Below are 45,416 nucleotides of genomic sequence, written 5' to 3'. Positions count from 1 at the left end.
AGGTTCAAACGAATTCACTGTGATACTTCGAAAAGTATCGATATGTTCGCTTGCCTTGATATTTAGTGATTTGTCACTAACATCAGCAAGCGCCCACATGAATTACCTGATCAAATTGTTAAAGAGCGGTTTTCGCTGCGGTGGCTCCGTGAGCTACCCGGCTGGCCGTTGACTTGGCTTGCCTCAGCGAGGAAGGCGTATTCTACGCATTTCCTGGTGGTTGTCAATCTGCAATTTTCGTTATCGATACAACCCTGATACGAAATCGCTAACTCTTTGACAAACCAAGGCTTTTACACCTTATGCACCGCTGGTAACGCCTAGCGTCCCCGGCAGCGGATGCGTACTTTACGGATTCGCTGTCGGGTTGGCAAGGGGTTGTTGAAAATAAGTATGAAAACAGCCCGAAAAGGTTAGCTCTTGGGTTTTGCTTTGCGCATAGCGGCGAGAACCGGGCCTGAAGCGACGTAGGTACCAAACAGCAGTAACAGCATTACTGAAGGTTCGACAGAGATCAGTACGAAGGCTAGTACGATGGCTAACAGCACAACAAAAGGTACCGGCTTCTTAAAGTCGAGATCCTTGAAGCTGTAGTAGCGGATATTACTCACCATCAGCACACCTGCCGCAGCGACGACTACCAACATCAGTAGTTTGAAACCAAAAGCATCCGCATCAAAACTGTGGAAGGTCCAAACACTTGCGGCGACTAAAGCAGCTGCCGAGGGGCTGGGTAGACCAATAAACCATTTCTTATCGACGCTGCCAATCTGGACATTAAAGCGCGCAAGACGCAGTGCCGCGCATGCCACATAGAGAAAGGCCACCACCCAGCCCGTCTTACCAATGTCTTGAAGAATCCAGGTAAAGGCAACTAAAGCGGGTGCCATACCAAAGGAAATCATGTCAGCCAAGCTATCGTACTCGGCGCCAAACTCACTTTGCGTATTGGTCATTCGTGCTACACGGCCATCCAAACCATCCAGCACCATGGCGATGAAGATCGCGACGGCTGCCGAGGTAAACTCACCGTTAATACCGGCAACCACGGCAAAAAAGCCAGCAAACAGTGCCGAGGTAGTAAATAAGTTGGGCAGTAAATAGATACCTTTACGGCGAATTTTTTTGCCGTCTTCTACCGCCTCCTCCACCACTTCGGTTTCGCGCAAGAAAGCGGTCGCCAAATCTTCATTGCCGCCTACTTCTGAACGATCAGCGCCACTGGGCTGCTCTGAGCCTTTGGGGTCTGGGCTTGCCTGACCTGATGTTGACTGATCTGAGCCTGAATGCTCTTGATCGCGAGCGTCCTGTGTCATAGGTTTCATCCATTAAAAGTGAAGTCACGGGAACAGTGATCGCCTTCATTCTACACGGTGAATGCCACTCAGCCAGTCAATTGCTATATTCGTATCCTACAGGCTGCCAGCGTCAGCGAGTTTTAGTCAGCTAACACAAAAAAGCGCCGCTCCCGGAAAGAAGCGACGCTTATGCTTGCCTTGAAGTGCTGGCAGTAAAGGCTAGGTACTTTAAAGATAGGTACTTTTGTATTTAGAGCGACAAGACCTTATCGCCGCGGGCAATACCTGAAACCCCAGTACGCGCGACCTCCAAAATACCGACCGGCGCCATGGCTTGCAGGAATGCATCCAGCTTGCCCGCATCGCCGGTAATCTGCACCGTATATAGGCTTGGCGTGACATCGACGATCTGCGCGCGGAAGATATCTACCGTGCGTTTCACTTCATCGCGGGCGGCCCCTAATGCCTTCACTTTCACCAACATCAGCTCGCGTTCGATATGGTTACCTTCGGTGAGATCCACCAACTTCACCACATCGATCAGCTTATTGAGATGTTTGGTAATCTGCTCAATTACCCGGTCATCACCCACGGTGGTGACCGTAAGGCGCGATAGCGACGGGTCTTCAGTAGGCGCTACGTTAAGCGTTTCGATGTTGAAATTACGCTGGGAGAACAACCCGACTACACGTGACAGCGCACCCGGTTCGTTTTCTAGCAGAATCGAGATGATATGACGCATCAGGTACGCTCCGTTTTAGACAGCAGCATGTCGCGCATAGCGCCTAACGGCACCTGCATCGGATAGACGTGCTCAAAGGGGTCGACCTTCACGTCAAGGAACACTAGTTCGTGCTTATCAGCAAACGCACGCTCTAGCGCGGGCTCCAACTCGTCAAGCGTATTGACGGTAATGGCCTTAAACCCGTACGCCTCAATGAGCATATGAAAATCGGGAAGCGACTCCATATACGAATGTGCATGGCGGGACTTGTAGTTCAAGTCTTGCCACTGGCGCACCATTCCTAAGGACGCATTGTTCAAGTTGACGATCTTGACGCCCACGCCGTACTGCTTACAGGTGGAGAGTTCCTGCATCATCATCTGGAAACTGCCTTCACCGGTGACGCACACCACATCGTCATCCGGGAAGTTCTGCTTGATACCCATGGCCGCTGGGAAACCAAACCCCATGGTGCCCAAACCGCCGGAGGTAATTAGCCGGTTGGGCTTGTCGAACTTGTAGTACTGGGCGGCAAACATCTGATGCTGGCCAACGTCGGTGGTCACATAGGCTTCGCCGCGTGTGACCCGACACAGCGCTTCAATCACTTCCTGAGGTTTGAGCGCCTCACCCGGCTTGGAGGGCTCATACAACTTCCCTTCGCGGTCGGCGCGCCAGCCGTCAATTTTTTCCCACCACTCAGTCAGTGCTTCGGGATGGGCAATTTTATGCCCCTGTACCAAACTAATCATCTCATTGATAACGCTCGAAGCCGGGCCCACGATCGGCACATCGGCACGTACCGTTTTAGAAATCGAACTCGGATCAACATCTACATGAATGATCTTGGCAGTGGGGCAGAACTTCGACGTACTGTTGGTCACGCGGTCATCAAAGCGCGCCCCGATAGCAATAATCAGGTCGGCGTGATGCATGGCCATATTCGACTCATAAGAGCCGTGCATGCCCAGCCAGCCTAAACACTGCCGATCGCTCTGCGGATACGCGCCGATGCCCATCAGCGTGGTGGTAATCGGGTGACCCAACTGTTTGACCAGATCAGTGAGGCCTTCGCTGGCTTTACCTGTGACCACACCGCCGCCGGTATAAAACACCGGGCGCTTGGCCTTCAGCATCATCTCGACAGCTTTTTTGATCTGACCGGTATGGCCACGCGTGACCGGGTTGTACGAACGTAGCTTTACCTTTTTCGGGTAGACGTATTCGTAGCGCTCGGTAGGAGCAGTCATATCTTTGGGGATATCGACCACTACCGGGCCGGGGCGACCGGTCGAGGCTAGGTAAAACGCCTTTTTCAGCACTTCCGGGATTTCAGAAGGATGGCGGATCGAGAAGCTGTGCTTCACGATCGGGCGTGTCACGCCGACAATATCGGTTTCCTGGAAGGCATCTTCACCGATCAGGTGGCTGGCCACTTGGCCACACAGCACCACCATGGGAATGGAGTCCATGTAGGCGGTGGCAATACCGGTAACGGCATTCGTAGCACCTGGGCCTGAGGTGACGAGCACACAGCCCGCCTTACCCGAGGCACGGGCATAGCCGTCGGCCGCATGAGTAGCCGCTTGTTCATGACGCACCAGAATGTGCTTCACTTTGTCCTGGCGGAAGAGTGCATCGTAAATATGCAGCGCTGCACCGCCCGGGTAACCATAAATGTATTCGATGCCCTCATCTTGCAAGAAGCGGGCGATCATATCTGCGCCGGAAAGCAGTTCCACTGTATTTCTCCCCTGGAGGTCTCGAGTGCGATCCGCGCCAACACGGCACGGTGTCGAGTGCGGCGGTATGCCGCTGCCGGCCCATGCCGGCACCTGATGCCAAACCCTGGCAAGTGGCCCGGTTAGGGCCTGCACTCTCATCGGGAACGCTGATTTATGTCAACATAAAGCAGTCATTCCCTTTCACGGCGGTTCACCGTGTCGGGGCGTTGGCCAGGTTGAGCGGTTAGCTCAAGCCCGGAAGTCCTTCGGCGGGTAGAGGCCTTCGCCTACCCTTCACGCGGGAAGTAGGGGTTGCCCGTTGAGTCCGCGCCCGCAAATCAGGAACCGACAAGATTCCATTAGCGCCCTCAGCCTGTCAACCTCCGATCAGGCCAAACGCAACAAACGTCGCAGGAAGCCATTAAAAAAGCCCCACTAGCAACACTAGCAGGGCTTTTTCTCTATTCAATTGCGCAAAGTGAGAACCTTCACGATTAGCTGAACACGAGCTTGCCCTCTTCTGCGGTGATATGGATGGTATCACCAGGAGTAAATTTCCCCCCCAGCAGGTCTTGCGCCAGCGGATTCTCAATACGGCTTTGAATGGCTCGCTTGAGAGGCCGCGCCCCATACACCGGATCGAAGCCGACGACCGCCAGTTGCGCCATCGCTTCAGGGCTTACCTCAAGTTTCAGGTCGTGCTCAGCAAGGCGTAGCTTCAAGCGCTCCAACTGAATACCCGCAATTGCCTGGATCTGCTCTTGGCCGAGTGCGTGGAATACAACGACTTCATCGATGCGGTTAATGAGCTCAGGCCGGAAGTGATTGCCCACCACTTCCATGACCATATTTTTCATGACCTCATAGTCCTGACCTTCGTCACCACTAGGATCACCGCCCATGCGCTGAATAATGTCCGAGCCCATGTTGGAAGTCATCACGATGACGGTATTGCGGAAGTCCACGGTGCGCCCCTGGCCATCGGTTAAGCGGCCATCTTCCAACACCTGCAACAAGATATTGAAGACATCCGGGTGTGCTTTCTCTACTTCATCCAGCAGCAGCACGGAGTAGGGCTTGCGCCGCACGGCCTCGGTTAAGTAGCCTCCCTCTTCGTACCCTACGTAGCCAGGGGGCGCACCGATCAAGCGAGCCACGGAGTGCTTCTCCATAAACTCCGACATATCGATGCGCACCATCGCCTCTTCGGTATCGAACAGGAAGTTGGCTAGCGACTTACAAAGCTCTGTTTTGCCCACCCCGGTGGGGCCGAGGAACAGAAATGAACCGTTGGGGCGGTTAGGATCGGAAAGTCCCGCTCGTGAACGACGCACCGCATTGGCGACCGCTTCGACAGCTTCATCCTGACCAATCACCCGCTCATGCAGCGCCTCCTCCATGCGCAATAGTTTGTCGCGTTCGCCTTCCAGCATTTTTGAGACGGGGATGCCCGTCCAGCGTGAGACGACTTCCGCGATTTCCTCTTCAGTCACGTTAGAGCGAAGTAACTGGTGGCTTGAGGTATCTGCTTCACCCTCACTGCTTTCGGCAATCTTCTTTTCCAGTTCGGGAATTTTTCCGTACTGAATTTCCGACATCCTTCCTAGATCGCCTTGTCGACGCGCCTGCTCAAGGTCAATACGCGCCTGCTCCAGGTCGGCTTTAAACTGAGCCGCTCCCTGAATACTGGCCTTTTCCGCTTTCCAGATTTCATCCAGGTTGGCGTATTCGCGCTCTAGCTCATGAATCTGATTATTGAGTGCTTCCAGGCGCTTTTTGGTGGCTTCGTCGGTCTCTTTTTTGAGCGCTTCACGCTCCATCTTCAATTGGATCAAGCGTCGATCCAGGCGATCCATCTCTTCGGGCTTAGAGTCAAGCTCCATACGAATCCGCGATGCTGCTTCGTCGATCAGGTCAATGGCCTTATCGGGCAATTGGCGATCCGTGATGTAGCGCGTTGAGAGCTTAGCCGCGGCAATGATCGCTGAGTCGGTGATATCCACTCCATGGTGAACTTCGTAGCGCTCTTTCAGGCCGCGTAGAATCGCCACGGTGTCCTCTTCGGTAGGCTCATCCACCAGCACTTTTTGGAAGCGGCGTTCAAGGGCAGCGTCTTTCTCGATGTACTTGCGGTATTCGTCCAGCGTCGTGGCGCCCACGCAGTGCAGCTCACCCCGAGCCAGGGCGGGCTTAAGCATATTGCCTGCATCCATCGCACCTTCGGCTTTGCCAGCGCCGACCATGGTGTGCAGCTCATCGATAAACAGGATCACCCGCCCCTCTTCCTGAGAGAGCTCTTTGAGTACCGCTTTCAAACGCTCTTCAAACTCGCCGCGAAACTTGGCGCCAGCAAGCAGCGAGCCCATATCCAGCGAAAGCACGCGCTTCTCTTTTAAGCCTTCAGGCACTTCACCGTTAACGATGCGCTGAGCCAGCCCCTCGACAATAGCGGTTTTACCCACGCCCGGCTCACCAATTAACACCGGGTTATTCTTGGTGCGCCGTTGCAACACTTGGATAGTGCGGCGGATTTCATCGTCACGGCCAATCACCGGGTCGAGCTTGCCATCCAGCGCGCGCTGGGTAAGATCCATGGTGTACTTATTGAGCGCTTCGCGCTGATCTTCAGCATTGGCGTCGTCGACAGTAGCACCACCGCGCAGGCTGTTAATGGCGGCTTCGAGGGATTTACGGTTTATCCCCGCCTCTTTAAGCAGTTTGGTAATCGCCGAATTCATTTCCAGCGCCGCCAGCAGTACCAACTCACTGGCGATAAACTGATCGCCGCGCTTCTGCGCTTCGCGATCGGTTAAGTTAAAGAGCTTGATAAAATCCCGTGACGGCTGCACTTCACCATCAAACTGGCCTACCTTGGGAAGGTTTTCGAGCTGCTGCATCAACCCATCACGTAAACGCGAGGGGCTGCCCTCGGCTTTTTCAATTAAGGCTTTAATACCGGTGTCTTTGGTATCGAGCAGGGCCAGCAGCAAGTGAGCGGGATCTAACTGATTATGGCCGCGACCAACGGCCAACGACTGCGCTTCGGCAATCGCACTTTGGAGCTTAGCGGTGAATTTATCAAAACGCATGAAATTCCTCCTGGGGGTGCCGTGCGTTTGGACGCACCGCGTTACCCGACAACCTGTCATTGAACGTGCTAAATCACGATTAGCTTGACAAGTTAAATGGCGTCAATTCCATGCTTTTCAAGAGGAGAGACAGCAAACCGAGGGTTTACTTGATCCAGATCACGCTCGCCATACGGCCGGTTTTACCGCCATCGCGACGGTAGGAGTAGAAGCGCGACTCGCAGGCAGTGCAAAAATGACCTCCACTAATATTATTCACCCCTAGCGCTTCCAAACGAAACCGCGCCAGTCGGTACAAGTCGGCCATGTAATGGCCCAGCCGGTAGGGGCTATGGTCAAAGGCGTCGGCGGTGTCAGGATGCACGGCGACAAAAGCACCGTAGACTTCCGGGCCAACCTCAAACTGCGCGTTGGAAATCGCCGGACCAAGCCACACCAAGATGTCGTCAGGATCGGTGTTCATCGCTGCAATCGTCGCTTCCAGCACACCACCGGCTAAGCCGCGCCACCCCGCATGTGCGACGGCTACCTGCGTACCGGTCCGGTTGCACAGCATCACGGGCAAACAGTCCGCGGTGAGCACGACACAGGCGTACTCGTTGGACGTGGCAATGGCAGCATCTGCATCGGCGGCATTGGGCTCAAATACCTGCTGCACTCTCGCGCCATGGGTTTGGTTAAGCCACAGTAGCGGCCGCTCATCGCCGATCTCTTTTTGCAGTAAGCGGCGACACAGCGCGACATGATCAGGGTTATCGCCAACATGGGCCGCCGTATTAAAGGCCGCAAAATCACCCTGGCTTGGACCTGACTCCCGTGTGGTGACAAAGGCATGTACATTCGCTGGCGCAGGCCAGTCAGGCACTAGAAGCGTCGGCTGCAAATTAATGGCATCGCTCATCGCATTGTCTCGCTGTCTTCGCGCAGGTAATCCAATAACATTAGCAAATCATCAGGCAGATCAACCTGAAAAGTCATGTTTTCGCCACTCACCGGATGCTTGAATATTAATTTTCGTGCATGCAGCGCCTGGCGGGGAAACTCGCGCAAGATCTCTTTTAATGGCTCGGCGGCACCGGGCGGCAGCTTGGCGCGACCGCCATACAAAGGATCACCAATCAACGGATAACGGGCATGGGCCATGTGCACCCGAATTTGGTGAGTGCGCCCTGTTTCAAGTTTGCAGCGAACATGAGTGTGGGCACGGAAACGTTCAACCACGCGAAAATGGGTAACCGCCGGCTTGCCCGATGTCGTCACCGCTTGGCGCTTACGGTCCTTAGGGTGACGACCGATCGGCGCGTCAATAGTGCTACCTGAGACCGGTTTACCAATCACCACGGCATCGTATTGGCGTGACACGCTGCGCGCCTGTAGCTGTGCGACCAGTGCCGTTTGAGCAGGCACCGTTTTTGCCACCATCATCAAGCCGGTAGTGTCTTTATCCAAGCGATGGACGATACCGGCTCGCGGTACTTCCGCAAGGGCGGGATGGTGATGGAGCAGCGCATTCAATAGCGTACCGTCAGGGTTGCCAGCGGCAGGATGTACCACCATACCGGCGGCTTTATTGATGACCATCACCGTGTCGTCTTCATAAACAACGTCGAGCGCAATGTCTTGCGCTTCAAAACGCGTATCGTCCTCAATGGTGGCCTGCAGTGCCAGCACTTCATCGCCATGTAGCTTGGCTTTCGGCTTGGCTTGCACGCCATCCACGGTTAATTCACCGGCATTTATCCACGCTTTTAAGCGTTCACGTGAGTAATCGCTGAACAACTCCGCCGCCGCTTGGTCTAATCGCGCACCGGCCAATGTGGCGGGCACACGCTGCGTGTCTTCAACTATTCGAGACATGAAAAACCTCTTTAAAGCGCAAAAAAACTAACCCCAGCATGGTAAAAACAATATTGACGACGCCTGACAAAGCGTCGCTAAGCCTGCGTTTTATGCCGAGGTGTTTTATAGTGGGCGGACTGCGACCTATTCTACCATTTCTACTTATGGCCATCGCCGCTTTTTGGTGATTGAGGCTTGTTTGCAACGAGGATGATGATGCGCGTTTTTTCAGCTGCCAACCGCTTTGGTGCTCTAGCCCTAAGCCTAGCCCTTTTAGCGGGCTGTGCGAATAACGACACCAGGGAAGAAGAGGAAGATGAATTTGCTGGGGTTCAGGAGCGCGAGCTCTATGAATTGGCCCGCACAGCCCTCGACAGCAACCGCTATCCGATTGCGATAGAGCGATTAGAAGCGCTCGATACCCGCTACCCTTTTGGCGCCCATGCTGAGCAGGCACAGCTTGAACTGATCTATGCCTACTATGAAAACAGCGACTGGGAAGAGGCCCGGGCAGCGGCCAGCCGCTTTATTCGCCTTCATCCCGACCACCCCCAGGTAGACTACGCCTACTATCTTCGCGGCCTTTCAGCTTGGCAAGCGGGACGTTTCAGCTTAGAGCGCCTGCGCCTAATCGACATCTCCAAGCGCGACTTGGGCGCCTCGCGAGATGCATATAATGACTTCCGCGAGCTGATCCAGCGTTATCCGCAGAGTGAATATGCGCCTGATGCTCAGCAGCGTATTGTCTACCTGCGTGAATTGATGGCTCGCCATGAGCTACATGTCGCCGATTATTACCTGCGCCGTGGCGCCTACCTGGCCGCCGTTGAGCGTGGTCGCTGGGTCATCGAAAACTATCCTGAATCCAATGCCACCCGGGATGCCCTAGCCACCATGGTGGAAGGCTATCAAGGGTTGGACATGGAAGATCGCGCCAATGAGGTGCTAGCGGTATTACGTGAAAACGCGCCCGACCATGAGCAGTTAGAAGGCAGTCGCTTTGTGCCCAAGCATTTGGGCCAAAATGATTAAGGAGGCACGTGAATTTCGCTGCTAAAAGCTGTACAAACGCTTCTTACTAAACCACGCCCCGGCGTGGTTTTTTATTGGTCATCAAGACAACTCTTTGACGACATGGTCAAAATCCAATAACAGAAATATTGTACAAAAAATATTTTCCTATTCAATTATTGTACAACAAGCTATGATTTGCTCGTCTTACATAATAAAGCGTCTAAAAGACGCCTGAGGGAGCAATTGATGCCACTTTTTAACGCCCGTTCCAGCAATACCAAAATCAGCACCCGCTTAGCGATAGGGTTTTCTGCCCTACTTGGGTTAATAATCTTGTTAACCACCGTCGGAATTTACCAAGTCAACCAAATTGATCGCAGCCTCACTACCATCAACGATGTCAACGGCACCAAACAAAGGTTTGCGGTGGATTGGCGTGGCAGCGTGCACGATCGCGCTATCGTATTACGAGACATCGTCATTACTTCAGGCAATGGCAACCTGGGGTCACTAGAGAGCGAGATACAGCGTCTTCGGGATGCTTACAGCGTGGCAGAAACCGGTATGCAGCAGGTGACCAGCGAACATGCTGGCAGTCCGCAAGAGCAGCAAATCGTGAGTAGTATTAACGACCAAGCCGCCATCACACGTGCTTTAACCGAGCAGGTCATCGCCGCCCGTCAAGCGGATGAGTATGAGCGTGCTCAAACGCTGCTGCTCGAACAAGCAGGTCCTGCTTATACCGAGTGGTTAAATCGTATTAATCAGTTTATCGATCTTCAGCAAACGCTAAACAATGCAACCACGGCGACCGCGCGCGATACCGCCTCCGGCTTTCAAATGCAGATGCTGGGTTTGACGCTGTTTGCCCTGCTGGTAGGCGGTTTGATCGCGGTATTTTTATCCCGTCAGCTATTGCGGGAATTGGGTGCTGAACCCCACCAGGTTAAAGCGTTTGCAGAAGCCATTGGGCGTGGTGAGCTGAACAGCCAAGGACGCCTCAAGGTGGGTGATACCCGTAGCATCATGGCCTCCCAGGTGGCGATGGCGAATCAGCTTCAGAGCATTGTGACCCAGGTGCGCGCATCGGCTGAAGCAGTGGCTAGTAATAGCGAGCAAATTGCCGAAGGCAATAATGACCTATCCTCACGGACTGAACAGCAGGCAAGCGCACTAGCCGAGACGGCCTCGGCAATGGAACAGCTCAATAGCACTGTAAAACTTAACGCTGAAAACTCAGCGCAGGCCAGCCAAGAAGCGACCAGCGCTTCACATACCGCTACCCGTGGCGGAGAAGCGGTTCATCAAGTCGTGAATACAATGAACGACCTTAATAAAAGCTCGCAGGAAATTGCGGGGATCATCTCGACGATCGACGCAATTGCCTTTCAAACCAATATATTGGCGCTTAATGCCTCGGTCGAAGCTGCCCGCGCTGGCGAACATGGACGCGGCTTCGCGGTCGTTGCAGAGGAAGTCCGTCGATTAGCGCAGCGCAGCGCCGACGCTGCGCGTGAAATCAACACCCTGATTTCCAGTAATCTGGAGCGGGTTAATCATGGTAATGAGCGCGCCGAAGAAGCCAGTAAATCAACCGTTCAGATTGTGGCGGCCATTGAGCGTGTCACCAGTATTATGCAGGAGATCAGCCACGCCAGTGCCGAGCAGAGTACCGGGGTTCAAGAAGTGGGCAGAGCAGTGACAGAAATGGATCAGGTAACCCAGCAGAACGCTGCACTGGTACATGAGAGCGCGACTGCTGCCAATAACTTGCGTCAAAACGCGCACGCTTTGCTGCATGCCATGGAAGTCTTCAAACTGCCCAACAGCCACCAAAACGCCCAGGCGCCACGCAACGCATTGGCCCCTGGGCGGGTTCATTCAACGAACACGCTGAGCAAACTGCCTGCGGCCAAGTCGCAGCACGCCACGCCTGAGTGGGAAAGCTTTTAAGATAGCTTGTCCGTATCGTTGTTTATCGACCGCCATGCTTAATCACGCGCCGGGCTGCCAGCCACTCACAATCGGGTAGCGGCGATCCCGGCCAAACCCCCGCGGCGTCACCCGGACGCCGATGGGGGCTTGACGGCGTTTATACTCGCAACGGTCAACGAGCTTAACCACTTTATAAACGTCTTCCTCGTCAAAACCCGCGGCGATAATCGCCTCAGCGCTCATGTCGCCTTCAATGTAGCTGACCAAAATAGCGTCGAGCACATCGTAATCGGGTAAGGAGTCGCTATCTTGCTGATCGGGCGCCAGCTCGGCACTGGGTGGGCGCTCAATCACCCGCTCAGGAATGGCCGGTGATTGCGTGTTGCGCCAGCGGGCAAGGCGATAAACCCAGGTTTTATACACGTCTTTAATGGCATTGTAGCCACCCACCATATCGCCATATAGCGTGGCGTAACCCACCGCCATTTCGCTCTTGTTGCCGGTGGTCAGTACCATCAAGCCTTTCTTGTTGGAGATCGCCATCAATAGCACACCGCGACAGCGCGACTGCAGGTTCTCTTCGGTGGTATCGCGTTGCGTACCGGCAAAGCTTTCAGCCAGTGTGGTCATAAAGGCGTCGACCATGGGCTCAATGGGCATGATCTCGTAATGAACGCCGAGCATATCGGCCTGTTCTGCAGCGTCCTGTTTGGAAATATCCGCCGTGTAGTGATACGGCATCATCACCGCCTGCACCCGTTGAGGGCCTAGCGCATCCACCGCAATCGCCAGCGAAAGCGCTGAGTCGATACCGCCGGAAAGCCCCAGCACCACACCGTCGAAACCGCTTTTATTGACGTAATCACGCAGCCCGGTAACGAGCGCGCAGTAAAGGCTCTCTTCCGGTGCCACATCGGGGTCTATTTCACCGGGCTGAGGTTCCCACACCGTCGCGCTGGTTTGTAAAAACTGAACCGGCATCAGGCCAGCCTGCCAATACGGTGCCAGCACCTGAAGCTCACCGTTGGCGTTAACACAGCTGGAGCCCCCATCAAACACCAGTTCGTCTTGGCCGCCAATGGTATTCACGTACACAATCGGTCGTTTGACGTCTTGAGCATGCTGCTCCAACAACCGTAACCGCTCCGCGGGCTTATCTTGATGATAGGGCGAGGCATTCAGGCTAATCAGTATCTCCGCACCTGCTTCGGTGGCGGCTCTCACCGGGGCGCCATCCCACAAATCTTCACAAATCAACAGGCCCAGCTTGGCGCCTTTGTGCTCGTAAACCAGGGGTTCAGTGCCGGGCGTGAAGTAACGCTGTTCGTCAAAAACCTGATAGTTAGGCAGCGCTTGCTTAGCGTATTCGGCTTCCCACTGACCGTTGAAAAGCACCCCGGCCAAATTGTAGCAACGGCCTTCGCGAACCCCAGGGTAGCCAATAATCACCAGCACATCGCGGGCAACTTTCGATGCCATCAGAGCGCGGGCTTCACGCAGGCGGGTTTCCATCGAAGGGCGCAGCAGTAAATCTTCCGGCGGATAGCCCGACAAAAAAAGCTCAGGAAAGACAACAATATCTGCACCATGCTCGATCCGTGCTTCACGCACCGCCTCGATGGCGCGTGCGGCATTGCCAGGAATATCCCCGACCAGAGGATCGAGTTGGGCCATTACCAGCGTTAAGTCTTGCATGGGCGTTAAAATCTCTTGAGAATCTTTAAAATAGGGTGACACCGTCATACACGCATTGTCCCGCAAGGGCCGCCAACTGGCAAAGGCCATGCGTCTATCCCAAGCCTAGTTCCCTCATTCGGGAGACAAAATAAGGATGAACCTCTTGATCATTCGGTTGATTATCTTCGCCGTTGTATTTTATGCCGGTTTAAAGCTTTACGGCATCTATCGACAACGTAAGCTTGCGCATGAAGCACAGCATAAACAAGTCAACCGTCACGAAGGCGGTAAAATGGTGCGCTGCCGCTGGTGCGAAGTGCACGTACCTGAAGAGGAAGCGCTGCGCGACCACGAGCAGTGGTTCTGCTCCAGCGCCCATCGCGACCGCTTTTTACAAGAGCAGCAGGACAAAGACGAAACGCATTAAGCCTGAATAAGTCGTTCGGGCGTGGGCTGATAAGGCGCAGGGTCAATAAGCGGCTCGCGCTCAAGCAATTGATCCACCAATAGATGCGTCGATGCAGGTGCCAAAACCAAACCGTTTCGGTAGTGGCCTGCATTGACGAAGACGTTAGGCCATTCTTGAAGCGCACCAATAAACGGTAACCCCACAGGGGAACCGGGGCGTAATCCTGCCCATTGGTGTACCACCGGGCAGGTTGCCAACGCAGGCAGCATGGCTTCAGCGCTCTGTTTCAATGAAGCAAGGGCCGTTTCATCGGTGGTCTTATCAAACCCCGCTTCTTCCAATGTGGATCCGACCAACAGCAAACCGTCTGCCCGAGGGATGATATAACGCCCATCTTTCAGTACCACGCGCTGCAGAAGGCCTTGGGGGGCTTGGTAAGCGATCATCTGCCCTTTTACCGGCCGTACGGGTAGCCGCACCTTCAACTGCGCCAACAGCTGGGCAGCCCAGGCACCGCCACACACAATGATTCGCCCGGCCGTGATTGGCCCCTGTGCCGTCACCACTCCTTCGATGTTGCCTTCTTTTTGAAGAAAGCCACTGACCTCGCACTGCTCTTTCAGTGTTACCTGTGGCATAGCCGTTAGCCGTGCTTTTAACGCTTTGGCTAATCGTGGGTTGCGCACACTGCCCAGCGTTGGCATCCACAGCGCACTGTGGCCTGCCATTGCTACACCAGGTTCTTTAGTGTGAACGAAATCCGCCCCAACCCGTTCGAGCGGTTTACCCAACTGGCGCGCCCAACTTAGCGCCTCATCGGCATCATCGACGTTTAAGTAGAGCAGACCTCTTTGACGGTACTCGGGGTCGATGCCCGTCTCTTCTAATAACCGCAGTGCCAACGAGGGGTAAGCACCTTCCGACCAGCGTGAAAGCTGCGATATCGCCGCATCGTAGCGCCAGGGGTAGAGCGGAGAAACGATACCACCACCGGCCCAAGAGGCTTCTTTACCGCATTCGCCCCGTTCGACCAGCGTCACTTGCTGGCCGGCGTCAGCTAATTGCAGCGCCGTCATCATCCCCATCACGCCGCCGCCAATAATTAAGAAATCGCTCACAAGATTGTCCGTTTTGGCTTACATAAAAAAAGCGTTGTACCGCTTAGGGTGACCTATTAACCAAAGCGTGTTCGCGGTGGACAACGGACAGTGAGCATAGCGCGGGCAATAACAAGGTCAAGTGAGGAAGGCGATGAGCAACGGTCGTATCAACACACACATCCTGCCTGAAAGTGGTTTTACGCTACTTGAACTACTGATTACGCTGCTATTGGTGGGCATTATCGCCGCCTGGGGCTTGCCTAACTTTCAAGCACTAGGGGAACGCACCGCGCAGACTAGCGAAGTGAATCGCTTACAAAGCACTTTTTCGTTAGCACGAAATACAGCCATCAGCCAGCGTCGCCAAATCACGCTTTGCCCTGCTGATGAAGAGCGCAGGACCTGCGTTAGCGAATGGAGCGGTGCGCTTATGATCGTCAAGGGGGACAAAACAGATAACGTTAAAGCCGACGATATTTTGCGCATTATGCCTGCCGAGCAAGGCACCCAGGTCACGTATAGCCGGGGCTGGTCACGCATTCGCTACAGCCCGCTAGGGTACACGAGCGGTTATAACGGTAGCTTTAACGTTTGTTCGGGAAACAGCAGCCATGCTTCGCAGGGGAAAAAGCTGGTGCTTAGCCAGTTGGGGCGTTTGAGAATCGATGAAGCGCCTATTGATTGTTAGACGCTTCAAAGCAGAGGGCTAGGTTACCCGGCAATACCGTCCAAATAGCGCTCGGCATCCAACGCCGCCATGCAGCCGCTGCCCGCCGAGGTGATCGCTTGGCGATAGATATGATCCATGACATCGCCGCAGGCAAACACGCCGGGCACGCTGGTAGCGGTTGCATTACCTTCAAGGCCTGACGTCACCTTGATGTAGCCGCCGTTCATGGCTAACTGACCTTCAAAAATACCGGTATTGGGGCTGTGGCCGATGGCGATAAACAAACCAGGCGCATGGATCTCTTTACTCGTTCCATCCTGGGTGGATTTCACGCGCACCCCAGTGACGCCCGAGTTATCGCCAAGCACTTCCTCGACTTCCTGGAACCACTCCAGGGCGATCTTGCCCGCCTCAGCCTTCTCATGCAGTTTGTCCTGCAGGATCTTTTCTGCGCGCAGCGTATCCCGGCGGTGTACCAGGGTGACTTTGGAGGCAATGTTAGAAAGATAGAGGGCTTCTTCCACCGCAGTGTTACCGCCCCCAACTACAATGACTTCTTGATTACGATAGAAGAAGCCATCGCAGGTAGCGCAGGCCGACACCCCTTGGCCCATAAATTGCTGCTCGGTCGGCAACCCCAGGTAGCGTGCGCTGGCACCGGTGGCCACAATGAGGGCATCACAGGTATAAATGCCGCTGTCGCCTTTCAACGTGAAGGGTTTTTCGCCTAAGCTGACCTCATGGATATGATCAAACAGCACTTCCGTATTAAAGCGCTCCGCGTGCTGTTTCATACGCTCCATCAACTCGGGACCTTGAACGCCTTGAGCATCGCCCGGCCAGTTATCCACGTCGGTAGTAGTGGTCAGTTGGCCACCTGCCTGAATACCGGTAATCAGTAACGGTTTCAGGTTTGCCCGCGCGGCGTAAACGGCAGCGGTGTAGCCTGCCGGGCCGGATCCAAGAATAATCAAACGCTCATGACGAGTTTCCATGACACCACCTTGTAAAGATCTGACGGATAGCTGTGTAGAAGGCTTTATAAAAAATTAGGCACAGAGTCTGCCTGAAATGGTGCCAAGTACAAGCTATTGCAAGGTTTCGTCTACGCTATTAGGCGAAGAAACCTTGAAAGCCCGTGAGTAAACACCCATGTGTTATTACAAAATCAGCGTCATACTGAGGTAAGCCAAGCTAGGGTAATCAATACGACAGGAAGATCGTGACCGTCACGCTGGGGGCAACACTCAGCAATCAGAGGAGAGACACATGAGCAAGACACCCGACACGCTAAGTACCTTAGAGGTAGGCAGTAAAACGTACCACTACTACAGCCTACCTCAAGCGGCAGAGGCACTGGGCAGCATTGACCGGCTGCCCAAGACGCTCAAAATTCTACTCGAAAATCAGTTGCGCTTCGGCGATGACGAAAGCGTGGCTGAAGAAGACATGCAGGCGCTGGTCGACTGGCAGAAGGAAGGTAAATCCAGCCGTGAAATAGGCTACCGGCCAGCCCGCGTCTTAATGCAAGACTTCACTGGCGTTCCTGGCGTCGTGGATTTAGCCTCCATGCGCGCGGCGGTCGAAAGCCTTGGCGAAGACCCAGCGAAGATCAATCCGCTATCACCGGTCGACCTGGTCATTGACCACTCGGTCATGGTCGATAAGTTTGGTAACCCCGCCGCGTTTCAAGAGAACGTTGATATTGAAATGCAGCGTAACCGTGAGCGTTATGAGTTTCTGCGCTGGGGCCAGCAAGCGTTTGACAACTTTAGCGTAGTGCCCCCCGGCACCGGCATCTGCCACCAGGTCAATCTGGAATATCTAGGTAGAGCGGTATGGACCAAAGACGAAGATGGCAAAACGTTCGCTTACCCGGACACCCTTGTAGGCACTGACTCCCATACCACCATGATCAACGGCCTGGGCGTGCTTGGCTGGGGTGTGGGCGGTATCGAAGCCGAAGCAGCCATGCTTGGTCAGCCGGTATCCATGCTTATCCCAGAAGTCATTGGCTTCAAATTGACGGGCAAACTACGCGAAGGCATTACCGCCACGGACCTGGTACTGACCGTTACCGAAATGCTGCGTAAAAAAGGCGTTGTCGGTAAGTTTGTTGAGTTTTACGGCGACGGCTTGAAAGACCTCCCACTGGCGGATCGCGCGACGATTGCCAACATGGCGCCTGAATATGGCGCGACCTGCGGCTTCTTCCCGGTCGACGACGAAACGCTCAACTACATGCGCCTCACCGGGCGTGAAGATGAGCAAATCGCCCTCGTTGAAGCTTACAGCAAGGCCCAGGGCCTCTGGCGCGAGCCCAGCGATGAGCCGATCTTCACCGATGCCCTGGAACTGGACATGACTGAAGTGGAAGCCAGCCTGGCGGGCCCCAAACGCCCGCAAGACCGCGTTGCGCTTCAGGACATGGCAGCGGCTTTTGGCAAGTTTCTGCAGGAAGACAGCAAGGCCAAACCGACCGAAAAAGGCAAATTCTCCTCTGAAGGCGGCCAAACCGCGGTCGGCGTTGAACGTAGCTTCGAACATGATACGAGCCAGAACGTTAAACTCAAAGATCAGGACTTTAGCCTGGATCCCGGCGCGGTAGTGATTGCGGCCATTACGTCCTGTACCAACACTTCCAACCCAAGTGTGATGATGGCGGCGGGCCTGCTCGCGCGTAAAGCACGCGAAAAAGGCCTGACCACCCAGCCCTGGGTGAAGACGTCACTGGCCCCCGGTTCCAAAGTAGTCACCGACTATTTGGAAGCCGCTGGGCTCAACGATGACCTGGATGCACTGGGCTTCAACTTGGTCGGCTATGGGTGCACCACCTGTATCGGCAACTCAGGTCCGCTGCCTGATGAGATCGAGCAGGCCATTGACCAGGGTGACCTTGCCGTCGCATCCGTGCTTTCAGGCAACCGGAACTTCGAAGGCCGCGTTCACCCGCTGGTCAAAACCAACTGGCTGGCTTCACCGCCCCTGGTGGTTGCCTACGCCCTGGCCGGAAATGTTCAGCGCGACCTCACCAAGGACCCGATTGGCAAAGACAGCAGCGGCGAGCCGGTCTATCTAAAAGACATTTGGCCCACGCAAGCAGAAATCGCCAGCGCCGTTGAGAAGGTCAATACTGCGATGTTCCGTAAAGAGTACGGCGCGGTGTTTGAGGGTGATGAGGTCTGGAAAGCGATCGACGTTTCAGAGAGCAAGGTCTATCAGTGGCCGGAATCGACCTACATTCAGCACCCGCCTTTCTTTGAAGGCATGGGCCGTGAGCCGGATGCCATCGAAGATGTGCACGACGCCCGCGTGCTGGCGATGCTGGGTGACTCGGTCACCACTGACCATATCTCCCCGGCGGGCGCTATCAAGCCTGACAGCCCGGCTGGCCGCTACTTGCAAGAGCACGGTGTTAAACCGGTCGACTTCAACTCCTACGGCTCGCGCCGGGGTAACCACGAAGTCATGATGCGCGGCACCTTCGCCAATGTGCGGATCAAAAACGAGATGCTTGATGGCGTTGTCGGCGGTGAAACCCGCCACGTACCCAGCGGCGAACAGATGGCCATTTACGACGCGGCCATGAAGTACAAAGAGGAAGGCAAACCGCTGGTCGTGATCGCCGGTAAAGAGTATGGCACCGGCTCCTCACGGGACTGGGCGGCCAAAGGCACACGCCTGCTGGGCGTTCGCGCGGTGATCGCCGAATCCTTTGAGCGTATCCACCGCTCCAACCTGATCGGCATGGGCGTTGTACCGCTTCAGTTTGCCGAAGGCGAAAGCCGCCAATCGCTAGGATTAACCGGCGATGAAGAAATTTCAATTGCCGGTTTAAGTGATTTGACGCCGGGTGGTACCGTCAAGGTTGTGATCAAAAATGCTGATGGTGAACGTAGCGTTGATGCCAAGTGCCGAATTGACACGGTAAACGAGCTGGCTTACTACCGCCACGGTGGTATCCTTCACTACGTGCTGCGCAAGATGATCGGCGCAGCCTAACGGTAAAACCTACCAATGCTTGCTGCCCCCACCTCGGTGGGGGCTTTTTTTTGTTTAGAAAGCGCGGCGGCGATAGGTGCGGTAATCAGGTGACCAGGACGCCTTTTCAATCAACTCTCTTAGCGTCGTACCGCTGGTTTTCAGTGCCACGCCGTTCTGCTGCGCCTGTGCAGCCACTTCAAAGGCAATCGACTTACTGATATCACGAATGCGCCCCAGTGGGGGCAGTAGCGCGCCTTTGCCCTCTTTTACCAGCGGTGCTTCACGGGCTAGCGCGCGCGAAGCACTCATTAGCATCTCATCGGTCACGCGGGTCGCACTCGCAGCAATGACGCCTAAACCGATGCCTGGGAAGATATAGGCGTTATTGCACTGGGCAATCGGATAAGTGCGGCCGTTGTAAACCACCGGCGCGAAGGGGCTACCGGTGGCTACCAGCGCTTGGCCATCGGTCCAGCGGATAACATCTTCCGGCACCGCTTCCGCTTGCGAGGTCGGGTTGGAGAGGGGCATGATCACCGGATGCTCACAGCCCGCATGCATGGTGCGAACGACCTGCTCGGTGAAAATTCCGCGCTGGCCGCACACACCAATCAATACCGTTGGCTTGATCTGTGCAATCGTCTCCTCCAGGCCTTGGCCATTCCAGCCAACCATCAAGGAGGGGTCGTGGGCCAGACGGCGTTGGAAGTCGCGCTGCCATACCTGATCGCTGGTCATCAACCCATCTCGGTCGACGATGAAAATGCGGGCCCGGGCTTCGCTCTCGGTCAACCCTTCTGCTTCCATGGCCACCACCACCTGCTCGGCAATACCGCAGCCTGCCGAACCGCCGCCCACGAACACGACACGTTGCTGTGCAATGGTTTCTTCGCGCGCTTGGCAAGCGGCCATCAAGGTACCGACCACTACTGAAGCGGTACCCTGTACATCGTCGTTGAAGCAGCACAGGTCATCACGGTAACGCTCTAGCAACGGCACGGCGTTGGCCTGGGCAAAGTCCTCAAACTGTAGCAGTACGCTAGGCCAACGGCGCTTCACGGCGGCAATAAACTCTGCCATGAAGGCGTCATACTCTTCCTGCCCTACCCGCTCATGGCGCCAGCCCATGTACATCGGGTCATCCAACAGCGCTTTATTGTTAGTACCCACATCAATCATGATGGGTAGCGTGTAAGCAGGGCTGATGCCGCCACAGGCGGTATAAAGTGCCAGCTTGCCAATCGGAATGCCCATGCCCCCGATGCCTTGGTCGCCAAGCCCCAATATCCGCTCGCCATCCGTCACCACAATCACTTTGACGTTATCTTTAGTGGCGCTGCGCAGGATGTCGTCCATGTGCTCGCGATCCGGGTAGCTAATAAACAGACCGCGGTGATTACGGTAAATATTGGAGAATTCCTGGCACGCTTGACCGACCGTGGGGGTGTAAATAATCGGCAGCATTTCTTCCAAATGCTGAGACACCAAGCGGAAATAGAGGGTTTCGTTATCGTCTTGAATGGCGCGCAAATGGATGTGTTTTTCAAGATCGCTATGGCACTGCTGGTACTGGCGATACGCACGCTCTAGCTGGTCTTCAATGGTTTCCACTTTTTGGGGCAGCAAACCAATCAGGTTAAACGCCAAGCGCTCCTGTTGAGTAAACGCGCTGCCTTTGTTCAATAGCGGCATTTCGAGCAGAGAAGGACCGGCGTAAGGAAGGTATAGGGGGCGTTTACTCTGGGTAGTCATAAGCACTCTCTTTTTATGTCAATCACTGCTGCGATGCAGCAACATCGGGCGTTTGCGGCGTTTGAAGGTAATGTAACATGCTCCTGCTACAAAGGTAGAAGAGAGCGACAAGAAGAAATAAAAACGCCCCGGTTTAATGTATTTAAAACCGAGGCGTCATCTAACTATCTTAGCGCTTTTAAACTAGCGTCAGCTCGTTTTAGCGGTGGGTTTGCGGCCTTCTACGCCGCCGAAAAAGAAAGGCCTTAACTTAACACCCAGCATGTTGCCCGCGAAGGCAGCCACCAACCAAACCCAGCCATGCAGACTGCCAGAAGCGATGCCACTGAAGTAAGCGCCGATATTGCACCCAAAGGCCAAGCGGGCGCCATACCCCAGCAGAAGCCCCCCTACGATGGCGGCTAAAAGTGATTTCAACGGAATTCTAAAGTTAGGCGCAAAACGGCCCGCCAGGCTTGCAGCAGCAAGCGCACCCAGCATGATGCCCACGTTCATGACCGTGGTGATATCGCTCCATACGCTGGCTTCAAGGGCTGCCGCATTGCCCGGTGCCTGCCAATAGCCCCATTGGCTAACATCACCACCTACCAGCCCATACGCCTTGGCACCCCACAGCGCAAACGCAGAGGTAATCCCCCATGGGCGACCTGCCAGTGCCAAGGTGACAAAATTTAGGAGTGCCAACGCCACGGCCCCCGCTACTAAAGGCCAAGGCCCTGTTAGCCAGCGCTCCACACCCTGCTTATCGACAGCCGGTGCCTGCTCTAACTGCCCGTGCCGACGCTTCTCCATCACCCAGGTAAACGCAGCAATAGCACCAAACAGCACCAAACTAATCCCTATCCCGCCGCCCACCCCGGCGACATTAACCAGTGATACCGGCTGAAAGGCAGGCAAACTCTGCCACCAAGCAAAATGCGCCGAGCCAATTACCGAGCCGACAATAAAGAAGGCCAGGGTAATCAGCATGCGTGCATTACCCCCGCCCGCGGTAAACAGCGTGCCCGAAGCACAACCGCCGCCTAGCTGCATACCTAACCCAAACAAGAACGCTCCGACCAATACTGAAATACCGATTGGTGCTACAAACCCCGACACTTCATTGCCAAATAAGGTGCCCGCCCCAAGTGCCGGGAAAAACAGCACCACGGCGATCGCCAGCATCACCATCTGGGCACGCAAACCACGCCCCCGCCGTTCGGTAATAAATACCCGCCACGCAGAGGTAAAACCAAATGCCGCATGATACAGCGCCATGCCAAACAGCCCGCCAACAATCATCAGCAGGCCCGTGTTGGCTTCAAAGACTACCCCTACCAACAATGCGCCCAACACAATCGCCGCCGTGGCTATCAGCGGTACCCGATAGCTTTGTGGCGCAGCCACCGTCGTAGTCGACATACATTCACCTTTAGCAATGCCAGAAGCGCCTGTTCATCAACAAGCGCTTCCAACCAGTTTGAGTAGTGATGACAAGCTTAACGCTGCCTATAATCGACGTACAATTATTTGTGCGGCGTTATTTACCACGATTAACTTTTTCTATTAGCTCTCTTCCTCACGTGTCACGTACAGACGGTTCACCAACACAAAGGCCACCACGGTCAGCGGTGCGGCCAAAATCAGGCCGGCCAAGCCAAACAGAGTGCTGGCAGCAAACAACGAAAACAGTAGCATCGCAGGCGGCAAGTGAACGGCCCGCTGCTGAACCAGTGGCTGTATAATATTGCCTTCTACCTGCTGAATAATCGTATAAGCAATCAGCACAAACAGCGTGGTTTGAGGGCTCACCGTAAAGGCCAACAATAATGCAGGAATAGCGGCAATCATCGGCCCTACCAGGGGCACAAAATCTAATAGACCCGCCACTAAGCCCAAGCCAAGCGGGGCGGGCACCTTTAACAGCCACATGGTGATGCCCACTAATACACCAGTGACCACCATGGCGACTAATTGCCCACCCAACCAATAACGTAGTGCCTTCCCGCTATCATCCAACGCAGCTCCCAATTTTGAGCGGCTTTTAACCGGCGCTAGTAGCAACACCCCTCGACGGTAAAGCCCCGGCTGCGCAGCAAAATAAACCATGCCCACAATAAGCGCGAAAAAACTGACAACACTGCCGCCCATTGAGACCACCATCATCCCAATTTGCGAAATGCCGTTTCCAAATAAATCACTTGCCCGCCCAGCCGCGTCATCCAGCAGTGGTGCTAGCTGTGAGCCTTCAAGTCGTTCCTGCAGCTGTTCCCACGCCTCGGGTAATAGCACCGCCAACGACTCCAACTCAGCAGACACTTGAGCACCAAATGCCCAGCTCATTAAGGCTAATGCCAAGGTCAACGCCACAATCACCGTTAACAACGCCAGCCACCGTGGTGCACCTAGCTTTAAAAGTGGCGCCATACACGATTGCAATATGCAGGCACCGACGACCGCCCCAAAGATCAAAATCAGTAGCCCTACCAGTTTCCATAGCATTAACGCCACCACCGCCAGCGTTAATGCTATCAATGCACACTCCGTAAACGCCTGATGCCGATTCCTTGATCGCATTTATTACTCCCTGTAGACCCGTTGACAGCGGCAAGCTAACGTCAAAATAGAAAACATACTTGCCATAGATGACAATCACTATAGGTCATTAGCAAACCTGATGGCCCGCAATCTACGGCAGTAGCTCTGCCTTCATACAAGATTGGTTGAAGCAATTTTTTTGCCAGGACTAATGGTTCTGGTTAATGACACGCCCGGCAGATAAAAGGCTTTCGCAAGGGGGAGCTGAGTCGGGGAGATAGGCAGGCCAGCATGGGAAATGTCTATCCTGTTGTGGATACTCCCGCTGAAAGAAACCTCCGTTTCATTACCAGAGGCAACAAGCCAGTAAATGCCCCCCAAGAGGCGACCAGCGCTGTTCCGATAAGGGCTTTACAGGTTACTTATTTAGATATTCAGTGAACGTGGGCGGTAGGCACTCATCAATATAGCTATCATTGAAGCCTGCTAGCTGCGCCAATGCCTCGGGGTCGGGCAGCGTCACCTGCTGGCGATCTCGGATAACCAGCCCCTTTTCACGCAGCATCGAGAAAGTCCGGCTTAAGTGAACGGGGCTCATCCCAAGCGCGTCGCTAATCAATTGCTGAGTGAGTGGCATCAGGAAGCTATTGTTCTCCACAGCCTCGTTCCGCTTGAGCCGCAGGTAAAATTCATAAAGGAAATGAGCCAGTTGCTCGTGGGCGGCATACTGGCCGAGATAGATCAGCCGTTCGGAAAGTATCGCCTGCTGACGAATCGCATTAGTCATGATGCCGACGGCCAGGCTTGAACGTCCCAAAAGTTCAAAAAGCTGCTGATAGGAGAACGGGTACACCACTCCTTTATTAATCATGGATGCACTTGAAAGGCGGCGTGCGAAGCCAAAATCGCGCATGCCGATGATATCGCCGGGTAGGTAGAACTTAAGGATCTGCTTAGACCCGTTTTTCAAGTTGCGATAGGAGTAAGCCCAGCCTTCCTTGACCACGCAAAAAAGATCAGCCTCTGCACCCTCCTGCCATAGCACCTCTCTGGCAGAGACGAGCCGAGGGCTGAGTTCAAGGCCCAGCAAAAGCGCCTTGTCTTCAGGAGACAGCGCACCTTGAATGCTAAGGGCCCGCATCACTACTGTATCGAGGAGAGCCACTCTGTTACCCCTTAGACGAATGATTTCTTCGCATCATTCTAAAACACATGCTTACATCAATTACTTATATTATGTTATGGATAATGTTTATTATCATAAGGTTACGTGAGCTACCAGTGGGCTCCGTTCGTTAGTACTGCATTATACTTCACTTGACGCTAGCAGCTTGCCGGTTGGTAAGTGGGCATAACAGAGAGCAACATCCCGTTTCTTTACAGCGAGATATTGGCGATTTTTTATACAAAAACCGCTGAAAGCGGAGGTTTAGAAGGTATACGCAGGATAACCTTATTACGTATTGCCGCTATCGGCCAGAAGCAGCCTATTAGTTAAAACTGATGCAATGGCTGATTATAGGAGAAAACCTTATCCGAAAACTCAAATTGACCGCTTAGGCAATCCCCTCGAACCCAAATGAAAAAACAAGTGGCGGCTAGAATACCCAGTGCAATCCAAGCAGCACCTACGCATATACACGGGCATTCCATTTACGCCCATGAGCGGCATTCACCAAACACCGGTGCCTCTTACTCTCTAATGGATGGCACGTGCGAATAAAGGAAACGTCACCAAAACAGCCTCATTTTTGTGCCTACATCATCAAAAGCCATTGTATTTCGCCGCTATCTACGTAGAGCGTGATGAATACTCTAGGATGCCTTATTCTCACTGAGTCGTGCCGGGGCACTGCTGTTGACGTAGACTACAGACTGCAGTTGATTCTGGATTACGATAGCCTCGACTCATGACTTGCTCCTGACCTAACAGATCAAGAGGCAAACCGCAATGTAATGCGGAAAATCGATGCGAATCGAACATTGGTCTGTTAGTACTGTTGTAAACAAATCTCCAAAAGGACAAGGCGGCAAGCTGATTAAACCTAAATAGCCTTTTACTCTCGCGGCAGGCAGGTTTATTCAAGAGCTATTTCTATTATGGCAAAAAAAGCTATTTATAATTATCAATGAATGTTTGTAAGCGTTTATTTTTTGTCGCATTCACTATTCTCAACTATCTTTCTAAGTGATGGCTGTTATCCACGAAAAAGTAATTCCTGACTGTATCAAAAGATTTTCATCTGTCGATATTCAGCAAAATGGATAATAAAATATGACTGAAAATTTTCCAGATACCGCCGAAACGCTAGATAGTGAGATGGCCACATCGCTGTGGCTCAAAACACTAAACCGCGCCGATTATGAACCACACCATTGGAATGAATGGGTCAAGGAAAACCCTCTTTACAATGTGACATTCGCAAATGTAGATTTTGGAGCGCTACGCGAGAAAGTGCCGGATAGAAAAGTTACGTTTTCAGGATTCAAATTCCCAATGGGTAGGGCCAGCTTCGTTGATACCAATTTTGGCCATGGTCCGGTTAATTTTAGTCGTACTAATTTCGGCGCTGGCGACGTTAATTTTTTCGGCGCTAAGTTCGAACAAGGGGATGTTCTTTTCGAAGAAGCTGAGTTTGGCGATGGAGATGTACAATTTACAGCTGTGACATTTGGTGAGGGAGTAGTTAGTTTTTTCGGAGCTAAATTTGGCAATGGAGAGACGAAGTTTAATGGCCTTAAGGATGAGAAAAGAAATGGTGATTTTATCTTTGAGAAGGTAAATTTTGGCGGTGGGAAGGTTGATTTCTCAATGTCTAAATTGGGCAAAGGGGTTGTGAGTTTCTCTGGCGCTGAGTTTGGTAACGGCCCTATTAGTTTTGAGGGAACAAATTTTGGAATGGGTGCTGTTTCATTTTTAAAAACACAGTTTGGTGATGGCAATGTTAATTTCCATGCTGCTGAGTTTCGTAATGGTAGAATAGAAGAAGACGGAAAAGAAAATGGACATGTTCTTTTTGATGATGCGGTTTTTGGTAAAGGGAATTTGAGGTTTGATAGGGCTCTTATAGGTAGTAGCGGTCAACCTCTTAAGTGGCCAGATAAAATTAAGTCTGGAAGTGAAAAGCTTGATTACATGAATGTACTCTTTCGAAGAACAAGCTTCGGCGAAGGCGACATTAGCTTCGAGAATGCTAGGTTCGGTAACGGCAAAGTACTTTTTGAGTACGCCAAAATCGGTGTAGGTAACGTTTCTTTCGAGAGAACCAGCTTCGGGCTTGGAAAAATAGAATTCTTTAATACCCGAGTCGCAGCGGACTTCATTTTTATGCCATCGAAATTGACTGGTCCCCATCCTCTCCACTTCAGATACTGCAGATTCTTGGAAAGTTTCCAGTTAATTAGAGGGCATGAAGACAATGAGTGGAAAAAGCCAATTTCTTTTGAGGGCTCTTCTTTTAATGGTGCCACTGATATACGAAACATCCACTTCATAGATATCCCAGATTTCCTATCAACTTCTTTTGCACACCACCTATCTTTAGACGATATATCATATGATCCCAAAATCCGCTACAAAAGCTTTGGACCTATCAGGATTAAAATGGAGAAATGTCGCGAACCTAAAAACGCTTGTAAACTACAGCGGCTTAAAGATCTGTCCGAGAAAAATGGTAACCATTCATTAGCACTAAGGCTTCACGCTGATGATCTTCGAACCAGACGCTGGAACCAAACCACGATGTTCCCGTCAATTATAGATGCTTTATACGATGAGTTTTGTGAATATGGACTAAGTATTTGGCGCCCATCACGTTACCTGATCTACTCCACACTTCTGTTCACCCTAATTTATATGCACTTAGCTTCCAAACCTTTTAATGAGATCGGCTACGCTGACTATCTTTTATTTTCAATCAGCAATAGCATTCCGTTTCTTGCTATTAGCCGAAATGTGCGAGACTTAAGCTTAAAAAATTTATTCGAAGTAGGTGATCTTTCAACTGTTTTGTATGCGTTGCTTTCTGCTCAGGGTCTCATCGCGGCAATTTTTTTATTCCTGATCGGCCTTGGTCTGCGAAACCATTTTAGAATTTAGTCTAAATCCTAGGCCAGGTTTCCCCTGAGGCATTTTCCGGTTGTTTTACTGAGCATTAGATGTGTCTTCTCTGGCGGTAGGTTGCAGCCACACAAAGGCGATTCAATTTCGTTTCGGCGTATGTCCGCTCAGGGTCGTGAGCAGCCCTACCTCACAATACGCTTAGTGATCCTAGAGCTACCCTGCCTTGCTGTCTGTTTCTCATCTCGATAGCCTCGCAACCACATCTATCCTAAATTAAATGTACTTCAGCCTATCGGATTTTCTCCGTTGATAACAAGAAAAAGGTCGCCCGAAGGCGACCTTTTTCATATTACCATTTTTTCAGTGCTGCCTGACTCGGATGACGCGCCCTTTCTCGCTAAAGGGGAAAATCAATCAACCAAGCTAGAAACCATATGGATTTAAACAAACCGACCAAGGCCAACCGCTGAACGTAACCGATCCATTGTCAAAGCCGCCTCTTCCCTTGCACGCTCGGCACCTTTCTGCAAGACCGTTTCAATGTGGGCGGGGTCTTCCATCAGGGCGTTATAGCGTTCACGCGGCGCGCTCAAGTGGGCGTTCAAGTACTCAAACACTTGATCCTTAGCAGCGCCCCAGCCAATACCGTTTACATACTGCTCACGCAAGCTAGCAGTCTCTTCAGACGTCGCAAAAGCGGAGTAGATTTGAAAGAGCGTGCAGGTGTCTGGATCTTTTGGTTCACCAGGTTCCAGCGAGTTGGTCTTGATTTTACGTACTAGCTTCTGCAACTTTTTCTCTGCGGAAAAGAGCGGAATCGTATTATCGTAGCTTTTGGACATCTTGCGCCCGTCCAAGCCGTTCAGTAGCTGTATCTTGTCGTCGACCACCGCCTCAGGAAGCGTAAAGTGCTGTCCTTTGTACAGATGGTTGAAACGACCGGCGATATCTCGGGCCATTTCGATATGCTGAATTTGATCACGCCCTACCGGCACCTTGTTGGCGTTAAACATTAAAATATCGGCCGCCATTAGCACGGGGTAACCAAACAGCCCCATGGTGATGCCTTTATCTGGGTCTTGGTTCTCGGCCTCTTCGTTCTCAGCCACCGCTGCTTTATAAGCGTGAGCGCGGTTCATTAAGCCTTTGGCGCATACGCAGGAGAGCATCCAGGTAAGCTCAGGGATTTCTAAAATATCTGATTGGCGATAGAAAATGGCGTTGTCGGTATCCAGCCCCAGGGCCAGCCACGTGGCAGCAATTTCCAAGCGTGATGCCTGCACACGCTTGGGGTCAGGACACTTAATCAAGGCATGGTAGTCAGCCAAAAAGTAAAACGACTGAACGTTGGGGTCCTGGCTCGCCTCGATGGCAGGCTTGATCGCTCCAACATAGTTCCCCAAATGGGGCGTACCGGTGGTGGTAATACCGGTGAGAACGCGGGTTTTGTCAGTCTGACTCATGATTTCAAGCTCTTAAGCAAATAGCACTATGATAACGTGCGCCCAGCCGTGTGGCGAATGGCGTTATTGCCAACCGACTAAACGCCACCCACCAGCGCCTCCTGCACCGGGAGTACTATTCGGCCTTCCAAATGTGCTTACAAGCAACTCATCATAAACGATACTGCCGCTACCACTCACGTTAACGCTACGTCCTTTGACACTGCCGAAAAAGCCCGCACCGGAATTAACCGACACATGGGCGTATGGAGCATATACATTAGCAACGACTCGGTTACTGGAACTGAAATTGACCCCGGTGTCTGAGCCGTTATAACCTGAAAATAAAGAAAACGTTGGCTTCCCTCTGCTGTTAATCGAGTTTGATTCGGGCATATTGAGTACGCTGCCAAAATCAATTCGCCCCGACACAAAGACCGTTAAGCTACTGTCTGGATTGATAACCAACCCTGGCCCCCCCCCCCCCATCGTAAAATCTCCATCTACTACAATAACCACATCGCCGCCACTCACGGTTAAAGACGGCGAACCCGTTAGGTTAAGGGTATTCATTCGATAAATAGCAGTTTGATCGCCGAACAGCGTATTGGATTCCGGAGATGCATGAGTCACCCAGCGGTTAACGTTCCAGGTTTGGTCATAGCGTTCTATTTTTTGCGGTGTAAACCGCCACTCGGCGTTAGGATAAGCACCAACTGTAATATTACCTATTGTTGTTAGCTCTGAACGATAACGCTTAATTTCTTCATTCAACGTGTTATCTGTGAAGCGCAGGGAGTCGCAGAGCTGTTCTTCTACTTTATTAACTAAAACATCACTGCGTTGAAAAAAATTAGCCCTATTACTTTCATCTATATGATCCGAAGCAGGATTACGGCTTGAAATAATGTTACCGCCTGAGTAAATCCCCCTCCCAACGCTGGCTGACCAACTTTGAAAACGCACATGGCGCATTGCTCTTACAAAGCCATCCACCCTTGTACTACTATCAAAAATAATATCTCTAAGACTTTCTACGTTTCCGCGTACACGGCCACCACCAGCATTCAAATTAATGGTTTGATTAGCAAGAATACTACCAAATACCTGCGATGAACCGTTAAGGGTGACAGAACCCAGCGCATGTATCCCTCCATGAATTTGCTCATTTCCCCCTAAGACTACATTTGCTTTCTCTGCCGTTGTCCGAATCAAAGGAATATCGTTTTCAGCAAAGCTGCCAGGCTGCCCACTCCAGCTCCCCTCGCTGGAGCGATAACTACTAATTGTGGAGCCACCTCCAGAAGTCACTCCTTCACAGCCAACAATGGGTGACTGAAAAGGCATAGGGCTTCCGCTTGAGTCTTCTCCCAGGGCATAAATCAGACTCGACTGACCTCGGGCATTTCGACGTAAGCCATCATCTAAAGCACTAATAGCGATTTGATTATTTTCTAAGCGCTCAAACCTCAATACAAAGTTTTCAACCAAAGCATTCCGTATTGTGTTTTTATCATCTTCGCTTAATTCGTCATAATTGCTAGGGAGCAGTTGTTTAAAAAAGCCATCCAGCGCTCCATCTCGGAGCAACGCCTCCACCTCACTTCCACGTAAGTTTTTAATATCCCCAATAGTAGAAAACTCGTCACTATTTATTAAACTGCTCAGATATTCATTTCTGCGATCCGAATTTTGCAAATCGGCCAGGGAAGAGGTGGTATTTTCTGCCGTCATTTGCGCTTGCACAGATGCCCGATAATTGCCCGCCAAACGCTCATCAATCAACGCGCTTTGCATACCTGACATGCCAAGCACCAGCGCACCAGAAAGCAGTGCCATCACAATCACTAATGCAGCGCCTTGCTGCTGTTTCATGGCGTTGCCCCTTGTGAAGTGATCACTTTGTTTCGCTCTGTGATGATGAAAACAATTTCATCGCAGCTAGCATTGGCATCCATCCGACAGTCGCCTACCGGTAAGGTGACTGTATGCGATACACCATCGCTATTAGCTTCTGAAAGCGCGGGGCAATCGGCTTCATCGTCTACCTGAGCTAGATCGACAACAGGCTGGTTCTCTGTCTGATCTTGCAGAACGCAGTAGTGATGTATCCCGTTTCCCGAACTACGCTGATCGCCAATAATGGCATAGTGACCGAAATCTCCCTGGCGCCCTTTTTCAGTCAGCGCACTGACGGCAAAGACTAATGCCTCTTGCTTACGGCTAACCTTGTCAACATTCTGGAAGGTTTGAAAAGTAGTCAGGAATAACTGACCAGCCCCCAATATAATGACGGTGCCAATCGCCATCGCCACCATCAACTCGACTAAGGTGAAGCCACGTTGCGAATGCATCATGGCACACGCTCGATACGCGGGAGACTGAAGGTATAGTCAAGCAGGTCGCTTTCATCCTCGCTGAGCATCAGGGTGACAGTGAACTGGCAACTGTCATCACCACTACCACGCTCAATCTCGCTCTGTGCTTCAATAGCGTTGCGCAGGGGTGTGGCATCATCGCCACCTTGAAACCAGTGTTCCCTCCATTCAGCCTGAACGGCAGAGGTAGTGATATCTTCACAGGTTTGGCCTGTTTCAAGTGCGGCGAGCGTTGCCCAAAGCCGCTCCTGAGCATCCACGGCAGCCACGCTGGCTACTGAGCGCTGGTAACCCGCATTAGCACTTTGTAGCGCTTTCAGCTGCATGGCTGCCACGCCGATAAGGCCGATGGAGAGCACTACCAGCGCGATCAGTGCTTCAACTAAGCTAAAGCCACGCTGGCGCGTCATTGCGCTGTCTCCTGCCTGCGGATACTACCGGTAATATTGACGGCAAGCGTCACAGGCGCGATGCCATCGCGTTGCGGCGTTAGCGTAATCTGACACGGAGCAGACGAGGTCGCACGGCAATCTCCAATATCAGCGTCGCCTAAGCTTTGAAAGGTCAGTGAGAACGCTTGATCACGCGTCGTTATATTGGCCACCTGCCCCACGCGCATTGTCTCGCCATCATCACGCTCCACCCGATAACACCACTGCTGCTGATCATTATCCCCGTCTACCCCTTCAACCGCGCCGCATTCATCCGGTGGCAAAAACGTTACCAGCATCGGTTGGCGCTGTTTTATCGCTTCACTACGCGCAAAACTCAGTACGGAGATCAGCTCATTTACATCGCCCGCTAGTTGCTGGCGGGCCATGAAACCGGCAAATGCAGGCACCGCTATGATGGCAATAATCGTCGCAATCATTAATGTGATTAGCAGCTCAATCAAGGTAAACCCGCGCTGCTGTTTTGGATTACCAGCAGTCATTGGGTAGCCTTTCACCGCTCGAACTTAAGGTAATATCACCTTCACACCCATCATTCTGATCTGTTGTTGCAGTCAGTAAGTAGCCATTACCGCCAATACTCTCCTCAATTAGATAGTTGTTTTCTGGAGAAGACTGACTAATAGTGCAGTCGCTATACGTGTAAGAGCGCGTATAACAGCGCTCTAATTCAGAAGCAGCCTGCATCAGACCTGCGTGGGCATCTGTGCGCACTGATTTTTGCACGTAGCGGGTATAGCTGGGGTAGGCAATAGAGGCGACAATGCCGATGATCACCAGCACGATCATTAATTCAATGAGGGTAAAGCCGCGCTGGCCGTTATGAGAAAAACGGCCAGAAGAAGGATGAGTAACGTAAGGCACGCGGCTTTGCTCCTGTATTAGTTGGCTCATACCGTTTCAGTATGTCGCAAACTAATACGCTTTGCATCACACAGCCTAAGATCAACTGCTGGCAATCACCTTTTCACGTAACTCTTTGGGCATCGAGAAAGTAATGGTTTCTTCACGGCCCTGTAGCTCTTCGGGTACGGCAGCGCCCAGAGATTGGAGCTTGCTGATAACGCCTTTGACCAGCACTTCCGGGGCACTGGCACCCGCAGTAACGCCGATACGGCCCACATTTTCCAGCCACTGGGGATCAATCTGCTCGGCATTGTCGATCAGGTAGGCAGGCGTGCCCATCCGTTCAGAGAGCTCTCGCAAGCGATTCGAATTGGAACTGTTGGGGCTGCCGACCACCAGCAGTAAATCGCTCTGGGAGGCTAGCTCACGCACGGCATCCTGGCGGTTTTGCGTGGCGTAACAGATATCATCGTTGCGCGGCCCCTGAATGTCGGAAAACTTCTCACGCAGCGCATCAATCACCTTGGCGGTGTCATCCATCGAGAGCGTCGTTTGCGTCACAAACGCCAATTTGGAAGGATCACGCACCTCGAGTTTATCGACGTCTTTTTCGTCTTCGACCAAGTAAATGCGGCCGCCGTGGGAAGTGTCGTAACGCCCCATGGTGCCTTCTACTTCGGGGTGGCCCTCATGGCCAATCAGTATGCACTCCTGGCCGCGCTTGGCGTAGCGCAATACTTCCAAGTGCACTTTGGTGACCAATGGGCAGGTGGCATCAAACACTTTCAAGCCACGACGCTCGGCATCGGCCTGCACGGCGCGGGAAACACCGTGAGCCGAAAAGATGACGATGACATCATCGGGTACCTCATCCAGCTCTTCGACAAACACAGCCCCGCGGGCACGCAACGTTTCAACCACAAAGCGGTTATGAACCACTTCATGACGGACATAGATGGGAGGACCAAACACATCGAGTGCACGGTTAACAATATCGATCGCGCGATCCACCCCAGCACAAAAGCCACGTGGATTCGCCAATTTAATTTCGATGGGTTGTGTTTGCTGCGTACTGGGTAAGCTCATAGTAACGCCTTGATGCGCGCGGCATCTGCTTAGTAAATTCAATAGCCAGTGTAGGCTTTAAGTGAAACGCCAGCGAGCGATGACCCGGCCAGGGTTAGTGGGTAGTCACCGGTTTAACGTCCAGCACTTCTACTTCAAAGGTCAGTGTGCGACCCGCTAATGGGTGATTGAAATCTACCTCGATGCGATCACCGTCAATGGTTTTGACCACGCCTGGCAATTCAGTTCCCGCCTTGTCGGCAAACGACATCACCATGCCAATTTCTGGGGCTTCATCGCCAAAATCGGCCCGCTTCAACGTTTGAATATTCTGCGGATTATGCTGGCCGAAAGCATGCTCAGGGGTTATCTGAAACGTGCCCTCTTGGCCCGCGGCCAGGCCTTTAATAGGATGTTCAAAGCCGGGCGGCAGATTGCCATCACCAAACTCGAAAGTGGCCGGGGCTTTGTCTTTAGTGGAATCCACTAAGGTGCCATCTGCCAGCTTTAAGGTGAAGTGCAGCGTTACTTCCATGCCATCGTCAATACGGTAGTCGCTCATTACCATCCTTACCTGTCTATAAATGACTTTTCGTGAATGTCTTAGCGTTAGGGCAGACCGCTATTAACAGACCTTCATGACCAGAGCATTATGAAACGTTGCCGGGCGCTTTTTTGCGCCGCCGCTCACCCATAATAGATTCCCAGATTAAAGCGACTGCTCCCAGGGTAATCGCAATATCCGCCACATTAAACGCCGGGTAGTACCATCCAGCGGCGTGGAAGGAGAGGAAATCGACCACATAGCCGTGCACCAGGCGGTCATAGAGATTTCCGAGTGCCCCGCCAATAATCAACGGCAGCGCAATCGCCAGCAGTTTTTCATCATGCTTAATACGCGTCAGCCACACCGTTAAACCTACACTCGCTCCCACCGCGATAATGGCGAAGAACCAGCGCTGCCAGCCTGGGTGCGTGGCTAGGAAGCTGAAGGCTGCCCCTGTGTTGTGCAGAAGGGTTAAGTTAAAGAACGGCAACACTTCCACCGGCTGCGCATAACCCAACTGGCTACTGGCCACGTACTTCGTGGCCAAATCCAGCACAATCACCGCGACCGATAGCCATAGCCAACGCAGCGGCTGCTGCATCGTCGGCCGCGCGTTTGGCTCAGGCGTATTTCCTTCTTTAAGCATAGTAACGAATCTCACCGCTGCCTTCGGGAAGGTTGCTGATACAGCGCCCACATAGATCAGGATGCTCGGCATGCGTGCCTACATCCGGGCGATGGTGCCAGCAGCGTTCACATTTGCTGTTGTCGCTGGCGTTGACCGCTACTTTCAAGCCTTCAAGCTCCGTCGCTTCTGCCTCTGCTTCACCGGCTGCAGCCAGAGGTTTCAACGTAACTTCGCTGGTGAGCATGACAAAACGTAGCTCGTCGCCCAGCTTGGCCAGCGTCGCCTGCAGCTCATCGCTGACAAACAGCGTCACTTCGGCCGCCAAGCTGCCTTTGATGACTTTGGCATTACGCGCATCTTCCAGGCATTTATTGACCGAATGTTTGACCTCCAGCACCTGCTCCCAGAAAGCACGACCCAGTTCAGCATCGTCTTCCAGGCGGCCAAGGCCGGTGTAGTAAGTCTCTAGTAGCACACTGTCGCCGCGCTTACCGGGGATATTCTCGTGGATCTCCTCAGCAGTGAAAGAGAGAATCGGCGCGATCCAGCGGCTCAGTGCCTCCACGACATGGTAAAGCGCGGTTTGCGCACTGCGGCGCGCCAATGAGTCGGTTTGCGTGGTGTACTGGCGGTCTTTGATGACGTCCAGATAGAAACCACCCAGTTCCCGCGCGCAGAAGCCGTGTACCTGCTGATACACATCCAGAAAGCGGTACTCTTCATAGGCTTTTTCGATCCGCGCTTGAAGCTGAGCCGCACGATCCACCACCCACTGATCCAGGGCGAGCATATCGCCAAACGCCACTTGGTTTTTCTCTGGATCAAACCCGTTAAGGTTCGAAAGCAAAAAGCGTGCGGTGTTGCGAATCCGCCGATATACATCAGACGTACGCTTCAAAATTTCGTCTGAGACAGCCATTTCGCCGGAGTAATCGGTCGATGCTACCCACAGGCGCAGAATATCGCCGCCTAGCTTGTCCATCACTTCCTGGGGGGCAACCACGTTGCCCAGTGACTTGGACTGCTTGCGGCCCTGGGAATCGACGGTAAAGCCGTGGGTCAGCAACTGGCGGTAAGGCGGATGGCCATCAATCGCAGAGCCGGTCAACAGCGACGAGTGGAACCAGCCGCGGTGTTGGTCAGAGCCTTCCAGGTACAAATCAGCCCTTGGGCCGCTTTCATGGCCATGCGGATGTGAACCGCGCAATACATGGCGATGCGTGGTGCCGGAGTCGAACCAGACATCGAGTGTATCGGTGACTTTGTCGTACTCCGCCGCTTCCGCGCCGAGTAACTCGGCAGGGTCAAGCTTGAACCAAGCATCGATGCCCGCTTGTTCAACACGCTTAGCCGCCTCTTCCATCAGCTCGACCGTGCGCGGGTGTAGTTCACCGGTTTGCTTATGCAGGAAGAACGGGATCGGCACGCCCCAGTTGCGCTGGCGGGAAATACACCAATCCGGCCGGTTGGCGATCATGCTGTGCAGGCGCGCCTGCCCCCAAGCGGGCGTAAACGCCGTGGCTTCGATGCCCTCCAGGGCACTTTCGCGCAAGGTCTTGCCCGTTTTACCTTTGATATCCATGCCCACAAACCACTGCGCCGTTGCCCGGTAGATCACCGGGGTTTTGTGGCGCCAGCAGTGCATGTAGCTATGTTTGATGGGAATATGCGCCATCAATGCGCCCACTTCGCGCAGTTTTTCGACGATTTGGGGGTTGGCTTTCCAGATCATCTGGCCGCCGAAAAACGGCAGATCATCAGCGTAAACGCCGTTGCCCTGCACCGGGTTGAGCATGTCATCGAACTCCATGCCATGCTCACGGCAGGTCAAAAAGTCATCCATGCCGTAAGAAGGCGCCGAGTGAACGATACCGGTGCTGCCCACTTCTGACTCGACGTACTCGGCCAGATAGACCGGTGAGAGGCGGTCGTAAAACGGATGACGGAAATTGATCAGGTCAAGGTGTTTGCCTTGCGTGGTGGCAATCACCTCACCCTGCAAACCAAAGCGCTCCAGGCAGCTCTCCACCAGCTCTTCCGCCAACAGCAACAGGCGCTCACCGGTATCGACCAGGGCATAGGTGAACTCAGGGTGAACGTTGAGCGCTTGGTTGGCGGGGATGGTCCACGGCGTGGTGGTCCAGATCACCACCGCTGCGGGCTTGTCCAGTTCGCTTAACCCAAAGGCAGCCGCCAGCTTGTCGGCGTCTTCTACAGGGAAGGCCACATCAATCGCATCGGACTTCTTATCCTGATACTCGACCTCCGCTTCCGCGAGCGCCGAGCCACAATCAAAGCACCAGTTGACCGGCTTCAAGCCCTTGAACACGTAGCCTGCGTCCACCATTTCGGCCAGCGCGCGAATCTCGCCCGCTTCATTGACGAAATCCATGGTGCGATAAGGGTGATCCCAATCACCGATGATGCCTAAACGCACGAAGTCGGCCAACTGCGTTTCCACCTGGGCGCCCGCATACTCCCGGCAGAGCTCACGGGCGTGATCCGGCGATAGGTGCTTGCCATGCGTGGTTTCGACTTTGTGCTCGATGGGCAAGCCATGGCAGTCCCAGCCCGGCACATAAGGGGCGTCAAAACCGGCCAAGTTCTTTGACTTAACGATAATGTCTTTAAGGATTTTATTAACGGCGTGACCAATATGAATACTGCCGTTGGCGTAAGGAGGGCCATCGTGCAGCACAAACAGCGGCGCACCGGCGCGCGCTTCCCGCAGGCGCTGGTAAATATTCATGTCCTGCCACTGGGAAACCCGCCCCGGCTCCTGTTTAGGCAGCATGCCGCGCATGGGGAAATCGGTTTCAGGCAAATTCAGCGTGTGCTTATAATCCATGGTCTGGTCAGCCGTCGTTAGCATCGGCGGCATCATCCGCCGAATATGAATCAGAAGAAATCGTATTAGAAGAGATCGCCTCACGCCCAAGCGGGGCCGAGGCCAGCGGAAGAGAATAGTCTTGCTCAGCGCGCTCTCGTTCAGCGCTGTTTTGCCCATCTATTGCCGCCGTTAAATAGTCACGAGCGCGGGCCTGATCACGTTCAATTTGCGCTTTTAGCGCCTCAAGGCCGTCAAACTTGACCTCACCCCGCAAACGCATACAGGGGTATACCGTCATACGCTGGCCATAAAGGTCGCCGGCAAAATCCAGCAAATGCACCTCAAGCGTTGGCCTTTCTGAGCCTACCGTAGGGCGAAAACCGACATTGGCAACGGCCGGGTAGCGCTCACCGTTTTCAAGTTCTGCTATTACCGCAAACACGCCTCGCAGCGTTAATGGCTGAGGCAATAGAGGGAGGTTGGCGGTAGGCACACCAAGGGTGCGACCCAACTGCTGGTCGCGTACCACACGGCCATGTAATGAATAGGGGCGGCCCAGCAAACGCGCCGCAGCGGAAAAGTTGCCACTGGCCAGCAATGTGCGCACCCGCGTACTGGACACACGTTCGTCATCCACGGTAAACGTACGCGTATGCTCGACGCCAAACCCCTGTTCGCGCCCTACTTCCGCCAGCAGCGCAAAGTCACCGCGGCGGTCACAGCCGAAACGGAAGTCATCGCCGACCACCAAGTGCTTAACGCCGAGCCCATCGATCAACACCTGATCAATAAATTCGCGCCCGGTAAGGCTGCGCAACGCGTCGTTAAACGGCAGCACCAGCACTTGTTCCGCGCCAAAGTCGCGCAGTAACCGCACCTTCTCACGCAAGCGTGTTAAGCGCGGCGGTGCTTGATCGCCAGCAAAAAATTCACGCGGCTGGGGCTCGAACACCACGACGGTAAGCGGCACGCGCCAGCGTGCGGCATGCTCGCGGCACTGCTGGAGAATGGCTTGATGGCCGCGATGCACCCCATCGAAATTACCGATGGTGGCAACGCAGCCACGCTGAGCCGCTCTCAAGTTGTGCAGACCTCGTATGACGTGCATGGCACCTCAGCCGTTAGAGGACATAAAGCCTCTGATTATAACGAACTCCTACGCCAGGATGCAGCGTTAAGAGTGCATTTTAAAATGACGAACGCGTAAACCCAACGCGGCCAGCCAGGCAAAGTAGAGTGATCCGCCCAACACGACCAACCCCGTGACCCAGCTTATGCGCTGCCAAAGCCCAAAGTTAAGCCACGCTTGCCAGTCGGGGGCAACAACGTAAAGCGCCACGGTCATCAACGTACTGCCGCCTAACAGTTGCACCGCATAGCGCTTCCAACCCGGCTGAAAAACCAACACCCGCTGCTTATGCAGCAGATACCCTAGCAGGCCAGCGTTCAAGAAAGCAGAAAGCGCGGTAGCCAATGCCAACCCAGCGTGCGCCAGCGGCCAAATGAGCAGCAGGTTGAACACCATATTAGCCACCATAGCGATAATGCCTACTTTTACCGGCGTTTTGGTGTCCTGGCGGGCAAAAAAGCCCGGCGCCAATACTTTGATCAGCATAAAGGCCACTAGACCGAAGGCGTAAGCGCGCAGGCTCATGGCCGCCATTTGAATATCGTTGTCGGTCATTGCACCGTAATGAAATAACGTAATCAACAGTGGCTCGGCCAACACGGCCAGCGCCAGCGCTGCGGGCAGCCCGAGTAGCAGCACGATGCGAATCGCCCAATCGAGCATGGCAGCAAAATGCGCTTTGGATTGTTCAGCATGGCGTTTAGAAAGCGCAGGTAGAATCACCGTGCCAATCGCCACTCCAAATACACCCAGTGGCAGTTCAACCAAGCGGTCCGAGTAGTAAAGCCACGACACGCTCCCCGCCGTCAGCAATGAGGCCAACACGGTATCCAGCAGTAGATTGATTTGCGAAACCGAGACCCCAAACAACGCTGGCCCCATTAACCTTAGTATGCGCCGCACGCCTTCATGGGCAAAGTTGGGCCAGGGCGTCGGCATCAACCCCAACCGCAGCAAGAACGGCACCTGAAACACCAATTGCGCAGCCCCGGCGATCAATACGCCCCAGGCAAGCGCCATGGCGGGCTCGTCCATTAACGGCATTAAGAAGAGTGCCGCGCCAATCAACGACAGATTCAGTAACACAGGCGTAAACGCAGGGACCGCGAAGCGGTTCCAGGTATTCATCACACTGCCGGAGAAGGCAGTCAGCGAAATCAATAGCAGATAGGGGAAGGTCAAACGCAGCATATCGGCTGTGAGCGCCAGCTTTTCCGGATCGCGCCCAAAGCCAGGCGCAAACACCCAAATCAGCCATGGGGCGCAGAGCATGGCCAAGGCGCTGATCAGCGCCAACACCGCCGTTAAGCTTCCCGCCGTCGCATTCAGCAGCTCGCGTATCTCTTCACGGCTACGCTGGGTCGAGTACTCTGAAAGCACCGGCACGAAGGCCTGATTGAACGCGCCCTCGGCAAATAGGCGGCGCAGAAAGTTGGGAATCTTGAATGCCACGAAAAATGCATCGGCCCCATTGCCCGCCCCTAATAAGGTAGCGACAACCACATCGCGCGCCAGCCCCAACACCCTCGACAACATGGTCATCGCACTGACCACAAGCCCCGAGCGCATTAACCCGCGGCGCACAACGGCGGTGCTTGGAGACGCATTGGGTGCTTTCTTCGCTGTCATAAGCTATCCAGAAAAACCATCTAGGAAAACTATCCAGAAAAACCATCCAGGCACAAAAAAACCGGCCGCAGCCGGTTTTTTAAGGGCGTCTGCCGACTTACGCCGCCAGTGCCTTAATACGCTTGTTCAAACGGCTCTTCAGACGCGCTGCTTTCTTCTTAGAAAGCACGTCTTTGTCAGCAATACGGTCAACGACCGGCTGCATGGCCTTGAACTCTTCCATTGCCTTAGCGTGGTCGCCGGTGCTGATCGCTTTCACTACACGCTTGATGTAGGTGCGGACCATGCTGCGCTGGCTGGATTTCAGGACGCGACGGTTCTCGGCCTGGCGGGCGCGCTTGCGAGCTTGCTTGCTGTTCGCCACAGGGTATCTCCTTGGAGAATAAAGGTTATCGATAAAACGACAACGAAATTAAATATGTGTCCGTCGACTGCGCTATCACAGCACGACGTTTCCGCAACAACCAATTGTATTGGCAGGCGTTTTTCCTACCAAAAAGTGTAACAGGCAGTTTAAAGAAGCTGCCCGCTCACGGGTCTTGTCTGAGAGGATGGCGTAGTCTATCACGCACTAAGCGTGCTTGCTAGCGGTTGTCAATACGGAACTGCACCCGCTAAACGCACCGCTCACCTCACTTACGCGTCTCGATACACTTCTCACTCGTTCGCTGCCCCCACACTATAAAATCGGGGTTAAGAAGTTGCTGAGGATTAGCGTAGCTTAACGGTTGATCGTCCAGCGTGACCACCTGCCCTCCGGCCTGCTCGACTATCGCTTGGGCGGCGCCGGTGTCCCATAGGCTGGTGGGCCCAAAACGCGGGTAAACGTCCGCTTTACCTTCCGCGATAAAGCACGACTTCAGCGAACTCCCCATGGGTTGCGTTTCATACTCCCCCAGTGCTTCTAACCATGCAGCCATGCGCGGATCAGGATGTGATCGGCTGCCCAACACACGCCAAGGCCGCCCCACCTGCGGAGGCAATGACGCCTGTATTGCCTGCCACTGACCATCAGCATTCACCTTAAAAGCCCCCAGGCCTTCAGCGGCTAAATAAGTCAGCTGCAAGGCAGGAGCAACCACCACCCCTAACACCGGCTTTCCCTGGGCAATCAAAGCAATATTGACGGTGAACTCATCGTTACGCTTGATGAACTCTTTGGTGCCATCCAGCGGGTCGACCAGCCAATACAAGCCCTCCGCGTTAGCGCCTTTGAAGCTTTGGGTATCTTCTTCAGAGAGTATCGGCACCTTTGGGGTAAGCGTCTGCAAGCCACGGGCAATCCTCACATGGGCTGCTTTATCCGCCTCAGTAAGCGGGCTGTTATCGGCTTTTAGCTCAACCTCAAAGCCGCGACGATACACCTGCATGATCGCCTCGCCAGCCTGGCCAGCTAATTGCTCGACACTGTTTAGTAACGCCTTGGAAATAGTGGGCATATCAACTCAGCATGCGTTAGCCAATCTTTTACAGCGCCGACTGCCCCGTGGGCGCTAGAATTTTGCGCAAAAAGTGACGCGTTCGTTCATCTTTGGGCGCGGTAAATAACTCCTCGGGCGGCGCTTGTTCGACGATGCCGCCTTCATCCATAAAGACCACGCGATCCGCCACTTCCCGCGCGAACTGCATCTCATGGGTGACCACGATCATCGTTTGGCGCTCTACCGCTAACTGCTTCATCAAGCCCAGCACTTCTTCTACCCACTGGGGGTCAAGCGAGGAGGTCGGCTCATCGAACAGTATGACATCGGCATTCGCCGCCATGGCGCGGCCAATACCCACCCGCTGCTGCTGGCCACCTGAGAGTGAAGCCGGGTAAGCATCGGCTTTTTCAGCCAAGCCGATACGCTCTAAAATCTCCCTGGCCCGGGCATGTGCTTTCGCTTTAGGCAGCTTGTCCACTACTATCATGCCTTCGCTAATATTCTCCAGCGCGGTTTTGTTGGCGAACAGGCCGTAATTCTGAAACACAAACGCAGTACGGCGGCGCAGTGCCAGAATATCTGCCCGGCTAGCGCGCTGGGTATCCACACTCAAGTCACCCACTTGCAAACGCCCGGCATCGGGCTTTTCAAGGAAATTAATGCAACGCAACAACGTGGATTTCCCCGTACCGGAAGGGCCAATGACGACAATGATTTCACCCTGGGAAAGGCTCAGATCGATATCGCTAAACACGGTATGGTCGCCAAAGCGTTTGGTGATGCCTTGCAGCGAAATCATCGTTGGTAGGCCTTATTCAGGTAAATTTCTAACCGACGCTGCCCCCAGGAGAGCACTTCTACCATCGCCCAGTAAATCAGCGCCACTAACAAGAACGCTTCTAAATAGAGGAAGCTGCCCGCGGCCTCTTTTTGCGTCGCGCCCATCAATTCAGTAACACCTAACGTGAAAGCCAGTGAGGTTGCCTTGATCATATCGATGAAGTAGTTCATCAGCGTGGGCGTCGCCACGCGGGTTGCCTGGGGCAGGATGATGCGACGCATCAGTTGCGACTGGGTCATCCCAATGGAGAGCGCGGCTTCGGTCTGGCTGCGGTCGATCCCGACGATCGCCGCTCGAATGGACTCGGCCATGTAAGCAGAGAAATGCAGCGTAAGCCCGAGCACCGCGGCGGTGACGCCAGTAATCGAGATCAACGCGCTGATCAGCTGCGGCAGGCCGTAGTAAAAAAGGAACAGCTGGACCAGCAGCGGCGTGCCGCGAAAAAACGAGATAAACAGCAGCGAAAGCCCGTTTAAGAATGGCACCTTCGACACACGAATCACCGCCAGCAGGCATGACAAAATCAGCGCAAAGAACATGGCAATCGTTGCCATTTGCATGGTCAGCGGCAAATAGCTAAGCAGAACCGGCAACAGCCCCCACATGTATTCAAGATTAAGCATGGTTCTTCAACTTAGTTCTTCAAAATAGTTATTCAACACAGCCATTCAAAATAGCCATTAACAGTGGCCGTATCGCTAATAAGCAAACGGCCGTGGCAATGCCACGGCCGCGTTACAACAGGATAGCCTAACGGTTACGGCTGGGTGATGTCGGTATCAAACCACTTTTCCGATATCTCACGTAACTCGCCGTTTTCACGCAGTTCAGAAAGCGCGGCACCGACACGATCGCGCTGCTCGCGGCCCGCTTCGTCATCGCGAAACGGTAACGCGTTTTCAATGGTCGAGAACGGCTGGCCAGCAAGCTCCAGAGGCAAGCCTTTTTCTTTAATGACTTGCGTCGCACTTACGCGGTCCATCACAAACGCCTCTACCCGACCCAACGCCACGTCCTGCTCGATGTTGGATTCGTAGGTACGGATGTCAATTTCATCGGCGTTTGGCTGCTCGCGTAGCAACTGCTCATAATTAGAACCCAAGTTCACCGCCACGCTTTTGCCGGAGAGGTCTCCAACGCCCTGGATAGAATCATTACCCGCACGCACGACGACCTGAGCACCGTCATACACGTAGGGCTCGGTGAAGGCATATTTAGCTTCGCGCTCTGGGGTAATAGTGATTTGATTGGCGATGGTGTCGATACGACCAGACTCCAGCATGCCCGCCAGGCCCGAGAAGCTCGCGGTAACGAATTCGATGTCATCACCGGTAATCTCACCTACGGCATTCATCACATCGACTTCAAAGCCCTTGAGTTCATCTTGCTCTACAAATGTAAAGGGGAAATAACCGCCGGACATGCCTACACGAAGGGTTTCGGCCTGGGCAGTGGCGGCGAACACACCGCTGGCAACGCTCAGCGAAAGCGCAGCGAGGGTGATATTTAGCTTGCGGGGTAGTGGCATGAGTCTAATTCCTCGTTGGTCGATAATCCGACGATACGCATAGCCGTACAAAAAGCGGCCTTGATGGCCGCTATCATACTCTTAACAGAAAAAGCGCACAAAAGAATAATAACGCCATTTTTTATTCTTTAATTGAATATGCATTGACACTATACCAGTGCGCTATTGATAGCGGATGGCATGAAACGTTTTAGCGGTGGCTACCTGTCGCTCAGCATCTAGCACGCTTCCGCCCAGCGCTGCCAACTCTTGAGTGAAAACGACAAATTTTTCCAACTGTACCTTATCAAATCCGCGCCTGCGCCTGGGCTTTTTGAGAATCACACTCACACCACTAATGAGGTGCTCTTCTTGCTGGAAAGAATCCGCGGGCGGCATCACCCCTGGTGGGTAAGCATTAGTGACCAATACTGGATTTTGTGGGGTAACGCCCGGCACGCTATAAACCTGCATCGCAGCATCGTAGTGGGCATCCCAGTTTTGCAGGCTCGTATGTAACTTTTTATTGAGTGGAAGATCAGCCTGGTCAAACATTACAAAAAGCACATGGTTAGCGCTATTGTCATCCGTTTCCTCACTTTCAGGCAGCACTTCCTCAACGCTATCGTTTTTAGGTAGCGTTGAGGAGGTATTCACCTGCTTAGTAACCATAGAGGGCTGAGTTGGCAACTCATCACTCTCATTAGCTGATGCTAATCGCGGCCCTTGCCTTAACCATTCGCCGCCCCGCCACATTCCCCCTTCCAGTATGCCCCCGACGTCTCCCCCTGATTGAGTAGCGCTACACTTTAGAGTCCGATCCTATGGGTAAGGAGATTGGACATGAAGAAGCGTTTCAGCGAAGAACAGATCATTGGTTTCCTGGGCGAAGCCGAAGCGGGA

The 45,416-nt window shown here is 53.4% G+C and carries 37 protein-coding genes; 6 read left to right on the top strand and 31 right to left on the bottom strand.

Going from position 1 to position 45,416, the window contains the following annotated elements; genetic code table 11:
- Nucleotides 1–413: 413 nt before the first annotated feature.
- The 6 genes from pssA to rluD all read right to left on the bottom strand — a co-directional run bounded on the left by pssA (nt 414) and on the right by rluD (nt 8,692).
- Entirely contained in the window at nt 414–1,325 is a 912-nt protein-coding gene (pssA, locus tag ACUN8H_RS18530; RefSeq protein ID WP_445533509.1) for a CDP-diacylglycerol--serine O-phosphatidyltransferase, read from the bottom strand.
- A gap of 223 nt (nt 1,326–1,548) precedes the next feature.
- Nucleotides 1,549–2,040: an acetolactate synthase small subunit gene (gene ilvN, locus ACUN8H_RS18525; RefSeq protein WP_007113940.1), complete on the bottom strand. Its 492-nt coding sequence runs from the start codon at nt 2,038–2,040 to the stop codon at nt 1,549–1,551.
- Entirely contained in the window at nt 2,040–3,764 is a 1,725-nt protein-coding gene (locus ACUN8H_RS18520) for an acetolactate synthase 3 large subunit (protein ID WP_445533508.1), read from the bottom strand. The genes ilvN and ACUN8H_RS18520 overlap by 1 nt, the downstream gene beginning before the upstream one ends.
- 476 nt (nt 3,765–4,240) lie before the next feature.
- Nucleotides 4,241–6,835 (bottom strand): ATP-dependent chaperone ClpB, encoded by a 2,595-nt coding sequence (clpB, locus tag ACUN8H_RS18515; RefSeq protein WP_445533507.1) that lies wholly within the window; start codon nt 6,833–6,835, stop codon nt 4,241–4,243.
- Between the two features lie 145 nt (nt 6,836–6,980).
- The gene (pgeF, locus tag ACUN8H_RS18510; protein ID WP_445533506.1) at nt 6,981–7,736 is read right to left on the bottom strand and encodes a peptidoglycan editing factor PgeF; all 756 of its coding nucleotides are present in this window, start codon (nt 7,734–7,736) and stop codon (nt 6,981–6,983) included.
- A complete protein-coding gene (rluD, locus tag ACUN8H_RS18505) occupies nt 7,733–8,692 on the bottom strand; it encodes a 23S rRNA pseudouridine(1911/1915/1917) synthase RluD (protein ID WP_445533505.1) in 960 nt (319 codons plus the stop codon). Before rluD ends, pgeF begins: the two co-directional genes overlap by 4 nt.
- Before the next feature lie 198 nt (nt 8,693–8,890).
- On the opposite strand from rluD, the gene ACUN8H_RS18500 reads away from it, so the two are divergent.
- Together ACUN8H_RS18500 and ACUN8H_RS18495 are read left to right on the top strand one after the other, a co-directional pair.
- Nucleotides 8,891–9,706 carry an outer membrane protein assembly factor BamD gene (locus ACUN8H_RS18500; RefSeq protein ID WP_445533504.1) on the top strand — a complete coding sequence of 272 codons (816 nt, stop codon included), beginning with the start codon at nt 8,891–8,893 and terminating at the stop codon, nt 9,704–9,706.
- A 228-nt stretch (nt 9,707–9,934) separates the two neighbouring features.
- On the top strand, nt 9,935–11,641 hold the full coding sequence (locus tag ACUN8H_RS18495; RefSeq protein WP_445533503.1) for a methyl-accepting chemotaxis protein: 1,707 nt from the start codon (nt 9,935–9,937) through the stop codon (nt 11,639–11,641).
- Between the two features lie 42 nt (nt 11,642–11,683).
- Here ACUN8H_RS18495 and ACUN8H_RS18490 read toward each other — a convergent pair whose 3' ends face one another.
- A complete protein-coding gene (locus tag ACUN8H_RS18490) occupies nt 11,684–13,318 on the bottom strand; it encodes an NAD+ synthase (RefSeq protein WP_445533510.1) in 1,635 nt (544 codons plus the stop codon).
- Nucleotides 13,319–13,454: 136 nt separating this feature from the next.
- Here ACUN8H_RS18490 and ACUN8H_RS18485 point away from each other — a divergent pair, with 136 nt between their 5' ends.
- Nucleotides 13,455–13,727, top strand: a complete 273-nt coding sequence (locus tag ACUN8H_RS18485) for a PP0621 family protein (RefSeq protein ID WP_445533502.1) — start codon at nt 13,455–13,457, stop codon at nt 13,725–13,727.
- Here ACUN8H_RS18485 and thiO read toward each other — a convergent pair.
- The gene (thiO, locus tag ACUN8H_RS18480) at nt 13,724–14,827 is read right to left on the bottom strand and encodes a glycine oxidase ThiO (RefSeq protein ID WP_445533501.1); all 1,104 of its coding nucleotides are present in this window, start codon (nt 14,825–14,827) and stop codon (nt 13,724–13,726) included. The genes ACUN8H_RS18485 and thiO overlap by 4 nt on opposite strands.
- Before the next feature lie 133 nt (nt 14,828–14,960).
- Here thiO and ACUN8H_RS18475 point away from each other — a divergent pair, with 133 nt between their 5' ends.
- A complete protein-coding gene (locus ACUN8H_RS18475) occupies nt 14,961–15,497 on the top strand; it encodes a GspH/FimT family pseudopilin (RefSeq protein ID WP_445533500.1) in 537 nt (178 codons plus the stop codon).
- Nucleotides 15,498–15,520: 23 nt separating this feature from the next.
- Here the strand turns inward: ACUN8H_RS18475 and trxB are convergent, their stop codons facing one another.
- Nucleotides 15,521–16,474, bottom strand: a complete 954-nt coding sequence (trxB, locus tag ACUN8H_RS18470; RefSeq protein WP_445533499.1) for a thioredoxin-disulfide reductase — start codon at nt 16,472–16,474, stop codon at nt 15,521–15,523.
- A gap of 274 nt (nt 16,475–16,748) precedes the next feature.
- On the opposite strand from trxB, the gene acnA reads away from it, so the two are divergent.
- A complete protein-coding gene (acnA, locus tag ACUN8H_RS18465; protein WP_445533498.1) occupies nt 16,749–19,481 on the top strand; it encodes an aconitate hydratase AcnA in 2,733 nt (910 codons plus the stop codon).
- Nucleotides 19,482–19,535: 54 nt separating this feature from the next.
- On the opposite strand, the gene ACUN8H_RS18460 is transcribed toward acnA, so the two are convergent.
- The 4 genes from ACUN8H_RS18460 to ACUN8H_RS18445 form a co-directional block, all read right to left on the bottom strand.
- Nucleotides 19,536–21,215, bottom strand: a complete 1,680-nt coding sequence (locus ACUN8H_RS18460) for an NAD-dependent malic enzyme (protein WP_445533497.1) — start codon at nt 21,213–21,215, stop codon at nt 19,536–19,538.
- A 189-nt stretch (nt 21,216–21,404) separates the two neighbouring features.
- A complete protein-coding gene (locus tag ACUN8H_RS18455) occupies nt 21,405–22,616 on the bottom strand; it encodes a YeeE/YedE family protein (RefSeq protein WP_445533496.1) in 1,212 nt (403 codons plus the stop codon).
- A 144-nt stretch (nt 22,617–22,760) separates the two neighbouring features.
- Nucleotides 22,761–23,771, bottom strand: coding sequence for an AI-2E family transporter (locus tag ACUN8H_RS18450; protein ID WP_445533494.1), 1,011 nt, complete (start codon nt 23,769–23,771; stop codon nt 22,761–22,763).
- Between the two features lie 379 nt (nt 23,772–24,150).
- A complete protein-coding gene (locus tag ACUN8H_RS18445) occupies nt 24,151–24,897 on the bottom strand; it encodes a Crp/Fnr family transcriptional regulator (protein WP_445533493.1) in 747 nt (248 codons plus the stop codon).
- 1,110 nt (nt 24,898–26,007) lie between these two features.
- On the opposite strand from ACUN8H_RS18445, the gene ACUN8H_RS18440 reads away from it, so the two are divergent.
- Nucleotides 26,008–27,831, top strand: coding sequence for a hypothetical protein (locus ACUN8H_RS18440; RefSeq protein WP_445533492.1), 1,824 nt, complete (start codon nt 26,008–26,010; stop codon nt 27,829–27,831).
- 404 nt (nt 27,832–28,235) lie between these two features.
- Here ACUN8H_RS18440 and ACUN8H_RS18435 read toward each other — a convergent pair whose 3' ends face one another.
- The 18 genes from ACUN8H_RS18435 to ACUN8H_RS18350 all read right to left on the bottom strand — a co-directional run bounded on the left by ACUN8H_RS18435 (nt 28,236) and on the right by ACUN8H_RS18350 (nt 45,185).
- Complete coding sequence (locus ACUN8H_RS18435; RefSeq protein WP_445533491.1) at nt 28,236–29,258, bottom strand: tryptophan--tRNA ligase; 1,023 nt, start codon at nt 29,256–29,258, stop codon at nt 28,236–28,238.
- A gap of 63 nt (nt 29,259–29,321) precedes the next feature.
- Nucleotides 29,322–31,112 carry a DUF7305 domain-containing protein gene (locus ACUN8H_RS18430; RefSeq protein ID WP_445533490.1) on the bottom strand — a complete coding sequence of 597 codons (1,791 nt, stop codon included), beginning with the start codon at nt 31,110–31,112 and terminating at the stop codon, nt 29,322–29,324.
- Nucleotides 31,109–31,594 carry a PilW family protein gene (locus ACUN8H_RS18425; RefSeq protein WP_445533489.1) on the bottom strand — a complete coding sequence of 162 codons (486 nt, stop codon included), beginning with the start codon at nt 31,592–31,594 and terminating at the stop codon, nt 31,109–31,111. The genes ACUN8H_RS18430 and ACUN8H_RS18425 overlap by 4 nt, the downstream gene beginning before the upstream one ends.
- Nucleotides 31,591–32,025, bottom strand: a complete 435-nt coding sequence (gene pilV / locus ACUN8H_RS18420; RefSeq protein WP_445533488.1) for a type IV pilus modification protein PilV — start codon at nt 32,023–32,025, stop codon at nt 31,591–31,593. Before pilV ends, ACUN8H_RS18425 begins: the two co-directional genes overlap by 4 nt.
- On the bottom strand, nt 32,022–32,549 hold the full coding sequence (locus tag ACUN8H_RS18415; protein ID WP_445533487.1) for a GspH/FimT family pseudopilin: 528 nt from the start codon (nt 32,547–32,549) through the stop codon (nt 32,022–32,024). The genes pilV and ACUN8H_RS18415 overlap by 4 nt, the downstream gene beginning before the upstream one ends.
- Nucleotides 32,536–32,961, bottom strand: a complete 426-nt coding sequence (locus ACUN8H_RS18410) for a type IV pilin protein (protein ID WP_445533486.1) — start codon at nt 32,959–32,961, stop codon at nt 32,536–32,538. The genes ACUN8H_RS18415 and ACUN8H_RS18410 overlap by 14 nt, the downstream gene beginning before the upstream one ends.
- Nucleotides 32,962–33,012: 51 nt before the next feature.
- Nucleotides 33,013–33,999 (bottom strand): 4-hydroxy-3-methylbut-2-enyl diphosphate reductase, encoded by a 987-nt coding sequence (gene ispH, locus ACUN8H_RS18405; RefSeq protein ID WP_445533485.1) that lies wholly within the window; start codon nt 33,997–33,999, stop codon nt 33,013–33,015.
- Between the two features lie 94 nt (nt 34,000–34,093).
- Nucleotides 34,094–34,540, bottom strand: a complete 447-nt coding sequence (fkpB, locus tag ACUN8H_RS18400; RefSeq protein ID WP_445533484.1) for an FKBP-type peptidyl-prolyl cis-trans isomerase — start codon at nt 34,538–34,540, stop codon at nt 34,094–34,096.
- Between the two features lie 88 nt (nt 34,541–34,628).
- Nucleotides 34,629–35,171, bottom strand: a complete 543-nt coding sequence (gene lspA, locus ACUN8H_RS18395) for a signal peptidase II (protein WP_445533483.1) — start codon at nt 35,169–35,171, stop codon at nt 34,629–34,631.
- A complete protein-coding gene (gene ileS, locus ACUN8H_RS18390; protein WP_445533482.1) occupies nt 35,164–38,025 on the bottom strand; it encodes an isoleucine--tRNA ligase in 2,862 nt (953 codons plus the stop codon). The genes lspA and ileS overlap by 8 nt, the downstream gene beginning before the upstream one ends.
- Nucleotides 38,009–39,091, bottom strand: coding sequence for a bifunctional riboflavin kinase/FAD synthetase (ribF, locus tag ACUN8H_RS18385; RefSeq protein WP_445533481.1), 1,083 nt, complete (start codon nt 39,089–39,091; stop codon nt 38,009–38,011). Before ribF ends, ileS begins: the two co-directional genes overlap by 17 nt.
- 66 nt (nt 39,092–39,157) lie before the next feature.
- Nucleotides 39,158–40,741, bottom strand: a complete 1,584-nt coding sequence (gene murJ, locus ACUN8H_RS18380) for a murein biosynthesis integral membrane protein MurJ (RefSeq protein ID WP_445533480.1) — start codon at nt 40,739–40,741, stop codon at nt 39,158–39,160.
- A 97-nt stretch (nt 40,742–40,838) separates the two neighbouring features.
- Nucleotides 40,839–41,105 (bottom strand): 30S ribosomal protein S20, encoded by a 267-nt coding sequence (gene rpsT / locus ACUN8H_RS18375; protein ID WP_008959243.1) that lies wholly within the window; start codon nt 41,103–41,105, stop codon nt 40,839–40,841.
- A 268-nt stretch (nt 41,106–41,373) separates the two neighbouring features.
- Nucleotides 41,374–42,180: a 3'(2'),5'-bisphosphate nucleotidase CysQ gene (gene cysQ, locus ACUN8H_RS18370; protein ID WP_445533479.1), complete on the bottom strand. Its 807-nt coding sequence runs from the start codon at nt 42,178–42,180 to the stop codon at nt 41,374–41,376.
- 28 nt (nt 42,181–42,208) lie between these two features.
- A complete protein-coding gene (locus ACUN8H_RS18365) occupies nt 42,209–42,964 on the bottom strand; it encodes an amino acid ABC transporter ATP-binding protein (protein ID WP_445533478.1) in 756 nt (251 codons plus the stop codon).
- Nucleotides 42,961–43,629 (bottom strand): amino acid ABC transporter permease, encoded by a 669-nt coding sequence (locus ACUN8H_RS18360; RefSeq protein ID WP_445533477.1) that lies wholly within the window; start codon nt 43,627–43,629, stop codon nt 42,961–42,963. The genes ACUN8H_RS18365 and ACUN8H_RS18360 overlap by 4 nt, the downstream gene beginning before the upstream one ends.
- 134 nt (nt 43,630–43,763) lie before the next feature.
- A complete protein-coding gene (locus ACUN8H_RS18355; protein ID WP_445533476.1) occupies nt 43,764–44,534 on the bottom strand; it encodes an amino acid ABC transporter substrate-binding protein in 771 nt (256 codons plus the stop codon).
- Nucleotides 44,535–44,696: 162 nt separating this feature from the next.
- Nucleotides 44,697–45,185, bottom strand: a complete 489-nt coding sequence (locus tag ACUN8H_RS18350) for a hypothetical protein (protein ID WP_445533475.1) — start codon at nt 45,183–45,185, stop codon at nt 44,697–44,699.
- Nucleotides 45,186–45,416 lie beyond the last annotated feature (231 nt).

It is taken from the genome of Vreelandella sp. V005 (assembly GCF_052645115.1).
This window is presented reverse-complemented; position numbering and strand designations above follow the sequence as displayed.

What these genes read in the sequence shown, in the direction of transcription:
- pssA (WP_445533509.1), bottom strand. Translation starts at nt 1,325, where the DNA reads ATGAAACCTATGACACAGGACGCTCGCGATCAAGAGCATTCAGGCTCA.
- ilvN (WP_007113940.1), bottom strand. Translation starts at nt 2,040, where the DNA reads ATGCGTCATATCATCTCGATTCTGCTAGAAAACGAACCGGGTGCGCTG.
- clpB (WP_445533507.1), bottom strand. Translation starts at nt 6,835, where the DNA reads ATGCGTTTTGATAAATTCACCGCTAAGCTCCAAAGTGCGATTGCCGAA.
- pgeF (WP_445533506.1), bottom strand. Translation starts at nt 7,736, where the DNA reads ATGAGCGATGCCATTAATTTGCAGCCGACGCTTCTAGTGCCTGACTGG.
- rluD (WP_445533505.1), bottom strand. Translation starts at nt 8,692, where the DNA reads ATGTCTCGAATAGTTGAAGACACGCAGCGTGTGCCCGCCACATTGGCC.
- ACUN8H_RS18500 (WP_445533504.1), top strand. Translation starts at nt 8,891, where the DNA reads ATGCGCGTTTTTTCAGCTGCCAACCGCTTTGGTGCTCTAGCCCTAAGC.
- ACUN8H_RS18495 (WP_445533503.1), top strand. Translation starts at nt 9,935, where the DNA reads ATGCCACTTTTTAACGCCCGTTCCAGCAATACCAAAATCAGCACCCGC.
- ACUN8H_RS18490 (WP_445533510.1), bottom strand. Translation starts at nt 13,318, where the DNA reads ATGCAAGACTTAACGCTGGTAATGGCCCAACTCGATCCTCTGGTCGGG.
- ACUN8H_RS18485 (WP_445533502.1), top strand. Translation starts at nt 13,455, where the DNA reads ATGAACCTCTTGATCATTCGGTTGATTATCTTCGCCGTTGTATTTTAT.
- ACUN8H_RS18475 (WP_445533500.1), top strand. Translation starts at nt 14,961, where the DNA reads ATGAGCAACGGTCGTATCAACACACACATCCTGCCTGAAAGTGGTTTT.
- trxB (WP_445533499.1), bottom strand. Translation starts at nt 16,474, where the DNA reads ATGGAAACTCGTCATGAGCGTTTGATTATTCTTGGATCCGGCCCGGCA.
- acnA (WP_445533498.1), top strand. Translation starts at nt 16,749, where the DNA reads ATGAGCAAGACACCCGACACGCTAAGTACCTTAGAGGTAGGCAGTAAA.
- ACUN8H_RS18460 (WP_445533497.1), bottom strand. Translation starts at nt 21,215, where the DNA reads ATGACTACCCAGAGTAAACGCCCCCTATACCTTCCTTACGCCGGTCCT.
- ACUN8H_RS18455 (WP_445533496.1), bottom strand. Translation starts at nt 22,616, where the DNA reads ATGTCGACTACGACGGTGGCTGCGCCACAAAGCTATCGGGTACCGCTG.
- ACUN8H_RS18450 (WP_445533494.1), bottom strand. Translation starts at nt 23,771, where the DNA reads ATGCGATCAAGGAATCGGCATCAGGCGTTTACGGAGTGTGCATTGATA.
- ACUN8H_RS18440 (WP_445533492.1), top strand. Translation starts at nt 26,008, where the DNA reads ATGACTGAAAATTTTCCAGATACCGCCGAAACGCTAGATAGTGAGATG.
- ACUN8H_RS18435 (WP_445533491.1), bottom strand. Translation starts at nt 29,258, where the DNA reads ATGAGTCAGACTGACAAAACCCGCGTTCTCACCGGTATTACCACCACC.
- ACUN8H_RS18430 (WP_445533490.1), bottom strand. Translation starts at nt 31,112, where the DNA reads ATGAAACAGCAGCAAGGCGCTGCATTAGTGATTGTGATGGCACTGCTT.
- ACUN8H_RS18425 (WP_445533489.1), bottom strand. Translation starts at nt 31,594, where the DNA reads ATGATGCATTCGCAACGTGGCTTCACCTTAGTCGAGTTGATGGTGGCG.
- pilV (WP_445533488.1), bottom strand. Translation starts at nt 32,025, where the DNA reads ATGACGCGCCAGCGTGGCTTTAGCTTAGTTGAAGCACTGATCGCGCTG.
- ACUN8H_RS18415 (WP_445533487.1), bottom strand. Translation starts at nt 32,549, where the DNA reads ATGACTGCTGGTAATCCAAAACAGCAGCGCGGGTTTACCTTGATTGAG.
- ACUN8H_RS18410 (WP_445533486.1), bottom strand. Translation starts at nt 32,961, where the DNA reads ATGAGCCAACTAATACAGGAGCAAAGCCGCGTGCCTTACGTTACTCAT.
- ispH (WP_445533485.1), bottom strand. Translation starts at nt 33,999, where the DNA reads ATGAGCTTACCCAGTACGCAGCAAACACAACCCATCGAAATTAAATTG.
- fkpB (WP_445533484.1), bottom strand. Translation starts at nt 34,540, where the DNA reads ATGAGCGACTACCGTATTGACGATGGCATGGAAGTAACGCTGCACTTC.
- lspA (WP_445533483.1), bottom strand. Translation starts at nt 35,171, where the DNA reads ATGCTTAAAGAAGGAAATACGCCTGAGCCAAACGCGCGGCCGACGATG.
- ileS (WP_445533482.1), bottom strand. Translation starts at nt 38,025, where the DNA reads ATGCTAACGACGGCTGACCAGACCATGGATTATAAGCACACGCTGAAT.
- ribF (WP_445533481.1), bottom strand. Translation starts at nt 39,091, where the DNA reads ATGCACGTCATACGAGGTCTGCACAACTTGAGAGCGGCTCAGCGTGGC.
- murJ (WP_445533480.1), bottom strand. Translation starts at nt 40,741, where the DNA reads ATGACAGCGAAGAAAGCACCCAATGCGTCTCCAAGCACCGCCGTTGTG.
- cysQ (WP_445533479.1), bottom strand. Translation starts at nt 42,180, where the DNA reads ATGCCCACTATTTCCAAGGCGTTACTAAACAGTGTCGAGCAATTAGCT.
- ACUN8H_RS18365 (WP_445533478.1), bottom strand. Translation starts at nt 42,964, where the DNA reads ATGATTTCGCTGCAAGGCATCACCAAACGCTTTGGCGACCATACCGTG.
- ACUN8H_RS18360 (WP_445533477.1), bottom strand. Translation starts at nt 43,629, where the DNA reads ATGCTTAATCTTGAATACATGTGGGGGCTGTTGCCGGTTCTGCTTAGC.
- ACUN8H_RS18355 (WP_445533476.1), bottom strand. Translation starts at nt 44,534, where the DNA reads ATGCCACTACCCCGCAAGCTAAATATCACCCTCGCTGCGCTTTCGCTG.
- ACUN8H_RS18350 (WP_445533475.1), bottom strand. Translation starts at nt 45,185, where the DNA reads ATGGTTACTAAGCAGGTGAATACCTCCTCAACGCTACCTAAAAACGAT.